Raw genomic sequence first — 57,671 nt, 5'->3', positions numbered from 1 at the left:
GCAGATTACTTACGCCAAGCAAGCTTAATTATACAATTAAACGAGCATGAACTGCATTATTCAAGACAAGACCTGTGGGCTGAAGGGTTACAATCGTCATTTTACAAAGCCTTAAAACATGACCTTAACTTTTATAATCCCCTCCAAAATATTACTGAACCCAATAGTGTAGAAAATGCACTTACCCTCAAAGTAAATCTGCAGCATTTTCTTATTACAAATAGAGCTAGTGTTATTAGCTCTGGTACCTATAGTATTAAATCAAAAGGTGCTAATTGGTTACAAAAACCTTTTTACTTTACAATACCCTTAGAAAAAGATGGTTATCCCCATGCTGTCTCACAGCTACGAAAAACGATTGAGTCCTTAGCATTACAGATTAACCAAGATATTCGGAACATACAAAGCAGTAACAACTAGCATGAATATTCAGCGAATAATATTAAATTACTTAAGCACAGGCATCAGAAAGCATCATAGCCTTGAATCCAAGCAACAAGTATTAGTAGCAAACTTATTTGGTTTTATTGGCTACTCTCTAACTTTATTGTTAGGGATAAGTGCATGGGCTAGAGAAGAGTTTAATTTAGCAATTATTCTTTCAATTGCGTCTGCTTTATTTTTCACCTCACACCTTCTATTACATCTCAAAAGTTTAGCAAACCCTTATAAATATTCTGCAATACTTCTCACATCATCACTCATGCTCTTGATGATGTATCTGGTCTATTCTGGAGGTAATAATAACACTGGCCCATTATGGATTTATCTGGTGCCACCTGTAGCATTATTTTTTGGAGGGCTTGTAAAAGGCAGTATTCACCTTGCTATTTTTGTACTCATTACAAGCTTTTTATTGTTTTTTGAAAATGGTGAACTGCTGATATCGACATATAGCTACGAGTTTAAATCTCGACTTATCTATTCATTTTTGACTGTATCGGGCCTATTTGCATTTTATGAATACACCCGTCAGTATTCATTTCGACACATCAAGGAAATGAGCGACACCTTTGAACAACAAGCCATGCAAGATCCGTTAACAGCTATTTTAAATCGCCGAGGGATGTACGAAAAACTAAAGCAGGAGTTTAGCAGAAGTAAACGCGCGAAAAGTGTAGTCACAGTGATGATGGCTGACATTGATCATTTTAAATCAATTAATGATCAATTTGGCCACAACACTGGAGATGAAATTATCCAATCCTTAGCCAGTGACTTTGTTAGAGCCTTAAGAAAACAAGATGTTGTCGGCAGGTGGGGTGGCGAAGAATATTTGTTTTTATTACCCGATACCAAAGGAGAGGACGCGCTTCTACTTGCTGAAAAACTACGTAAAAGAATAGAAAGTATGCGATTTAAACACGAAGACAAAGACTTTGGTGCAACAGTTAGTATCGGGGTTCACCAAGTCACCGAGCAAGACTCAATTAATCAGGCTATTAGTAAGGCGGATCAATGTTTGTACCAAGCAAAAGTAGCAGGAAGAAACCGCTGTATACTAGGCTAGTACCTCCCTTTGAGATTCTAACTTTCTTACATTTCTTCAAGGTTTATTTTAACAATGCGCGCTAACCGCTTACCTATTAACTCTGACACTCCCATCAATTGGCGAATATTTCGACAGCTTTGGCCTTACTTAACCGAGTTTAAAACTAGAGTATTTTTTGCCATGTTATTTTTAGTAGCAGCTAAAATGGCGAGTATTTATTTACCTTTCGTGCTTAAAAGTACAGTGGACACCTTAAACTCAAAATCACCAGACTCTACTTTGGTTTTAGTACCCTTTGGCTTAATTGCAGCCTATGGTGCATTAAGACTAGCTAATGTGTTATTCGGAGAAATAAGAGACACACTTTTTGGTCGAGTAACTGAGCGGGCAATGCGCCGTTTAGGTTTAAAGGTTTTCAAACATTTACATAGTCTAGACTTAGATTTTCACCTCAATCGGCAAACTGGTGGGCTATCACGAGACATAGAACGCGGAACAAGCGGTATCAGCTTTTTAATGCGCTTTTTAGTTTTTAACATAGGCCCTACCCTATTTGAAATAGTTGCAGTTGTAGGGGTGCTCTTTTATAACTACGGGGTTAGTTTTGCTCTGATTATTTTATGCTCTGTTGTGGGGTACGTTTATTTTTCAGTGAAAGCCACAGACTGGCGGACAAAATACGTCAGAGAGGTTAACCAAGCTGATTCAAGCAGTAGTTCAAGAGCTATCGATAGCCTATTAAATTACGAAACCGTTAAATACTTTAATAATGAAGATTATGAGGCCAACCGCTACGATACAGACTTACAAAAATGGGAAGCCGCTAGGCGTAAAAACCGGTTATCTTTATTCGCTTTAAACGGTGGGCAAGCCTCTATTATTGCTATAGCCATGACCAGCATGATGGCATTAGCGGCCTACCATGTAGCCAAAGGCGAAATGACCATAGGTGACTTCGTTTTGATTAATGCCTTTACCATGCAAATATTTATGCCACTTAACTTTTTAGGATTTGTGTATCGTGAAATACGTGGTTCTTTGGCCAATATTGAAAATTTATTTAACTTATTAGATAAACAAGCAACGGTTCCCATTAACGAAGGTGCTGATAAATTACAGGTAAGTCGAGGTAAAATAAGCTTCACAAACCTTGAATTTAGCTATTTAGCAGACCGTACAATTATCCAAAATATTAGCTTTGATATTGAACCAGGTCAAAAAGTTGCGGTGGTGGGCGAAAGTGGTTCAGGTAAGTCTACACTGGTAAAGCTACTATTCAGATTTTACGATCCTAGCAGAGGCAGTATATCCATTGATGGCCAAGATATTAGCCAAGTTAATCAGGCATCTCTTCGACAAGCCATAGGGATTGTTCCCCAAGATACCGTTTTATTTAATGATACTATTTTAGAAAACATTCGTTACGGACGCCCAGAGGCATCAGATGTAGAAGTTCAGCAAGCGATAGACTTAGCCCATTTGAGAAACTTTGTATCATCCTTACCAGATGGCCACTCAACGACAGTGGGTGAACGGGGCCTCAAGCTGTCTGGGGGAGAAAAACAACGAGTCGCCATAGCTAGAACCATATTAAAAAGACCACCTATTTTGGTATTTGATGAAGCCACTTCATCATTAGACAGCCAATCTGAACAAGCCATACTGACCGCCTTACAAGAAATATCCCAAGGACATACCAGTTTAGTGATAGCCCATCGCTTATCAACCATAATCGATGCAGATAAAATAGTCGTATTAGGTGAAGGTAAGATCATTGAACAAGGCAGCCACAGTGAGTTGTTAAGCATAGATGGCGCATACAAAAAACTATGGCTAAGCCAACAAACACCTGTCACTAAGCAAATAAAAGAGGATAACATTGGATAATCAGTTACTACTCGAAGCCATAAACCAAACCATGCCTTTTGGTAAATATGCAGGTAGAAAACTACTGCATTTACCTGAGCCTTATTTAGTTTGGTTTAGTAACAAAGGCTTTCCAAATGGTAAGTTAGGCCAACAACTCGCTTTAATCCATGAAGTAAAAGTAAATGGCTTAGAGCAAATGCTTGAGCCACTTTTAAAAGACTAATGGTGAATTTTCATAATCGAAAAAGCCGCAGTAGAGAACGCCCTCAACCTGCTCAGCAACAAAACTTAGACAAACAAATTTTATATTTACATAAAGCCATGGCAGAAAAAATCATTGCCAATCATGGCTTTATTCCACAAATTCAACACACCATAGAAACCAGATACGCCTCAGGAAAAATGCGCCATGGTGCATATTTATTTTGGTCCACCTTGTTAGAGTATGTCCACGAACCTGAGATATTTATCAACCAAGTTTTAGATGAATCACCTCAAATCACAAAATATCGTAGGCAAACAGCCTTTGTCGGTGTACTAACAGAAGAAGAGAGACAAGCTGTTTTAGAGCAACTAATTTTTTAATTAATAAACCGTTACTTGATGGAAATAAAATGAGAATTAAACAAGCTTTTGTATATTGCTGGATATTGGTGAATTTCAATCTATTTGCTGCGCCCCAATGGCGAACCCCAGATGCAGAAAACCTAGTCTATTTAAAACTAGAAACAGGGACAGTCATAATAGAACTTGCTCCTTTTATGGCGCCTAATCATGTTAAACAATTTAAAGCATTAGTAAGTGAAGGCTTCTATGATGGTTTAGAGTTTTATCGAGTCATCGATGGTTTTGTCGCTCAAGCTGGAGATGTAACAGAACAAAAAATTAGTCATCATAAATCCAAATTGCAAGCAGAGCTGCAACGCACTGCACCTAAAAACTCTGATTTTATGCTAGTGCAATCACCTGATTTTATGGCACCGCAAACAGGATTTATTAGTGAATTTCCGGCGGCTCGAGATCCACAAACCAGTCAAGAATGGTTAACCCACTGTATGGGTACCCTAGCCTTCGCCAGAGACAATGATATCAACTCAGCCACCACAGAGTTCTACATCGTAATAGGTCAAGCCACACGTCACTTAGACAAAAATATGAGCTCGATTGGCCGTGTAATATACGGTATGCCAGCGATACAATCCTTAAAACGAGCACACCTTAACAATGCCAATGGCGTAATAGAGAAGGCAGAAAATCGCAGTAAAATCATTTGGGCCAAACTAGCTGATAATGTTGCAGCGCAAGATAGAATTAAGATAGAAATTCAACCACAAGACTCAGATGCATTTAAACAGCGTCTAGAAGACGCTAGAACCTTAGAAAATGAGTTCTTTCATTACAAAGGTAATGGTAATTTAGATGTGTGTTACTACCAGCCTAAAATCCGAATTAAGCTTGATTAACCACGGTTAAATAAGTCTAAAAGGCAATAACTGTTATTCAATAATCTGGTTCATTCTGATTGTTAAACATAAGTACGAAAAATAGAATAACAATAAATTTGAATGCTGCCGCTTGACCATTCCATGTGGGGGACTGCCACATTAAAAACCATTCTGCGCCAACAGTCATAAAGCCAGTAAACCATAATATAATCCCTAGGGTTAAGCCTGTGTTAGCCAGTTTTTTGGCAATATTAAATTGTTTCTTGTCACCATCAATGGCCTTCCACATTTTCCATGCGCCAAGACCACATAACACACACACGCCAGCTTCAGTTGCAATGATCACCCAATAAAAAGCGTTATGTAAAAATTGCGAATTAATGGCGCGGTATCTTAATTCATTACCTTCAAAGGTCGTATCCATAGACATTACATGCTGTACAAAAGCAAAGTTAGACCCATAATCCGTAATATTATTCAAAGCAACCAAACCTGCAAATAGAGCCACACTGGCAACCAAAATCACTTTTATCACTCTGAGATGATTCATTTATTCCTCTTTTTATTTATTGGCCTGTTTATTTAATTTCTATTTTTATGTTTTTTCACAATTCAATATAAATAACCTGAGCTCTGGATTAGAAGCATCGTTTAAATTAAATTTAACTATTGAATTCAATAGCTACTACTACCCATCCAAACCTCTTCTCCTAAAGGCTCACTCGATGACGAAATTTTCCGTGTATAGCAAGTCAGATTGTCGTACGTAATAACGTGTTATTGCTAGACAATCCAACGCAGCTAGGCACAAAAACAGCATTAGCGAGAGGTTCGGCTTATCCAGTATTCAGGTTGGTTATAAAAGGCTTAGCCTTTGATTCCAATCGCCATTATGCTCTAACAGGCAGGCTTCATCGGTATCAAAACAAACATGACGTCGCACATCCTTAAGCAAAATGCCAACTTTCAATAATTGCTGTTGGATTTGCTTTTTGAGCTCAATGTCTTGCTGCTTATCAAGCATAGCGTTCAGCGAGGCCTGATTATCAAATACACAGGTCACTAATAAACTTGCAGGAAAGTTAGCGTAGTTAGCAGAATGTGTAAGCCATTCAAACCCAACAAGTTCAGGTTTTACTCCTTCACATACTATGGTTAAGGCCTTTATTACATTGTTGTCTAACTTTTTTGTAGTTTTACTGAGTTTAGCCATAGGTACACAAATACACTGTGTCGCTTTTCACTTGTACTTTAAACGTTTGATTAGCTTCAACCGTGAACTGCTCATTTGCCGCAAATGTTTGCCACTGTGTTGCATCAGGCAAAAACACAGTTAAAGCTCCGCTTACCACATTCATAGTTTCAAACTGGCTTGTACCAAACTCATAATCTCCAGCGGCCATCACCCCTACCGTTGCCGGTAAAGACTCAGTTTGAAATCCAATAGACTTTACTTTGCCTTCAAAATATTCGTTAACATCAAACATGTTTCTTCTCTTTTAATTAGGATTCAATTCAGCGGCCAATTTAGCAAATGGGAGTCACTAAACAAACCGCTAATATGGTCTAACTTATCTTGATTTACATTCAAAATTAATCGTCTTTGTGGCTTCCCTCTGCGTTTTTAGGTGTTTTGTTACCTGCTTGTGCTTTTTTAACTTCCTGTTTGCGCTCAACCACGGCTTCTATGGTTATTTGTGCCCTAGGATCAGGTAAATAAATTTGCAAAAATAATCCAAAAGCAATGGCTACGGCTTTTCTGTTTCTTGCCCACGAAATCATGATTAAACTAAAAACTATAAACCCAATAAAATATAACCAAGGCAAAGCCCCATAAAGTAAAGTCTGTAAATAGATCATTATCTTCTCTCGAAAAAGTCACCAGAGATCTCCAATAACATTAGAATACTGGCTTATTAATATTTGAAGACTCAAAGAGTCTTGATGAATGGATTAAATAACTTAAGAGAAGGAGGCTGGAGGTTCGTCGGTAATAGGGGGGAAAATACGAAATCGGGTAAGAAAAACCAATTGAATTACTGGGTGAATATTTTGTTGAACTGATAGAGTTACCCCTTGTTTCAAGGTAACTAAACAGCGGTCTTGATGTATTTTGGGAGTTGGATAATCAGCTTGGTGTCGCTCTTTTGCTTCCCGTTCTAGCCCCCGATATTTATGGGAAAACAACTGGGGAAGTTCTGCTAAATCAAGCTTTATGTTTGTATATTGCTTAGGCTCTAAAAATGGAAAGGCTTCGCTTTCTGATAAGGTTGTAGAGTCAGACTCAACGGCAAAATAGCTAAGAGGCAGTTGCGATTCAGGTTTTAGCTCACTGGCGTATGCAAACTGTACCCCAAAAAAACAGGCAACAAAAAGTATCGACAAGATACGAACTGCCGAATGCCCCACTATTTAATCACACCAAAACAATTCATATTCTTAAGATAATGTTAAACATAGGGTTTTCAAGGGTGTATTTTACGCTATTAACAGCAATAATAAGCCATAGTCAATTTATCGAAAATGAAACCAGATGATTATTCAACGACATACCCAAGATATCAATACTGCAACAGGTGTGATGCGCACCTCGGTTTTTAGACCCGTAGCCGAAGGACAATTTCCCACTATTATTTTTTACTCAGAGATATTTCAAGAAACAAGTCCGATAACCCGCAGCGCACAAATTTTAGCAAGCCATGGTTTTGTGGTGTTAGTGCCAGAAATATTCCATGAACTCAACCCAATTGGCACAGTGTTAGCCTATGATGATGCAGGCAAAGACAAAGGAAATGCAGACAAATTTACCAAACCCTTAGAAGATCACGACTCTGATACCCAAGCTATGGTGGAGTTTACAGATCAACAAGCTTACTGCAGCAACAAAGTTGGGGTAATGGGTGTGTGTATCGGGGGGCATTTAGCATTTCGAGCGGCTTTAAATAATCAGATAGGCGCGGCATTTTGTTTATACCCTACCGATATTCACTCTAACACTTTACCTTGTACCGAAGGCAATGACTCATTAACAAGAAGTGGCGATATCAAGTGCCCTATGGTGTTGGTATTTGGAAAACAAGACCCCCATGTTTCAGCCGAAGGCCGTGTTTTAATTCATCAAACCCTAAGTCAACAAGCATCAAACTTTAGCTGGCATGAAGTTAATGCACAACATGCTTTTATGCGTGATGAAGGTGACAGATACGACGGAGCACTAGCCTTACAAATGTATAAAATGGCGATAGATTTCTTTCACGAAAATTTACGCCCTTAAGTTTTACATGAGTCGTTTAAAATTGAAGTACCTATATATCATCACTTTTGTAACGACATTTTTGCTTCCACTTAACGGCCATGGAGTCACTAAAGACCAATTTAGGGTACATGGCTTGTCAGCCTTTAGTGCAGAGCAAGGGGCAAAGTTAGAAACCTGGTTAACCACGGGCGTTAATGCCACCCGAAAAACCTTAGGTATCTACCCTGCTCCTTTAGAACTTTACGTATTCTCTAAAAAGTCTAATCAGCCAGTTCCCTGGGCTTATGCCCAAAGAGGTCAAGTGGGTAGCGTACGTTTTTATGTTGATGCTCGCTTCTCACTGAAAAAATTTACAAATGACTGGACCGTTTATCATGAGTTAGCCCATATGGCACTGCCCTACTTGGGCGTGAAATATGATTGGCTTTCAGAGGGGTTTGCTAGCTTCATGCAATATCAAATAATGCAGCAAGCTGGGGTGTTAAAAGGCTCCTTAGAAGATAATTATGCACTTAAAATAGCACCACAATTACGCTGGTTTAATAACAGTAACTTAACCGCAGCATCTATCGCTAAACGACTCATGACAAACGAACAGTATGCAGCTGCCTATTGGGGCAGTGCATACTTCTTTGTACTTGCAGATAAACAGCTTCAGGACAAACATAAAATTCAATTAACTGACCTAATTCGTCACTATCAAAGCTGTTGTAGAACAGATGAAAATAGCCTGCCTAAACTTATATCCACTTTGGATAAAATGTTAGATGACACGCTATTTTCTAATTTACTGGCTCAGTATCAAACCTTACCCGCTAGAACCTTATACCCAGCAAAGTACCATTAAATAAAATTATCAATACCGAGCTAAAACTACATAACCTTTAAAAACGCTAATATTCCCTTATATGAACTTCATCAGTACTCATATTTTAAAGACAATGAAAGCACTAAAACTCTGCGGTTTTATCTCAATGATGTTGCTTGCATTTTTTGTAGGCCACTACACATCAGAAAGAAACACATTCAAAAATAAAGTGTTTAGTTTAAGCACAGGAATAGCCGTAACAGAACAATTACTCAATGAACATTTAAAGCGCTGTAACAAAACAGGATACAAAAGGTTTATGCCTTTTCATCAGCATAATTTAGATAGGGTCTACAGAATGAGTAATTATGCGACGGGATTTCCTTACTTTTTCGGAGAGAGCTTTTCTGTTGAAGTTGCAGATAGGTTTGACTCCCACAAAGTTAACTTTGACAACTATAAACTTGAATTTGAACGATCTTGCACTGCAACTTAACCTTCTATCAACCTAAAATGCTAATATTGAAGCCAAACCTCATGATTTGGCTTCTAATATAATTTACACTTTTTGCTGTGCAATCCACCTATCAATTTTTGCTTCCAAAATTGGCATAGGTAGCGCGCCATCTATTAATATCTGTGTATGGAATTTTTTCACATCAAATTGCTCACCCAAAACTTGCTGTGCTTTATCTCTAAGCATACGAATATGTCGTTGCCCTACTTTATAACTCACCGCTTGGCCAGCCATTACTATATAGCGTTCAACTTCAGCCTCGATATCGGTTAACGCAAGTGACGAATTATCTACCATAAAATCAATTGCCTGCTGACGAGTCCAGCCAAAGGCGTGTAATCCAGTATCGACGACTAAACGCATTGCTCGTAGTTGTTCGTCTGATAAACGGCCATACCACATGTACGGGTCGGTAAATAATCCCATTTCTTTGCCTAAGCTTTCTGCATACAAAGCCCAACCTTCAGCAAATACTGTGTAGCCACCAAACTTACGAAAATCAGGCAAGCTTTCTACTTCTTGTTGAATCGCAATCTGAAAGTGATGCCCAGGCGCCGCTTCGTGCACACTTAAGGTTTCCATTAAATATTTGGGTTGAGCTCGAAGATTATAAGCATTGATATAAAAAATACCGGGCCGAGAGCCATCTGGTGCAGGGCTTTGATAACTAGCACCGGCTGAAGATGCCGCTCTAAATGCCTCTACCGCTCTAACTTCGTAATCAGCCTTTGGAAAGACTTCAAACAACAAAGGGACTTTGCTATCTATCTTTTCTTTGATTTGAGTGTAGCCGTCTATCAACTCTTGTTCTGATTCAAAAAAGAATTGATCATCTGTTCGTAAAAACTCAAAAAATGCCGGTAAGTCACCTTCAAAACCTACTGTACTTTTGACCTTTTTCATCTCAGCTAGAATACGTGCCACTTCTTGCTGACCAAACTCATGAATATCAGCAGCAGTTAATGGCAAAGTAGTATTGGTTTCAATGCGGTGCTCGTACCAAGCTTTACCATCAGGTAAGTCGGATATTCCAAACGTATCACGCCCAGCAGGCAGATAGGTTTCAGACATAAAATCATGGACTCGGCTATAAGCAGGAATAATAACGTCGTGGATCGCAGCTAAATATGTCTCCTCTAGTGCATTTTTTTCTGCGTCAGTGGCATCATCAATATTTTGAATGTTTGCCACAGGGCCATAAAATACACTCTGGGTAACATCCTCTAACACATGGGCTTTTAACTGAGGCAATACTTTTTCAATAATAGGTTTAGGCAAAACCACCGACTTTTTGATGCCCTCTTGCATGGCAACAATGGCACTATCCATATACACAGCAAAACCCTTGGCTCTTTCTATAAAGTTACGAAAGTCTTGTAAGGTATTAAAAGGCTGAGCACTTTGACCTGATCCTAATGATGCAAAATAAGAATGAGCGCCACCCATTTGATGAAGTGGGATTAACTCACTTGGAAAGTTTGCGCCTTTTAAGGCAAGCTCTCTATCCCGTAGAAATATCTCGTAAGTGAGTAAGTCTTGGCCAATCAGAGATGAAGGGTCTATTGCTTTTATTTTATCTAAATATAACGCTTCAAACGCCAATACCTTAGCGATGTTTGCTTTGTTTATTGGCGGGCTAAACATATCATCATAATCATTAATGCCCACAAAGGTTGCCCAAATTGGGTTCATCTGCATACTTTCATCAAAGTAGCTTTGCACCAGCTCATTAAGTTTTTGCGACTCAGATTTAACAGCTGCAACTTTAGGGACTAGGTCTTCTGTTTTTGTAGACGTGCTCGGGCCACACCCCAACAGCCCCAGTGACAGCAAAACAGCTACAGTAATTGGTTTTCTATTCATAATTGGGTCTCTTTATTGTGATTTTATGAGATGAAATTCGGTTTGACGGCCATCTAAATAGTTGACCCCTGACTGATCAAAAAAAGCTTCTTCTTCTAACATAATGCGAATTTCTTTGTTCCACTCAGGTATAAAAGTAGCGGCATTTAACTCGATTGAATAAGCCGTATCATAATGCAAAGGATAATCCCCCTGAACAGGCACTCCCCCTTGAGAATCCCACATCCCTAAAGTGGTGCCTGCAGCGTGGCCATGATAGCCAATTGGGTGGGTGTAAATTGAAGGTTTAATGCCTTCACTAATAGCTTTTTGACGAGACATTTTTAACACTTCATTACCAGTACGCCCAACCTTGAAGTTAGCTGTAAAAATATCTTGTAAACGATTGGCATTTTTTAGGGCTTTTTTCAAATATTCAGGAGCGTCTGTTTCCCCCTCTTTTAACACATATGCATGTTGCTGTTGGTCTGAATTTAAACGTAAATAAGTCATACCAAAATCTGTATGTAATAAGTCTCCTGGCATAATGACCTTTGCTTTAGTCCCTTCACTGAAAGCTTTTAAGTGATCAAACTTTTCGAGGCTAGACCGTTGTAATGACACGCTAGGATGAAACCAAGCTTGCAGTCTTAAGTCTTTGACTTTTTCACGTAGCCACCACACCACATCATCTGTGGTGGTCACCCCTGGCTTTACCACCTTATTAGAAAAAGCCTCAGCAATAACGTCATGGCCTAACTGGATTAATTCAGGATAAACCTGCATCTCCATTTCGCTACGGGTTTCTAACCATGCAATGGCTAATTTTTCTGAAGACACTAATTGCGTTGTATTTTGTTTATTTAACGCCTCATTAAACTCTTCATATTCTGTTGCGGTGATGCCATCAGCCAATGCAAAGTGAGTCGACTTGTTTACCGCCACTTTTTGGGGCTGCTTTTTATTAATGAGATTTACTAAGCTATCCCATTGATTTGGCTGTTGCTCTTTATCCCATGACTTTTTAAATAAGGTATCTACCGCGTATCGGGCCACTGCAAGCCTTTCAATGGGTTTCCCCTCACCTGGGTCAAACAAAACTAAAATAGTGCGTCTGCGTGCAGATAACCAATTTGCTGGTAACATGGTTTTAAGTACAGGGTCTTCATTATATTCCCTTGAAACCAGTACCCACATATCAATGCCTTCTCTACGCATTAATTTGGGTAACAAGTTTTGTAAGCGGTCATCTAAAACCTGATTTACCTTTACCGCACGGTCTCGCATAGACAATATAGCGTTCTCGCCAAAACTCGGTAGACTCCATAAAATTAATAACCCTATCCCTATTAAACGATTTTTCATTTTTATTATGTTCACCTATTTGTTGGTATGACTAGCTTAATGGAATTGTTATAGTTTTAACAATAAGACAAATGCCACAAATCTAATATCACCACTAGAGATAAAATGAAAAAACACATATATGTAGCCTATACAGGCGGAACCATAGGCATGCGCCCTTCACCTCAAGGTTATATCCCTGCAGCTGGCTTTTTATCTGACACCATAAACAATATGCCAGAGTTTCACCGCACTGAAATGCCTAACTTCACTATTCACGAGTATGCGCCACTCATAGATTCATCCGATATGAGCCCCAGTGATTGGCAGCAAATATCTAATGATATATTGCTGAATTACGACAAATACGACGGATTCATTATTCTCCATGGCACCGATACCATGGCTTATACGGCTTCTGCGTTATCATTTATGCTAGAGGACTTAGGCAAGCCGGTGATAGTGACAGGCTCGCAAATTCCACTGGCACAGTTACGTTCTGATGGCCAAGTAAACCTACTAAATGCCCTATACATTGCAGCCAACTACCCGATCCCAGAAGTGACCTTGTTCTTCAATAATCAATTATTTAGAGGCAACCGCAGCCGCAAGGTAGACTCTGACGGTTTTAACGCCTTTGACTCGCCGAACTTACCGCCCTTATTAGAAGCTGGCATCGATATAGAAGTCAAAATAGATAAAAAACAATTGGGTATAGACAGGTGTAAACAACTAAAAGTCAGTAACATCACATCCCAGCCAATAGGCATAGTCACTCTTTACCCCGGCATCAGTGCCGATGTGTTAAAGAACACACTACAACAACCTGTAAAAGCACTAATTTTATTGAGTTTTGGCGTAGGTAATGCGCCTCAGAACCCCACACTTTTGAAACAACTCAAGTGGGCCAACGACCAAGAAGTAATCGTTGTAAACTGCACTCAATGTGTAAGAGGTAAAGTAAATATGTCGGGGTATGCCAACGGCAATATCCTTAAAGAAGTAGGCGTTGTATCGGGCACAGACATGACCCCAGAAGCCGCCCTCGCCAAATTACATTATTTACTCAGTAAAGATATTCCTATCGAAGAGGTTAAACGTTTACTGGTGACAAGTTTGCGTGGAGAGTTGACGATATAGAGATACAGACTTTAAGAATCTTAAGAAAGAAGTGATAACAGAAGTAAATTTCAGGCATAAAAAAAGCAAACTCTAAGGTTTGCTTTTTTCTGGAATTTAATTATTTAATAATTAAAGTACAGTAATGTTCTCAGCTTGAGGACCTTTTTGGCCTTGAGTTACAGTGAACTCAACTTTTTGGCCTTCAGCCAAAGTTTTAAAGCCAGTACCGTTGATAGCACGGAAGTGAGCGAAAACGTCAGGTCCATTTTCTTGTTGAATGAAACCAAAACCTTTAGATTCGTTAAACCATTTTACTGTACCAGTAGTTGTAGACATAGTCTTTCCTATATTTTTCAAGAGTAATTTTGTCTCCTAAGAGACGTTGTTTTTGCTGAAGCTTGTTGCAATTACTTATGAGCTACAAGACGAGGTACTACAATGGAACATCGAAACCATGTACATAAATATTAAACTTACTTTCAAGCAGGCTTAGTATATCTATCACGTTCTACAGGTCAACAACTATCGTCAATGAAACTGGTCTAACAAGGCTTTTATTTCAATAAGTTAGTCACAAAAATGCAACATTGAGGTTGTCAGTGTTTTTTAAATAACAGATGACCAAACGGTCAACTTTTTTATCCGCATTAAGAATTACCCAAGATTTACATACGTTTAGAGGAAATTGGAAGTAAACAACAGGCAGCTACCAATGCAGATATTGCAGCTAAGGTAAATGATAGCTGCGCTCCTGCCCCTTGATTCCAAAGGTTTCCAGAAAAATAACCACCCGCGGCCCCGCCAATCCCAAAGGCAAAGCTAATATAAATTGCCTGCCCTTGGCTTTGATCTTTAAAACCAAAATAATGGTGAATAAAGTGCATTGAAGCGGCATGAGCCAAGCCAAAACTAAAGGCATGTAAGCATTGAGCTGCGACTAAAAAGATAGGACTAGCTGCAACCGTAGCTAATAAGTACCATCGTAAAGAAGTCAAAAGAATACTAACCACTAGCACCCATTTAACCCCAAATCGATTAATTAACGTGCCAGCCTTTAAAAAAATGAGCACTTCAGCAGCCACACCTAAACCAACGAACCAACCCGTAGCTTGTCCACTGTAACCAAGGTCACGCATGTATAATGCGAAAAATCCGTAATAAGGTCCAAAACTTAGCTGCAATAAAATGGCAGACGCAATAAAGGCATAAAACACAGGCTGTCTGATTTTACGCCAGATTGATACTTCATCTTTTTCTGTATTGGCTTCACTCTTTGGCTCTATCAAAAACAGTGTCACCATAAATAATGATGACAACACTACCACTCCAACAAATAGCGGCGCTTCAGATGAAAATATATCTATCATCTTACCTGTGAATACTGTCAGTAATATGTAGCCAATACTGCCCCAAAGCCTAATGTATCCATACCGAACAGGATTCGCTCTGACACAATTAAGGGTAAGTACTTCTACTTGGGGTAAAATCGCCGTCCAGAACATCATCATTAAAGAAAAGCTAATAGTCAGGTACCAAAAGCCATCCACCCAAAACGCTAACGAAAACATACTAAGGGTTAATAATGCGCCTAATTGCAATAACCTTAGTGATTTACCAGTGCTATCAGCAATGGCGGCCCATAGATTTGGCCCCGCTATTCTAGCAAAAGTAATAAGGGCGAAGAGTTCGCCAATTTCTTTAGATGAAAAGCCTCGGCCATCTAAAAACACCCCCAAATAAGGGATAAATACGCCAAATTGGCCAAAATAAAACAGGTAGGTAAAAGCGAGTAGAATTAAATTGCCAGAAGAATAGGCTGAGCGCATCAATGCTTACTCGAATTAGAAAAGGTTAAAAAGACAGGCTAGTCAGCCTGTCCGGGTATATTAGGTGTTTGACTTTGTACACCTGCATTTTGGCCTCTGTGTCGTAGCAAATGATCCATTAATACTAAAGCCATCATGGCTTCGGCGATAGGCACAGCACGGATACCTACACAGGGGTCGTGTCTACCCTTGGTAATGACTTCAGCGGTTTGTCCATTGATGTCTATTGTTTCACCCGGTACTGAAATACTAGAAGTGGGCTTTAAGGCCATTTTCACTAGCAAGTCTTGACCAGTAGAAATGCCGCCTAAGACCCCACCCGAACGGTTTGATTTAAACCCTTCAGGCGTCATTACGTCTCTGTGAGCGCTACCTTTTTGTTCAACAGTGTCAAAGCCATCACCTATTTCAACCCCTTTCACCGCATTAATCCCCATCATGGCATGGGCTAAATCAGCATCTAGTCTGTCAAAAATAGGCTCGCCAAGACCCACTGGCATGTTAGTCGCGACAACTGAAACTTTGGCACCAATTGAGTCTCCTTCTTTTTTCAAATCACGCATGTAAGCGTCAAGTGCGTCTAACTTGCTCTCATCTGGACAAAAGAAGGCATTAGTATTCGTAATGCTGTGGTCAACAGTTTCAACTTTGATAGGCCCTAGTTGCGACAAATAACCATGAATTTCAATACCGTGATGTTCTTTTAAGTATTTTTTAGCTACGCCACCAGCAGCCACTCGAATAGCAGTCTCACGGGCAGAAGAACGCCCACCACCACGGTAATCGCGTAGTCCATACTTTTGTTGGTAGGTATAATCTGCATGACCAGGTCTGAAGGTATCTTTGATCTTAGAATAGTCATTACTACGTTGGTCAGTATTGTTGATTAACAACCCTATACTCGTACCTGTAGTTTTTCCTTCAAACACTCCTGACAAAATTTTCACTTCGTCTTCTTCACGTCTAGCCGTGGTGTAACGAGAGGTGCCGGGTTTACGCCTATCTAAATCGACTTGTAGATCATCTTCAGAAATCTCTAAACCCGGAGGGCAACCATCGATAATCCCACCTATCGCAATACCATGACTTTCGCCAAAGGTGGTCACTGTAAATAATTTACCGAAGGTGTTACCTGCCATAATGTCTGATTCCTATTCTTAAATATTTTGTTTTCAATATACCCCAACTACCTAAAAATGACTGATTTCTAGGATTGGTGTTATAAGTCTATTTTAATGGTCTACCGAGCGCCAGTATTCAACTAATTCATTCTTGCTTATAGCAAAAACTCCATGGCCGCCATTCTCAAACTGAACCCAATGAAGTGGCAGCTCTGGATAACGGGTATACATATGCACTTCGCTATTACCTACTTCAACAAACAACCAACCTTTGTCTGTTAAGTGATTCGGAGCTTGACGTAAAATATGGTCCACTAAGTCCAAACCATCATTACCTGCTGCTAAGGCTAATTCAGGTTCATGATGAAACTCATCAGGTAAGTCTCCCATGTCTTCAGCATCAACATAAGGCGGGTTACTTACAATTAAGTCATACTTTTGCCCTTGTAACGCCCCCATTAAATCTGAGTAAATGGGAAACACCCTATGGCTTAATTCATGCTCATTGATATTAAGCTCAGCAACCTCTAAGGCTTCTGGGCTGATATCCACAGCATCGACTTGGGCTTCTTCAAAGGCATATGCAAGTGCAATAGCAATGCAGCCGCCGCCAGTACACAAGTCTAATATATGTTGTGGCTCTTCATCTGTTAGCCAATCTTCAAATTGATTTTGAATCAGCTCTGCAAAGGGAGAACGAGGAATTAACACCCTCTCATCCACATAAAATGGTAAATTACAAAACCAAGCTTGATTAGTTAAATAAGGCACTGGGATGCGCTCTTCAACCCGACGTTTCACTACTTCAACAATCTTAAGCTTCTCTATTTGTGTCAAACGGCTATGAAACAATTGGTCACCAGTTTGTAATGGCAACTCTTGGGGTAAATGTAAAAGCTGTAAAACTAAGCTTACGGCTTCATCCCAAGGGTTGTCAGTACCATGCCCATAAAATAATCCAGCATGATTAAAACAACTGACAGACCAGCGCACCATATCTAACATAGTGTGTAAATCTTGTACGGTTTGCTCAATACTTTGCTCTGAGAAGGTATTTTGGGTCATAAGTTCGCTTATTAAATCTGTTTCTATCGATATTCTCATATAACAATGTTTGTTATGCTACTTGAAAATTGATACTTATTTTGTAATGAATGAAAAACACGCCATCTCGTAACCAAACTCAAACTGATTTCGAAGAAGAAAACCTTTTTAAAAAAGAGTTCAAAGATATCGCGCCAATAAAGCAGGACAAAATACCGCCTCAACGCTTTTCCAGCAAGCAGAATTGGAATACCAAGCAAAAAAATCAAGCTTCTCAGTCAGAAATGCGTCAAGCCGCGGCGGCTTTTGAGTTTTCTGATGGTTTTGAAGGCCATTTTGAAATTGATCAGCCCATAAAATATATCAAGCCAGGCACCGATAGCCACGAAGTAAAACGCTTACGCCGTGGCGACTACCCACCAGACCTAATATTAGACTTACACGGTTTAAAAAAAGAAGAAGCCAAACACGAAGTGGCAGCCCTTATTCATGCGGCACAAAAGCAACATGTCTATTGTGTCAGTATCATGCATGGCAAAGGTACTTATACTTTAAAAAAAGCGATTCCCAATTGGTTGATACAGCACCCGGCAGTATTAGCTTTTCACCAAGCTCCAAAAGAATGGGGCGGCCAAGCTGCAGTGCTGGTGCTAATTGACTTACCTTTACATCACGCAAAGTACTAGCACGCTAACACCCCTAATCTACTCACGCTAAACTCACCAGCCCAAACTAACTTCCCTATTTGAAGATTCAATATCACCTAACTTTTGGAAGAGATAAGTCAGTCTTAGCCGCCAATTGAGGATGTCTTGTAACTAACTCTTGGTATACCTGTGGTGCAGTGAGTGCTAAAACGGCCATTCTCTGAAGATGAAACTCGTCTATTTCAGGGGAGTACCTCATTAAAACATCAACAATGGGAATAATATTTGTATTAAAATTTTCACGATATCGACTTTCATTTAATGCGGCATGTAGTGGATCTTCACCAAACGAAGTTATCACAAAGGGCGCATTTTCTTCTTGCAAATACATCACTAATTGAAGATCGCCACTGCGAACAGCGTAATATAATAGCGTTTTATTTCTTACGTCCTGTCCTAATAAATCATAGCTAGTTTCGTTTAATTGCTGGATTTTCTGAAGGTTTAAAAGGCGGTAATTTTTCAGGTTTAGATATTCAATTTTATCTACCATCAAATCACTCGCGACCAATCCATCATAAAAACTAATGTTATAGAGGAGAATTTGAATTAACACCCAATTTTTATTGGCGTCTGTTAAGTCTAAACTTAAAAAGTAATCAATAACTTGGGGGAGCTTTCCAGCATTTAGTGGTCGAAAAACATTATCAGGCACATCTACATACATTTGCTTGCGCACATACCTATCATTTTTTATTCTATAAAAATCAACCAAATACGGATCTATATCTGACAGCAGAGATTCTATTTCTGCTGAGGAATACACATTGCTTTCTCCCAGTTTATCAATAATTTCTTGGGGTTGTCTGGGTTTCCATTTTTTGGCAATCGTTTTTTGAATAAGGTCACATGCAGCTAAATAAGGATTGATATCCCTCAACTCAAACTGTTCAAGAACGTACGTCTGACGCTCATCTTTAAGAGCAATCAGTAATTCATTACCTTCATTTAAATATAGTGGGGATTCCGTTTCAATACTTGTTAAATCTAGGCCATATTCATTCATAATATGCTCTATTTTCGCTCTATCAAACTCATAATAACGACGAGGAAAATCCCCTTCTACTTTGAGATAAGTTTTTGTCTTAAACCTAGCTTTGGCACCTTTGTTTTTCAATAATTTGATAATTTTCACCGAGTCAGCTATCTCTTCTGGTGCAGTTCTGCTCCTTAGTCTAGCCAGAGCCCACTCCATCGATGAACCTAAATATTTATCTGATGTCGGCATTAATCCTATATTCAGTAAATGCTCAACCACAGGTAATCGATTGGCATTAATGGCATAGTCAAGTAAAGAAACCGCTTCTAATCTGTCATATCCGACAATCCCCTTTGGATTACTTGTTGCGTCAATTAACGCCATGATGTCTACATCTAGTACATCTTTTTGATTAGTAAAGTAAGCCACGTCATCAATACTGGGTGGCGAGGTAGCTAAGACGAGTTGCTTTTCTTGGCGAGATAAAGTTCCGTAATTCTTAAAATTTGAGGCCGGTATTTTTCTTGATATATGAAAGACTTTACTTTCAACAACTTCAGGAAAGTAGTTTTTTAACTCCTCATTAAGAACTCTATTTTTAGTAACTAATTCTGAATTAGTGCGTAATTGTTTGACTCTAAAGCTTGCAGCAAAATTAGAGTTCAAAAAGTACTCTACTGCTAAGGTAATATCATCTATTGAATACCCCCGCGATAAATAGTTGCCCCAAGTTTCGTGTTCACTCCTTGCCCAACTATAATCATATTGCCGTTTACGTTTAGTAAAGCGGTTGCAATCACTTAAGTTAGTAGAATACGGATTGTCAGCTTTAGTAACATTTGGGTATACCACCACTTGAGTATTGCCAACTTCGTTTGAGGCAACTAACTCAGATATGGCATCTTCGATTTGATTTTCATCTTCATTTATTACAAATCTAAGTACACACCCAATTGCGACACCAACTAAGATTAAAAATACGATTAACTTACTGCGGGTAAACATGACTTACAATCCATTTATCTCTATTCCTTGGGCTATTATCCACTAAAACAATTAAATAGAATGACATATTTTTAATAATAAAGTTAATAAGGCAATGACCAGTTAAATAAGGACCTCTCGCTTTTCTTTGGTAAAAATTAAACAAATATGCATTTAAATTACTTTATAAAGACAGCTATTTCTCGGTTTATATAATTGGGTAATTCATGTTGTAGCCAATGACTAGCCTCGGGAAAACGCACTACTTTTACATCGGGTACATACTCTTCGATCCCATCAAGATTTTGCCTAACAAATGCTTGGTCTTGTTCACCCCACAAAATTAAGGTGGGACAAGTAATACGGATAATAGGAATTTTCATATTAGTAGGCGCAACTACTGGGCCATCACTTGCCTGCTTTGCACTCTTAGATGGTGCGAGTTGTGGCATGGCACGATAGTATTGCAACATGCCTTCTACCGCTCCCTCTTGCGCCCATGCTGTTTGATATTTAAGGCGCTGGTCCTCCGTTAAGGTCCCGGCTTTCATTCCTGTGAAAATTTCATTTTTGAGATATTCAAAGTGTCTTTCTGAGAGTTTTTCAACAGCATTGGCTGCAATTAATTCATGAATATATTCACTTTTTTGCCTTTGCTCTGGGTTATTGATCATTTCTCGCGTAAAGGTACTGGGGTGTGCTGCATTTAAAATAACTAAGCGCTCAATCAATTGAGGAAAAAACGCAGTTAACGGCCATGCAATTGCCCCGCCCCAATCATGAGCGACCAAGACTACCTTTTTATTTTTAGAAATTTGCTGAATAAATTTAGCTAAAAATTGGATAAGATTAGGGACTTCATAAAAAGATTGGTCTTGTGGTTTGTCGCTCAAATTATACCCAGGTAAATCAGGCGCTATAACTCGATACTTTTCACTAAAATAGTCCAACTGAGCATGCCATGTTTCCCAGTATTCGGGGAACCCATGTAAAAACACCATAGTTTTGATAGTTGCATCAGAGTTTTCTTGCTCTGGCCCACCTTCAACATAGTGAATATTGGTTTGGTCTACTTTAATAAATCGATGCTTCATACATTTTACCTAATCATTTCAATCAAATAAAAAAGCGAACCGAAGTTCGCTTTTTAGTCCCCTGCTTAGCTTCTTGTTGGCTTTGACCAATCTTTTGCTATTTAGACAATATTAAATTGTTCTTCTTCCATACTCATTAAGTTACTTGCGCCAGAGTCCATAGATAAAGAGAGTGAACGAGTCCGAACTAACAAGCGGTCAAAATAAAACTTAGCGGTGTGAAGCTTAGCTTTATAGAATTCCACGTCGTCCGTACCGTCATCAATTTTTTGCTGAGCCACTACGGCCATTTTCAACCAGAAATACCCCACTACTACATAACCAGAGTACATTAGGTAATCCACGGATGCAGCGCCTAGTTCTTCTGGGTTTGATGCGGCACGCTGCATGATTTCTTCAGTTTTTTGATGCCACTCGTGAACATGTTTATCTAAGCTATTTGACCATTCATTGAATTGGCTTTTGCCACGAATACTTAAACAATACTCTTTCACCTCATCGGTAAATACACTTAATAACTTACCCCTTGAGCCTGCTACTTTACGGGCTAATAAATCTAGCGCCTGGATACCTGTGGTGCCTTCGTACATAGTACAAATACGGGTATCACGTGCTAATTGTTCCATGCCCCACTCTGCTATAAAGCCGTGACCACCAAAAACCTGCATACCATAACTTGTGACTTCTTGAGCTGTTTCAGTTAAAAATGCTTTCACAATAGGAGTCAAAAATGCCAATTTAGCTTCAGCAAGCTCCTTGGCGTCTTCATTTTGACTGGCGTGGGTAACATCAACTAATTGCATGGCGTATACAGCTAAGGCTCGATTGCCTTCGGCAAAGGCTTTTTGTGTCAGTAACATACGTCGTACATCAGGATGGTTAATAATAGGATCAGCAGGGCCACTTGGATTTTTAACACCGCTCATTGACCTAAACTGTAAACGGTCTTTAGCATAAGCTAAGGCACCTTGAAAAGCCGCATCAGAAGCAGCTAAACCTTCAAGACCAGTGCCAATTCGGGCGCTATTCATAAAGGTGAACATACAATTTAAACCACGGTTTTCAGTTCCAACTAGATAACCTTTTGCTCCATCAAAATTAATGACACAACTTGCAGAGGCTTTGATACCCATTTTGTGTTCGATAGAACCACATGACACTTGATTACGCTCTAGTTTTTCACCATCTGGACCAGCATGAAACTTAGGTACAACAAACAGAGAAATGCCTTTAGTACCACTTGGTGCATCGGGTAAACGTGCAATAACAATATGTACAATATTTTCAGACATATCGTGCTCACCGGCAGAGATAAAGATTTTAGTCCCTGTCAAGCTGTAACTGCCGTCATCATTTGGCACAGCTTTACATTTAAGCATGCCTAAGTCAGAACCACAGTGAGGCTCAGTTAAGCACATAGTTCCAGTCCATGTACCCGCCACTAGGTTGTTCAAGAACATTTTTTGTTGTTCAGGGGTGCCCCATTCTTTGAGGGTTTCCATACACCCCTGACTCAAGCCCGGGTACATAGCCCAAGAGTGATTAGCCGCAGAAAACCACTCTGCAATTATACTACCTAAAGAGTATGGAAGGTTTTGACCACCAAACTCTTCTGGATGGGTCATACCCGTCCATCCGCCTTCAACATACTTTTGATAGGCTTCTTTAAAACCTGTTGGGGTGGTGACGACGCCGTCATCCCATTTACAGCCTTCTTGATCACCAATGGCATTGATTGGTGCTAATTCATTTTCTGCAAATTTTGCTGCTTCAGAAAAAATAGCTTCAACCATGTCGGGAGATGCATCTTCAAACCCTAGGTCTGCATAATGCTTTTCATAACCTAACAGTTCATTCATCACAAACAATGCTTCTTTTTGTGGGGCTTTATAATCTTGCATAACTTACCTCTAAAATAAATTGACTCAACTGGCTCTCATTACCAACTCACTGAAAGCCACTAAAATGGGTTTAGTAAACTTCAAATAAACCAGCCGCACCCATACCGCCGCCAATACACATAGTGCAAACTACATACTTAGCACCACGGCGTTTTCCCTCGATTAAGGCGTGACCTACCATGCGGGCACCACTCATGCCGTATGGGTGACCAACAGAAATTGCGCCGCCATTAACATTTAAAATATCGTCATTAATGCCTAGCTTGTCGCGGCAATATAGAACTTGCACAGCAAAGGCTTCGTTTAATTCCCATAAACCAATATCGTTCATGGTAAGGCCGTGTTGCTTGAGTAGTTTTGGAATTGCGAAGACAGGGCCAATTCCCATTTCATCTGGTTCGCAACCTGCTACTGCTATGCCTCGATAAGCACCAAGAGGATTGAGGTTTTGTTGCTCTGCTAACTTGCTGCTCATGATGACACTGGCTGATGCACCATCAGATAACTGGCTGGCATTACCCGCGGTAATAACCCCACCTTCTATAACTGGTTTTAGATTTTGTAAACCTTCTAAGGTAGTGTCCGCGCGGTTCCCTTCATCTTTACTTAAGGTGACTTCTTGGAAGCTTTCTACTTTAGTTTCACGATCAACAAGCACTTTAGTTGCAGTTACTGGCACGATTTCATCATCGAACTTGCCTGCAGCCTGTGCAGCAGCGGTGCGCATTTGACTGCGATAAGCATATTCGTCTTGTACATCACGATTAATGCCGTAACGGGCAGCCACAACTTCAGCGGTTTGTAGCATAGGCATATAAATATTTTTATGCATTTTAGCTAAAGCCGGATCAACCATACGATGAGTGTTCATTGATTTGTTTTGTACTAAGCTAATTGAATCTAGACCGCCGGCTACCATTACGGGTACATTGTCAGTTATCACATGTTTAGCAGCCGTCGCGATAGCGTACATTCCTGAACTACATTGACGGTCTAGCGTCATACCAGAGACTGATACAGGTAAGCCACCTGCTAAACCAGCTAAACGGCCTATGTTCATGCCACCACTCCCCTGAGTGAGTGCGCTCCCCATAATGACGTCGTCAACACTTGCTGGATCAATTCCCGACTTTTTAACGGCTTCTCGAATTGCATGGCCACCTAAGCTTGGTGCTTCTAAGTTATTAAATGCACCTTTATAGGCACGGCCAATAGGGGTTCTTGCTGTTGATACAATGACTGCTTCTTTCATAATCTTCTCTTTAATAGGTTACATAATTCGTTTATTTGATAGTGAAACTGAGCCGTTATAGGTCAGAAAATCGCTTGCCTTGCTCGGCTAATTTTTTCAGTAATGGCGCTGGCTCAAACCAATTTTTTCCATGCTCGCCTAGTTCATCTCGATATTTACACATGGCGTCATAGACGGTTTTCAAACCAATTTCATCGGCATACTGCATGGGGCCACCTCGATATACTGGGAAGCCATAGCCATATACATAAATAACATCGATATCACTTGATTTAGCGGCAATGCCCTCTTCTAAAATCAAAGCGCCTTCGTTGATCATTGGGAAAATAATGCGTTCGATAATCTCTTGGTCAGAGATATCACGTTGCGCAACGCCTAAATCAGCTGCAGTTTGCTTAGCTAAGTCCATTACACTGGGATCAGGAATAGGTTTGCGATTACCTGCTTCGTATAAATACACCCCTTTTCCTGCTTTTAAACCGACTCGGCCTTGCTCAACTAACTTGTCAGCTAAAATACAATAGGTTGGGTCGTGCTTGATAAACTCACGACGAGACTCACGTACAAAAGCACCGATATCTTGTCCTGCCATATCTCCCATGGTGAAAGGTCCCATAGGTAAACCAAAGTCATAGATAACTTTATCGACGTTTTCTGGAGTGGCTCCTTCTAGCATCATACGGTTAGCTTCACGACCGTAGGTTTCAATCATTCTGTTACCCACAAATCCGAAACAAACGCCGACTAACACAGCGACCTTATTAATTTTCTTGGCCATTTTCATTGAAGTTTTAATCACTTCAGGTGAGGTTTTGCTGGTCTTAACCACTTCTAGCAGCTTCATAACATTAGCAGGGCTAAAGAAATGTAAACCAATTACATCTTCAGGGCGTTTAGTTGCCTTTGCTATTTCATCAATATCTAAAGTAGAAGTATTAGAGGCTAAAATTGCCCCTGGCTTGCATACTGCATCTAAAGATTTAAATACTTCTTGTTTCACAGACATTTTTTCAAACACAGCTTCAATGACTAAATCAACATCTCCCAAATCAGCATAAGCGGTCGACCCACTCAGCAAAGCCATTCTTTGTTCTACTTGTTCTTGGGTTAACTTCCCTTTTTTAGCTGAGTTCTCATAATTTTTACGGATAAGCGCCAGGCCTTTATCTAAAGCCTCTTGCTGAAGTTCAAGTATGATGACTGGAATACCAGCATTAGCAAAGTTCATCGCTATGCCTCCACCCATGGTCCCCGCACCAATAATACCGACTTTTTGAATATCTCTGACAGGGGTGGTTTTATCAAAGTCTTTTACATGAGACGCAGAGCGCTCAGCAAAAAAGAAATGTTGCTGAGCTCTTGCTTCTTTAGAACCCATACACTCCATAAATAACTCACCTTCACGTTTTAACCCCTCATCAAACGGTAAAGCCACTGACGCCTCAACGGCTTGTATACAACGCTCTGGAGCAAAGAAGCCTCGAGCTTTAACAGCTAAACCTTTGCGGTATTGTTCAAATAGCTCTTTCGGGGCAGAGCTTGCGTCAACTTGCACATCACAGGTTTTACGAACTTGACCGCCTTTAGCGACAACCTCTTCACAAAAACCTATGGCGCGAGTTAATAAAGTTTCTGGAGCGTCAACCACAAGATCAAATACACCAGTTAACTTATTAGCCGCCACAGGACGCCCCGAAACAATCATATCTAGTGCTTGCTGAACACCCGCCAATCTAGGAAGACGTTGAGTGCCCCCAGCGCCAGGTAAAATCCCTAAATTGACCTCAGGTAACCCGACTTTGTTACTTGCGAAAGTAACCCGATAATGACACGCCAGCGCAACTTCAAGCCCACCACCAAAAGCGGGGCCATTTAAAACAGCTACCACTGGTTTAGACGAGTGTTCGATAGCATCTAATACTACTGGCAAATTAGGCTCTAAATCACCACCAGAAAATTCGCTAATATCGGCCCCTCCAGAAAACAAATTCTGCTTTGATGAAATAACAATAATATCAACCGAGTCATCTGCCATCGCCTTATTAAGGTTTTCAAGTAAACCTACTCTGACAGATTTTGATAAAGCATTAACGGGAGGATTTTGCATCCATAAGGTGGCCACTTTTTTTGAAGCAGGTGTGTCAATTACTTCGTAGGCTACAGCTTGTAAGTCATTTTGATTCATAAAAGTTCTTTACCAGTAGAGAGTGATGGCAGAATACTAGGCCACCTAAATCAATCATTCTAATTTATTGATTTTATACAACAGAATAACCTGAAGTTATTACACTATATTTACAATTGTCTTTTCGAAAACACCATATATTCACTGAATCAATAGCATTTCATCACTTTGCACTAGTTGACTTTATAGCTTGCTTTTGATTTTCTATCGCAACAATATTTTTACAACTCATTCACACAACGGAGTTGAAAGTGCAATTTAAAACTACGCCAGACAAAAGTTTTAACAAGATAAGTGATTATCAATATCAAGCTAACTACTTGAGTGTTGAGGATACTGAAAGCGGTTTTTTAAACCTTCACTATGTTGACGAAGGCCCTAAAAATGGTGAGATAGTCTTGATGCTACACGGGGAGCCTAGCTGGAGTTATTTATATCGAAAAATGATAGGACCTCTAGTTTGTAAAGGCTATAGAGTGATTGCCCCAGATTTGATTGGATTTGGGAAATCAGATAAACCCACTAAAAGAGAAGACTACACCTACCAACGTCACCTTGACTGGGTTCGTCAAGTATTGGTGCAGCTAGACCTTAATAACATCACCTTGGTCTGCCAAGATTGGGGAGGGTTATTGGGATTACGTTTAGTGGCTGAGCACCCGAAATTATTCGCTAGAGTCTTAGCTGCAAATACTATGCTACCAACAGGCGACCACCCGCCCAGTGAAGCGTTTTTAAGCTGGCAAAAATTTTCACAAGAAGTAGATATCTTCCCAGTTTCGGGGATCATTAAAGGGGCCACAGTCAATGAGTTAAGCGAGGATGTGCTAGCAGCATATGATGCTCCTTTTCCTGACGAATCATATAAAGCAGGCGTTAGGCAGTTTCCATTATTAGTACCGACGAGTCCCGATGATCCCCAAAGCGCCAATAACCGCTTAGCATGGCAAAGTTTACAAGCATTCAACAATCCTTTTTTAACCGCCTTTAGTGACACTGATCCTGTTACAGCAGGTGGAGACAAAATCATTCAGAAACTCATTCCAGGTTGTGCCGGACAAAACCACACCACGATTAAAAACGGTGGTCATTTTTTACAAGAAGACCAAGGAGAAACACTCGCCAAAGTACTTTTAGAATTCATGTCTTCTAACCCAATAACTCAGTAGTAACAGGACCATAAAAATGGATGCATTATTAGATTTCAGTGGCAAAGTAGCCACAATTACCGGAGCCGGAAGTGGCTTTGGGCGCTTATTAACACAGGGCTTAGCAAGTAGAGGTTGTAAATTGGTAATAAGTGATATTAACCAACAAAGCCTAGATGAAACACTCGCTTTGGTACAAAACAAAGACAATGTAATCACTATGCTTTGCGATGTCGCTAAAGAACGAGAATGTAAAGCTATGGTAGATACTGCAATCGACAAATTTGGTCGACTGGATATTGGTGTGAATAACGCCGGTATTGCACACGAAATGACACCTTTACATTTACTGTCAGAAGACACCATGGATAGCCAATTTAACGTCAATGTGAAAGGCGTTCTTTACGGCATGAAATACCAAATTGCTGCCATGCTCCCCCAAGGTGAAGGCCACATTTTAAACTTAAGTTCGATGGCTGGCATAGGGGGAGCGCCTAAAGGTGGAGCCTACGCCGCAGCCAAACATGCAGTTGCAGGACTAACCCGTACTGCAGCAGTTGAGTACGCCCGAAAAGGCATTCGTTGCAACGCCATCTGCCCATTCTACAGCCCAACTGCAATCTTAGGTGATTTAGCATCTGCAGAAGGACAGGCACAACTCGCCCGGGGAACACCTATTAAACGCCTTGCCGATCCACAAGAAATAGTTAATGCCATGTTGTTGGTGCTATCACCGGGCAACTCTTACATGACAGGACAAACGATTGCGATTGATGGTGGTGTGTCTGCTTGGTAGACACGCAAACTAAACAAAATATAAAGAACAAAGAATTCAAATTATTTACAAGGAGCCCTTATGCAAGCCTTAATGATGAACTCCCAGCTGATGATATCTTCTATCCTCAGACATGCAGACAGAAACTTTCCTGATACAGAAATAGTATCAGTCACCGCAGATAACCCTAGGCATAGACATACCTACAAAGACTTTGCGAACCGTAGCCGCCAACTGGCCAATGCATTAGTCAAATTAGGTGCAAAGTTTGGGGACCGTATTGGTACTCTAGCATGGAACGATTACCGCCATTTAGAGCTGTACTACGCAGTCTCTGGTAGTGGCATGGTATGCCATACCATCAATCCTAAGCTATTTCCTGAGCAAGTGAATTATATTATCAATCACGCTGAAGACCGCTTCATATTTGTTGATTTACTAGTTGTACCTTTACTTGAAGCATTGCAGGCCCACTTACCTAAGGTGGAGGGATATATAGTTTTAACCGATGAAGCTCACATGCCAGACACGTCACTGAAAAATGTGATGTGTTACGAAACATTATTAGGTGAAGAATCTTCTGAATTTGAATGGCCTGAGTTCGATGAAAATACAGCCAGTGCCATGTGTTACACCTCAGGTACCACAGGTAACCCCAAAGGAGTGGTTTATAGTCATCGCTCAACACTCTTACACGCATGGGGAGGCAGCATGCCCGATGTAGTCGCAGCATCTTATAAAGAAACCACGCTTCCTATTGTACCTATGTTTCATGTTAATGCTTGGGGGGCACCTTACGCATCTCTGATGGCAGGCTCAAAAATGGTGATGCCTGGACCCAAGATGGCCGATGGCGAAGCCCTCCAGCATTTAATTGAATCAGAACAGGTCACCTTTAGCTCTGGCGTTCCGACAATTTGGTTAGGATTACTTGATTATCTTCAAAAAACAGGAAAAACCATTCCCTCATTAAAGCGTGTTAGCGTAGGCGGAGCTGCCTGCCCTCGTACCGTTATTGAACGCTTCAAACATGCCCATGACGTTGAAGTCATTCAAGGCTGGGGGATGACAGAAACCAGCCCACTCGGCTCCATATTTTGTCGAAAATCAGGCATGGAAGACCTATCAGAAGAAGAAATTATCGACATTCAGTGTATGCAGGGCAGAGGCGTATTTGGACTTGAGATGCGTATAGTAGACGAGAACAACAACGAACTCCCATGGGATGGCGTGGCCTTTGGTGCACTTAAAGTAAGAGGGCCATGGGTATCTAGTGGCTATTATGGCATGTCCCAAGAGCCTGGAAGTCAAGGTTGCCCTGTAGATGAAAAGGGATGGTTTGATACTGGAGATGTGGCCACGATTAACCCACAAGGTTATATGCAAATCACTGATCGTACCAAAGATGTCATAAAATCAGGGGGTGAATGGGTCAGCTCAATTGAAATTGAGAATGCAGCGGTCAGCCATCCTGCCATTGCAGAAGCCGCTGCTATTGGCCGCTATCATCCAAAATGGACCGAACGCCCTTTGTTAATTGCAGTGAAAAAAGCAGGCGAACAAGTAACGACCGAAGAAGTAAAAAGCTTTTTAAAAGATAAATTACATAAATGGTCTATGCCTGATGACGTGGTATTTATGGATGAACTTCCGCATACCGCTACCGGCAAGCTAAACAAACTTTCTTTGCGTAAAACCTTAGAAGGATATGAGTTTCCTAATTAAGAAACAATAAAGTTTAAGGGGAACGTTTTGGGCACTTAGGTGCCTTTTTTTTGCTTTTGATTTTTTACCCAATCTACAACACACTTTTTTACGTTTTTATATTTGCAATTTATAACGATTTATCTAAGGTGCGGCGACTGATTTAAATCAGCACTTACTACAAAAATATATTCAGGGAAATATTATGATACGTAAACCCTTTGGTTTATGGCTTTTACTGCTGGCTACCACAGCCGTTAATGCCTTTGCACAAGATACACAATACAGATTATCTAAGTATATCAACCCAAGCTTTCAGCAAATCACGTTGAAAATCGATCCAGACCAAGAAACATTTAGTGGTGAAACCACCATTACCATAGATGTCATCAGGCAAACTGACACCATTGGCTTTTATCAAAAAGATCTAAATATTCAAAAGGCTGAGTTGATTGGTAAAGATGCGCGGATCCCATTGAACGTCTCGTCACATGAGTATGATATACAGCAAGGTAAAGCACAGCGCACTATCCCAGCCAACCGCTACAAATTACATATAGTATTCAGCGGTTCCGTTAATAACACATCAGATGGTTTATATTTATCAAAATTTGAAGGGTTAAATTACATTTTCACCCAATTTGAAGACATGTACGCCAGACAAGCTTTTCCTAGTTTTGATGAACCAGGATTTAAAATTCCTTACCAAATGACCATCATATCACCAGAAAAACATACGGTGTTATCTAACACTCCTGTCCAAACTCGTCAGGTAAAGGATGGTTGGCAAACTGTAGCGTTTAAAAAAACCAAACCTATGCCGACTTATTTAATCGCGCTGGCTGTGGGTGAGCTCGACTCATATGATATTCCAAACCTTCACGTGCCAGGCAAAATCTACACCCCTAAAGGTCAAGCATCACGCACTAAATTTGCAGCAAAACACACTGCAAGGATTTTGGCGAACCTAGAAAACTATTTTGGGTTTCCTTATCCCTATGAAAAACTTGATTTTGTAGCGGTTCCCAATTTTACGTATGGAGCGATGGAAAACGTAGGCCTAGTGACCTACCGCAGTAGTCTTTTGCTACTAGAAGATGAACCTCGTGTTGCTGAGCAGCGCAGTACCCTTAATGTTATTGCCCACGAGCTTGCCCATATGTGGTACGGCAACCTAGTAACTATGGCTTGGTGGAACGATCTTTGGTTAAACGAAGCGTTTGCATCCTGGATGGCCAGTAAAGTGATGATGGATTTGTACCCAGAGCAAAACTTTAAAGGTAGCTTAGTACAAGAACGAGCATTTGGAGCAGACTCTAGCCCTACGGTAAAACCTGTAAAAAAAGTGGTTAAAAGTCAAAGCGATGTTATGGATGGTCTCGGGCTAAACTACAGTAAGGGTGAGTCTATTCTGCAACTAATTGAATCTATGGTGGGCCAAGAGTCGTTCCAGAAGGGCGTACAAACTTACATGAAAAACAACAAATGGCGCAATGCTGAAGCTGGAGACCTCTGGGAAGTTTTATCTAAGGTAGCTGACTTCGATGTGCCTGCTATGATGAAAACCTACCTTGAGCAACCTAGCTACCCCTTAGTTTCGTTTTCAACTAACGGCGAGATTAGTCAGAGCCGTTATCACCTATCAGGAGCAGAGGTAAAAGAGCAAACTTGGATTGTTCCTCTGTCTATTAGCTACAAGAAAAACGGTAAAATCGCTCGTACAAACTTATTTTTAGACTTAGCTAAAACCAAAGTTAACGAATTGTCAGAAGCCGATTGGATTTTCCCGAATGACAACGCCATGGGATACATGCGCTGGAAGGTATCACCACAACAACTTAATGCTTTGTTAGAAGATATATCAGCACTGAACGCTAGAGAAAAGAAATCACTTCTGTATAACACAGAAGCTTTATTCGCCGCAGGTGAAGCGGACTTAACCCAGGTGATGGCTGTACTTAATACATTAATTGCCGATGAAGATCCTATGATTGGCAGCGCGGTTGTCTCAACGTTAAATCAATTCTTATACTTAGTAGACAAGAACAATGAAGATTTATTTGCAAAGTTTGTCACTGAACAGCTTACTCCTTGGTTCGAACGTCTAGGCACAAATGACCAACCTCAAGACTCTACTGACACAACTCGTTTACGTGGTGCTGTATACGGAGTGCTAAGCCGATATTCAGATACTCAAAGCATGGTCGCAATAAACAAAACATTAGCAGAAGAATACATGTCAGACCCTACAAGTGTGCCAAGAAATATCGCCACTAAGGCACTTGCCGCTATGGCTAGGCATAGTCAAGATGACTGGTTTCAAAAGATGAAAGATCTGTATATCAACAATACCGACGCATTAGTCAGAGGTACCTTAGCCAATGCAATGATCTTTAGCGATGATGAACATATCAAAAGAACATTAGACTTTGCTCTCTCTGAATATGTAACACCAGCGAATACCATTACAGTTGTCAGCCGCGCTATCAGCGACTTAGAAAACAAAAATATGTTTTATCAGTGGTTGGGCAAACACTTTAATGCCCTAACCCAAAAAATGCCAGCCTATCATGTCGCGCATTTTCCGGAATACTTATCAACGAGTTGCAACAAAAAAGATATTGAGGCGGCAAAACATTTTTATGCCGACAAAAAAGACCACTTTGAGGGAATGGCAAGAAGTTACGAGATTACCTTATCTAAGTCGAGTCAATGTGTGGCTTTAAAAGAAGCGAACCAAGATAGCTTTAATAAGTATTTACGTGAGGCTGTTGCTCACTAAACTGAGCCAACTCTCTCCTTTAAAAAACTGGTAACTATTTACCAGTTTTTTTTTGATCTAAATCACGCTATCGTGCTTCGTAAATGTCTAAACCTTTGGAAATAAAGTGAAAACTATAGGCTTAATTGGTGGCATGAGTTGGGAGTCAACAGCGAGTTATTATCAACAGCTTAACCAAACAATAAAACAGCGTTTGGGTGGATTACACTCAGCTAAAGTAATTCTAGTCAGTGTAGATTTCGCTGAAATTGAATCTCTGCAACACAAGGGTGATTGGCAAAAAACGGCAGAAATACTAGCTGATGCTGCTCGCTCATTACAGGCTGCAGGAGCAGACTTTTTCCTTATTTGTACCAATACAATGCACAAAGTTGCCGACTATGTAACCACATCAGTCAGTATCCCTTTGTTACATATTGCAGATGCAACAGGTGAACAACTCACAACAGACAAAATAACCACAATAGGCTTGTTGGGTACAAAATTCACTATGGAACAAGACTTTTACAAGCAGCGTATTATCAAACATTATGGCATAGATGTAATTGTGCCGTCAGATGAAGAGCAGAATGTCATTCACTCCATAATTTATAAAGAGTTATGCCTAGGAAAGGTGTCAAAGTCTTCGCGAATAGCTTACCTCGACATCATTGAAAACCTAGTTAAAAAAGGAGCCCAGGGCGTCATTCTAGGCTGCACAGAAATTGGATTATTGATTGAAAAACACCATACTCATACCCCCCTTTACGATACTACAAGTATTCATACATTGGCGGCAGTGAAAGAAGCCTTAAAATAAAAAATATAATTTTTCATATTTATCATGCACTTAAACATAAATTTAATTTTTTTTCACTTTATATACATTGAAAAAAATCAGCTTATCTACATATCTATTATGTCGACGCCGCAAGGGTTGACACAAAAACACAAGAGGTGTTTTTGCAGTACCAGACTTAACATTAAGTAGGTACTCCCATAGTGGGAAGGTGACATGGAAAGCTATACCAATAAGCCGCCGATTTTTCGGGGCACTTAACTTTTTTATATTGCTTAATTTATGAGGATATACTTATGCGTAACATCGATCTATCTCCACTTTACCGTTCATTCATTGGTTTTGACCACTTAGCATCTATGATTGATACGGCTTCAAGAAACGAAAAACAATCATCTTACCCTCCTTACAATATTGAATTATTAGCTGAGGATAAATACCGTATCACTATGGCTATAGCAGGTTTTGCCAAAGATGAAGTAAGTATTGAAGTTCAAGAGAATACCTTACAAGTCATTGGTACTAAAGCGCCTAAAGAAGGTGTCAACAACACCAAACCAGAAGAACGGAAATTTTTACACAAAGGCATATCAGAGCGAAGCTTTGAACGTAAATTCCAGTTAGGAGATCACGTTAAAGTACTTGCTGCTGACTTAGAGCATGGCCTATTACATGTAGATTTAGAACGAGTCGTTCCTGAATCGAAGAAGCCAAGAAAAATAGAGATTGGTAGTAAGCTTATCGAAAATAACGAATAAGCCTCTCCCCTTCCCGATTTTGTGTGTAAACCAATACGGCGCCTAGTGAGCGCCGTTTTTTATTGAGTTTAAAAGCAACCCAATATCAAATAATGTCAGAGCTTAACTTAGCCAGCAGGCTACTTATATAAAATAAGTATGTTTAAAATAGATAAGATCACTAACGATAAAAAGGTCATCAACATACCAGACACTCTTTGCCAACTGGGTCCGGTGTGACGCCTTAGTCCAAAAGAGTGAATGACACGGCCAAAAAAAAGTGCGCTACCAGCACAATGTAACAAAATGCTATTACTACCATTCACTTCTGCTACAAAAAGTAAAATAAGTACAATTGGTGTATATTCTGTAAAATTACCATGGGCGCGAACAACTTGTTGAAAGTGAAAATCCCCGCCATCTCCTAATGGGATCTGCTTTTTAAATCGCCCTCTTACTACTAAAGCTGATAAATAAAGTAAATATATTCCTAATAATCCTGCATAAAAAGCGGTAATAGGTGTATGCATTTATTCTCTCCAAAACATAAAAAAGCCCACAAAATGTGGGCTGTTATATAATAATTTGTTCGCTGTGGCTTAGCCTAGTAAAGTGGCTAGCTTGGCGCTGACGTTTTCAACTGGCGCGGTACCATCTAATTTATGATATGCACAGTTACCAGAATTCGCTTCAGAGGTGTAATAGTCTACTAAAGGCTTAGTTTGTTCATGATATATACCAAGACGCTTACGGACGGTTTCTTCTTGATCATCTGGGCGAATAGCTAAATCTTCACCAGTTTCGTCATCTTTACCTTCAACCTTAGGAGGATTATATACAAGATGATATACACGACCAGAACCAGAATGAACTCTACGGCCACTCATGCGCTCCACAATGACTTCATCATCCACATCAAACTCAATCACATGATCAACTTTGATACCCGCTTCTTTCATGGCATCAGCTTGGGGAATAGTACGAGGAAAACCATCTAACAAAAATCCATTTTCACAGTCAACTTGAGCAATACGTTCTTTTACCAAGCCTATAATAAGTTCGTCAGAAACGAGCTTACCTTCGTCCATAACTTTCTTTGCAGCCAAGCCAAGCTCTGTACCTGCTTTAATCGCAGCCCTTAACATGTCTCCAGTAGAGATTTGTGGAATGCCAAATTTGCCCATCAAAAATTGGGCTTGAGTACCCTTACCTGCACCAGGAGCACCAAGAAGAATAATGCGCATGCTGTGTCCTCTGAATAATATTTGTGTTTAAAAAAAGTAAAGCAGGAACTTTACACATACAACTTTAATGTTACAACAATAATACACGTTATATATAAGACAAAGGTCGTAATATATATACTTTTAAGCTTTTAAAACAAAAACGAGCCCTTAGGCTCGTTTTTACAATATTAAACTCGCCTTTTTAAGGCTTATTTAGCTAAGCTTGCTAGTAGCTTGTTCAAGTTTTGCACAAAGCTAGCAGGGTCTTTTAAACTTCCCTGTTCAGACAAAGCAGCTTGGTCGAAAAGTACACCAGTCCATTGTGAAAACTGTTCTTCATCTTGCACGTCAGCTAATAATTTAACTAACTGATGCTCTGGGTTCATCTCAAAATGATACTGAGCTTCAGGTACAGGCTGACCTGCAGCTTGCATTAGTTTAATCATCTGTGTCGTCATGCCTTGCTCATCAGCAACAATACATGCTGGGGAGTTAGTTAAACGATGTGTAAACTTAACTTCTTTTACTTTATCGCCTAACACAGCTTTAACACGGTCAATTAGCCCTTCAACTTCTTTTTCGGCCTCTTCTAACGCTTTTTTACTGTCTTCGTCTTCTAAGTCACCTAAGTCTAATGCTCCATGAGTAATAGACTGAAATGATTTCTCATCAAACTCAGTTAAATGAGACATTAACCACTCATCAACGCGGTCAGCCATTAACAACACTTCGATTCCTTTCTTACGGAAGATTTCTAAGTGCGGGCTAGACTTAGCAGCTTGGTAGTTATCTGCTGTAATATAGTAAATTTTCTCTTGTTTTTCTTGCATACGACTAATGTAGTCAGCAAGAGAAACCGTCTGTGCTTCAGAGTCTGTGTGAGTTGAAGCAAAACGCATTAAACCAGCAATTTTTTCTTTGTTTGCATGATCTTCAGCCGGCCCTTCTTTCAAGGCATTACCAAACTCAGCCCAAAACGCTTGATATTTTTCTGGATCTTTCTTAGCTATTTTCTCAAGCATTTGTAATACGCGCTTAGTACAACCTTGGCGCATTGCTTGAGTAACTTTGTTGTCCTGTAAGATTTCTCGAGATACATTTAATGGTAAATCGTTTGAGTCGAGTAAACCTTTAACGAAACGCAGATAAGTCGGTAACATCTGCTCGGCTTCGTCCATGATAAATACACGTTGTACATATAACTTAAGTCCGTGTTTTTGATCACGATTCCACATATCGAAAGGGGCTTTAGATGGAATATACAATAAGCTAGTGTATTCGGTTTTGCCTTCAACCTTATTGTGAGACCAGGTCAAAGGATCACTAAAGTCATGAGAAATATGTTTGTAGAATTCTTTATACTCTTCATCACTTACGTCTGATTTATCACGTGTCCATAAAGCAGTCGCTTTATTTACAGCTTCCCAATATGCAGGAACGGCTGGGATTTTTTCACCCTCTTCGCCATCAGGACCTTTTGGACCTTCGCTTTCTGGCACTTCTTCTTTAAACATTTTAACCGGAATACTGATGTGGTCAGAATATTTACTAACAATTGAACGTAATTTCCAATCGTCTAAGAATTCTTTTTCGTCTTCTTTTAGGTGCAAAGTAATTTCTGTACCACGATCTACTTTTTCAATATCGGAAATAGTAAATTCACCTTCACCAGCAGATTCCCACTGCACCCCATTAGTGGCGTCATCACCGGCCGCACGAGTACGTACCGTTACGTTATCAGCTACGATAAAAGCAGAATAAAAACCTACTCCAAATTGACCAATTAACTGAGAATCTTTAGCTTCATCACCAGATAACTTACCAAAAAATTCTTTCGTACCTGACTTAGCAATAGTACCTAAATGTTCAATAACATCGGCTTTGTTCATACCTATGCCATTGTCGGCAATGGTTATTGTACCTGCATCTTTATCAATGCTTAACTTAACGTGTAAATCACCGTCGCCTTCGTATAGGCTATCATTTGATAGAGCTTTAAAGCGTAACTTATCCGCCGCATCTGCAGCGTTTGATACAAGTTCACGAAGGAATATTTCTTTATTTGAATAAAGCGAATGGATCATCAATTGAAGTAATTGTTTTACTTCGGTTTGAAATCCATGAGTTTCTTGCTGGGCTGCTTCAGCCATAACCAAGTATCTCCTAATTTGTGGTTGCTAAAATGACGGTTAATGAGATGAGGCCGGTTAATTTGTTTTCAAGGAAAAAATAAACTTAATTTTTCAAAAAATTAAAACTATAAGCAGCTTGTGGATACAAGCTGGCAGATATTTGATGGTTTATCTCGCTTACAGCAGACTACGTCGACCATTAAAAGCATGGGTGAGTGTATTGCCATCAATGAACTCTAATTCGCCACCAACAGGGACACCATGGGCAATACGGCTAGCTTTAATCTCATTAGACTTACACATTTGTGCAATATAATGAGCCGTTGCTTCACCCTCCACTGTGGGGTTGGTTGCCAAGATAACTTCTTGAATCCCTTCATTCTCAAGTATCTTCGCTAAGTCTTCTAACCCAATATCTGCGGGCCCAATCCCGTCTATAGGTGAAAGCCGCCCCATAAGCACAAAGTAACGCCCTTTAAACTCCAGAGTTTGTTCGATGGCAAGCACATCCTGTGGAGATTCAACTACACATATTTGTAAGCTTTCTTGACGCTTTGGGTTTGCGCATATCTCACATAGGGTATTTTCACAAAAGGTACGGCATTGCTCACAGTGTTTCACATGCTCCATAGCATCATGTAACACGTTACTAAGCTTCATCGCACCTTGACGATTTCGCTCTAACAGATGAAATGCCATACGCTGAGCGCTTTTCGGCCCTACCCCTGGCAATATCTTAAAAGCGTCAATGAGTTCTTTTATTAACGGGCTAAATTGCATTCGATAATTTCTAGAAAGGCATTTTCATGCCAGGAGGCATTTGCATTCCACCCGTTACACCAGCCATTTTTTCTTTGGTGGTTTCTTGAATTCTTCGGTTACTATCATTAATGGCAGCTGCAACCAGATCTTCAATCATCTCTTTATCATCTTCCATCAAACTAGGGTCTATCTCGACTCGGCGCACAGCATGATTACACGTCATAGTAATTTTAACTAACCCAGCACCAGACTCTCCGGTAATTTCTGTATTGGCAAGTTCTTCTTGGCTCTTTTGCATACGCTCTTGCATTTGCTGAGCCTGCTTCATCATGTTGCCCATTCCACCTTTAAACATAGTTTTCTCTCTTTAAATTAGATAATTTTCTTAATCATACTGCTATCTAGCAAGGATGCTTTGTTCGTCTACTTTTGCGTTGAACAACTCTTGCAGTAGCTTTATACCACTATCGTTGTGAATCACGTCTTTAGCGTAAGCTTTTCTTACTTTATTAATTTCCATTTGCAACGCATAAGGGGTATTAATGGGTTTACCTAGCTGAATTTCAAGTTCAACAGAGGTATTTAATGCACTGTAAATGGCATCGCTAAGTTGTTGTCTAGCGCTTGGTGAATCTAGATGGGCTTTACTGTCCAACAACGTTAATTTAATTACATTGCCCTCTTGCTCAAATGCCGAATGCAATGCCAGTTGCTTAGTTAACGCTGTAACTTGCATCTCATTAATTAACTTACTCCAATCATCCACCTGCTGGGAATGAATAACTTTTTGATTATTCTCTAAAAATGCGGGTATTGTGACAGTAACCTCCCCTACATTTTCAGTATCTAAATGGGCATTTGGATCAAACACTTGAGTAGGTTCAACTTCAAGCACACCTTCCTCAGAAAACCTTTCCATGGCAGAATTATCGGCCTTCTCGCTTTGAGAAGTCCCTTCTACAGGCCATGGTGGAATTTCATTTTGATAAGTGGGCTCTGTAGCTGCGGCAACTATTTGAGGTGCTAAAACAGGCTCTACAGAAGCGGATTGAGTCGGCGGGTGGACTTTTCGAATACTAAACGGATTAGGTTTAACTTCTGACTCGGAGCTCTGGTCAGTATTAATTTCTTCAGCTTCTGGTTTTGAGACAGGTGAATCTAAGGTAGATCCATCTTGTAAAAGACTATCCTCAGGCTCAGACTTTTTTACCTGCGGCGCACTTCCCTCCCCTTGACTTTGGTTATCTTTAAACTGGTTTCTAAGAGCAATAAGCTCAGCCGTACTTTTAGCTGGAGAAGGCACGCTTGCTTGTTCGTTGCTTGGCGCAAAATCGTGGTCTGAGGTATGAGTCGCGACTTGCTCCTCTGAGCCAACAGGCGTCATTTGGTCATAGTCTATAGGCTGGTAACCATAGTCTTGTGCCTGGTTTAAAATTTCTTGTTGCTGAGCATTGAGTGCTTGTTCTTTATCTGAAGTTGCTTGAGCATCAACTGATACAGATGACTTTATTTCCTCGGGCTCAGTAACTATGGGACTTGGTTCTGATTGAGACTTTTCTAGTATTTCTGCAGTTGGCTGTGGCTGCTGATGTTCTTGTGGTGCGGCTGCAACAGGGATTGACTCTATTGATTCAGATGTGCTTAATTTACTTGCATTTGGAATATCAATAGGAGCTTGCTCTGCAGTTTGTTCTGCAATGGCTTCCGCATTTAGTTTTATGCCAGCAGGGCAAAAAGCTAACATGCGCAACAAAGTCATCTCAAACCCGCTTCTGGGATCCGCTGCGTATGGTAAGTCTTTCTTGCCCGCTAAGGCTATCTGATAAAGTAACTGGATTTGCTCTGCTGGTGCTGATTTGGCTAGTTGAAAAATAGCTCTGGCCGCAATGGTTTCAAGCTTACAGGCCTCTGGTACGAACTGAGTCAATGCAATTTGGTGCAATAAACTCATAACTTCAGCTAAAACAGCGCTAAAATCTGGCGCTTGTTGTGCCATCAACTCTACTTGCTGCATCACTGAGACACTATCTTTTTGTACAATAGCATTAACCACTTTTATGACTTGATTTTTATCCATCAACCCAAGCATGTCAGTCACAATTTGCAAACTAACTTGACCATTGCCTTGGGCAATAGCTTGGTCGGTTAGGCTTAACGCATCTCGCATACTGCCTTGGGCAGCCCTTGCTAACTGTGCTAGTGCTTCTTTCTCAAAAGGAATCTGTTCTTGTCCCAAGACAAAGTCTAATTGTTGGCTTACTTGCGATCGAGATAAGGCTTTTAAATTAAACTGCAAACATCGAGATAAAATAGTGACGGGTAATTTTTGAGGATCAGTTGTCGCTAATAAAAACTTTACATGTGGAGGAGGCTCTTCCAATGTTTTCAACAAAGCATTAAAACTATGTTTAGACAACATATGAACTTCATCTATTAGATAAACTTTATATCGCCCTCGACTGGGCTTATATTGTACGTTGTCTAGCAATTCTCTAGTGTCTTCTACCTTAGTACGAGATGCAGCATCAATTTCTAATAAATCAATAAAATGCCCCTGCTCTATTTCTTTACAGGTACTGCATAACCCACAAGGTGTAGATCCTAATCCTTGCTCACAGTTAAGACTTTTTGAAAAAATTCTAGCTATTGTGGTTTTACCCACACCACGGGTGCCCGTGAACAAATACGCATGGTGTAATCTATCATTATCAAGAGCGTTAGAAATGGCAGTAACAACATGCTCTTGCCCAACTAGTTCACCAAAACGGTTAGGCCGCCATTTTCTCGCTAGAACTTGATAACTCATAGACTTGGTTTACTCACCTTCGAATTCACAGATAGAAAAGCTTTTGACACCAATATCTAACAACTTTTGTTCTCCACCTAATTCGGGTAAAGAAATCACGAAACCAGCATGTTCAACCACACCACCTAAACGACGAATAAGGTTAGCTGTTGCAATCATAGTACCGCCAGTCGCGAGCAAATCGTCAAGCATTAGTACCTTTTCTCCAGGTTTCACTGCATCTTTATGAATTTCTAAATTATCGCTACCATATTCAAGTTCATAGCTTTCACTAATCACTTCTCTTGGTAGCTTTTTAGGTTTACGTACAGGAATAAAACCTATACCTAATTCGATCGCTAGCGGAGCACCAAACAAAAAGCCACGGGCTTCTGTTCCTGCAACTTTATCAAACCCCATAGGGGCGTAATGGTTGACTAGCAACTCAATAGACTGAGAGTAAGCTTTATGGTCTTCTAAAATAGAAGTCACGTCTCGAAACATGACTCCAGGTTTAGGGTAATTAGGAACGGTTTTAATAACCGATTTTATGTATTCGAAGGGCACGAATTTTCCCGTAATTTAAATGAATAGTAAAAGAAATGTCATTTGACTAGAGGTAAAAAACGAACCATCCAAGCACGGCGTGCATTAAAGGTAACGCCACTAACATTCCGATAGCTGCGAATAAGTATCCCCAATTAAATGGGTCATACGAACTTTGCTCTTCTTGCATTTTAATACTCCATAGTTCGAGGCTACAAGCCTAAGTAAAACAACTAAACAAAGGCGCTGATGGTAATCCAAGTGACAATAAATTGATAGTGCTAAAACACTGTTCATTGGCACTTGACTACTTTTCAATCGCCTGTTGGGCTAGGTCTTATAAACCATTGCATGAATAGTTAAACAGCGTCTTCGTTTTCTTCTCCAGTACGAATACGTATTACTCTTGCAACGTCATAAACGAATACTTTGCCATCACCGATTTTGCCAGACTGTGCGGTTCCAATAATAACTTCTATGCAGCGGTCAACCTGTTCATCGGCAACCACTAACTCAATTTTCATTTTTGGTAGAAAATCAACGTTATATTCTGCACCACGATATAATTCTGTGTGGCCTTTTTGACGTCCAAATCCTTTTACTTCAGTAACTGTCATACCAGTTACACCCACTTCAGATAGAGCCTCACGAACATCATCAATTTTAAAAGGTTTGATAATTGCTTCTATTTTTTTCATATTTGTATCCTGTTAAACGTATATCTTGGTTCAATCGTAAATAGTCGGAATTGGCACTCGCTTGTGTTGAGTTTTTACAAAAATATCTACCAATTTATTAGATACTGACTCATCTACAGTTTTGCCTTCTAAAAAATCATCAATCTGCTCATAACTTAAGCCAAGTGCTTGTTCATCGGCTTTTTGAGGGGTCAAGGTTTCTAGGTCTGCGGTAGGAGCTTTACCAATTATACTTTGAGGTGCCCCTAGATATTCAGCGACTTGTCTAACTTGTCTTTTATTTAAACCAAACAGTGGAGCTAAATCACATGCTCCATCGCCATATTTTGTATAGAAACCTGTAATATTTTCTGCGGAATGATCCGTCCCTAAAACTAAGCCATCCAGTAAGCCAGCAATCTGATATTGAATCACCATACGGGTTCGGGCTTTAACATTCCCTTTTACAAAATCTTTCTTGGTTTCACTTTGAGGTAATAGGCCAGCCGCCTCAACTGCTAGGGTAGTTTGCGTATCAATCGCATCAGCGCCTGGTTGAACGTTCACAGCCACAGCTTGACTTGGCTTAATAAACTCAATAGAGGCTTGTGCGTCTTCTTCATCAGCTTGCACATTATAAGGTAACCGTACTGCTATAAATTGGTAGGCTGCTTGTTGAGTTTCGTTCAAGCTATCCACCGCTAATTGAGCTAAACGCCCTAGAGTACATGAGTCTATCCCGCCACTGATCCCCAAAACTAAGGTTTTCATTGAGCTAGCAAGAAGTTGAGATTTAATAAATTCAACACGCCTATTAACTTCAAACTCAACGTCTATTTGTGGCAGAACCCGCATCTCTTCAATCACAGTGTTACTTTGCATTTTTCCTCTCATTATTAATCAATAATTGCCGTTAGCTAGCTGAGTATAAACAGTGTTTCTGAAAGCCTTGTTAGTTTTGTTTTTATCAAGACCACAACAGTTATATAAATCATATTACCAAGTTGTGTATATGAATCCTAACCCTAAGACAATATTTTATACCCAACAAAATAAAAAATTACTTTATTGTTCAATGAACATAAATAGGAGTGGCTTTTGTGAAACATCAAAAAGGTGTAACGCTAATTGAAATGATGATTGTGATATCTATTATCGCCATTGTTTTATTGTTTGTGGCGCCCAGCATGCAAAGTATCATTATTAAAAATAGAATTGTATCTGAAATAAATGACGCCAGCGCGCTTATTCAATACGCCAGGCACACGGCAATCAATGAGCAAGCATTGACAGTGGTCTGTCCCTCTGACGACTATTCCACCTGTGGTGACGATTGGAATGACCCGAAAATAGTATTTATTGATGAAGATGGAAATAGTACTAGGGGTAACGATGAGGTGTTGTTAGTGAGTATGGAAGCAAGTTCAGAAACAAATATCGCTACCGCAACAAAAGAAATTATTAAATTTACAGAAAATGGCTCAGCGTCAAATATAATAGAATACAAAATCTGCCATAAAGATGGCGACGCTGTATATGCCCACGGACTTACAATCAACCTTCAAGGTAGAGTTAAAATGGGCAAAGACAGCGATGGGAATGGTATCAATGAAGATTCCATTGGCACAGACCTATCTTGTTGATAAGAAAAAGTGACTCAGTGTCGGCTTTTAATCAATATTAAAGGCCAATTAAAATTAATTAACATTCAAGCTAGTATCTGTCATATTTCCTACCTAAATCTACTCTAAGATAAATATATGCACTTATGTTTAGTTTAAATTAAGCATTTGTGAATTTCCCTTATTTTTTAGGTCATCAACTAACCTTTTCAGAGCACAAAAATGAATGTTATAAAATTAGTAATACTAGGAATAATTATGAGTGTTGCAGCAATTAATGCCTTACAAGCTTCCCCAATTGTTATTGCACATAGAGGTGCACCAGGTTATCTCCCAGAGCATACATTAGAATCAACCACGTTAGCCTATGCGCAAGGAGCCGATTATATTGAACAAGATCTTGTGGTAACCAAAGACGCTAAACTAATAGTTCTACATGACATTCATTTAGAAACCGTAACTGATGTACAACAAAAATTTCCAACTCGTCAGCGCCAAGACGGGCGTTTTTATGCGTTAGATTTCACCCTAACAGAATTAAAATCACTACTTGTTCATGAAAGGCGAGATGAAAAAGGTAATCAGGTTTTTAAAGACCGTTATCAAGGAGAAGCTAACTTTCAGATTGCTACATTTGAAGAACACATTGAATTAGTGCAGCAACTTAACCGCCAATTTGGAAAAGACACGGGATTCTATATTGAAATTAAATCTCCTGCATGGCATCGAGAGCAAGGTGTTGATATTAGTCAGTTAACTATGTCCCTATTAAGAAAGTATCAACTAGACGATTCAGATAAAGCCGTTTATATACAATGTTTCGATTTTACTGAAACTAAACGATTAAGGAATGAGTTAGGAGCTAAGGTAAAATTAATTCAACTTATTGCTGAGAATGACTGGCAAGAGTCCACTACTGACTACGACTATTTGAAAACACCAGAAGGATTAAAAGATATTTCCGGAGTGGCACAAGGAATTGGCCCCTGGATCCCTCAAATTCTCGATCTAGAGAAAAAAGCTCCAACGAATCTAGTCACAATGGCTCATGATTTAGGTTTAGCTGTGCACCCCTATACCTTCAGAAAAGACGCATTGCCCGCTAATATGTCAACACATGAAGCTTTAGACTTACTGTTCAACAAGGCCAAAATAGATGGGTTATTTACAGACTTCACTGATATTACTATTGATTACCTTTCTCAATAAATGACTTAAGTCAATTATTAGCCTAGCCCATATAACCTTACGTAAAAATAGATTCAAAATACCCTTAGGTATTTTGAATCGGATGGTAGATCAATTACACGCTAACGCAATATATAGTCTTTGAGGCAAAAGAATTAATGATAAATTCATGATTTGGGTATACCAACTTATAGTTTAGTATCGTCCTACATACTTTTATAAAATCTCAAATACGCTTTTAAATTTCTGTAAATACGTTTTAACAATAAACTCTTAAACATCAAAAATCACTTTAAAATCTACGAAAACCACTCTATCTGCATCAAATTACAACAAAAATAAAAACTTCATTGAGATAACAGACAATCAAACTCTAGTACATTGACGTATCCTTTTAAATACCCTACAACTTTAGTCTATGTAACTTTCTTAACAAAAATATTGTATTGTCTGTCCCATGAACACCAAGGTTTAACGCCTTTTGTTCGCAAACTCAACAAATTAACCAGAACAGGAAATCGTATGAAATTTATACCTCTTATATTATTAGCCACATCTGTAGCAACATTCTCAAACAATGCTTCAGCTGCAGGAGATGCAAAACACTTTCCGGGAGTATTTATCGGAGCGACACATGTTGATGGAGAAACAGACTTTTCTTATGGTATTGAATATGAATATAAGTTTTCAAAACTATGGGGAGCGGGCTTAGTTTACGAAAAAACCGACGACGCACACCATGGCGCTGGTATTGATATTATGCTTGCAGCTGCTTATTTACATCCATGGAAAGACTTAAGATTAGGATTAGGGTTTGGTAAAGAAACCGTTGGAAGTTTTAAAGAAGACGATGGCCATGGCCACTATCACTATCACGCTAGTCACAAAGAAAATGTCGTCAGAGCATCAGTAAGTTACGACTTTCACGTAGGAGACTTTGGTGTAGCGCCAACATTTGCAGTTGACTTTGTTGATGGAGAAGAAGCCTACGTATTTGGCGTAGCGCTAATAAAACCATTTTAATAGTCAGAGTAAATTTTTTGCGTATTATTTTTGAGACGAAAAGCGCAACGTAGAGTGCTTACAGTAAGGCTTTAAGTTGCATTTCGTTTTTATGAACTTAGTACACAATAACTTGATGCATATAGTTTCTTTCCAATAGGTATGGCTAATATAAAAAATACATTCAATTGCTTGATTGAATATACGTAAAGTTTTAGAGAGTTTAGCCGAAACAAAACTACAGTGACTTTTTAATATAAACATTAGTTATGCCGCTATTTAACAATAATGTCTTAGTGTAGCGGCAAATAACTTTTAGAGAGGAATACAAAATGTTAACCCGCATTAATATTAAACAAAAAATTTATGTGTTGGGCGTAATACAAATAGCTATGATGCTAATAATGGGGACAGTTGCAATAGTGCAAATGGCAAAAATTGGCTACGAGCTGATAGACATTGCAGAAGAAGATATTCCTCTCGCAAGTAAAGTGACAGTAATAACAGAGCTTCAACTTGAGCAAAGTATTCTGTTCGAACGCGCTCTATTTTACGCCTCATTGACGGCACTTGATGTACCCAATGCGGGAAACGACTTTAATCATGTTAAAGCCGAAGTCTTAGAGCTATCTCCCAGTATTAACAGTAAAATAAAAGAAGCCGAAGACTTTTCAGAGCACGCGATCAGCGTTGTGCATTCAGAAATAGGTAAAGAAAAGTTTGCGAGCGTACTTACAACTCTTAAAGATATAGAACTGAAATACAAAGAATTTTCAAATAGTGTTTCAAACATCCTAGATGGGGCAACTACTGCCACGCCAGTAAAGTTATCTAAAACAGCCAATCAGGTTGAAAGCTTAGAGGATGCGTTAAAACACGATTTAGTCATTCTATTAGATGATATCCAGAAATTTACTCTGGCTGCTGCGACAAAAGCAGAGCAAGATGAAAAGGCTGGCGTTCAATGGATAGTCGCCACTTTCGTTATTGCTGTAATAGTTTGTTTAATACTCCCCGTCCTTATTAGTCGCTCAATCGTTAACCCAATAAATCAGTTAATTGATAGATTGAAAGAAATAGCGAATGGTGATGGTGACTTAACAGTAAAGCTTAATGATAAAGCTAAGGATGAAACAGGAGACGTTGCTCGAGCGTTTAATACTTTTATTGGCGTCATAAATAAGCTTATTTCAAACACCAATGCCCAAGCTAATGAATTAGAGACGGCGTCAAACGTAGCGCTAAATGTAATGGAAGAAACAGCAACCAGTATTGAAAAACAACATGCCGAAACGGCAATGGTTGCTACAGCAGTTAATGAAATGAGCAGCTCATCACAAGAAGTGTCTCGTAGTGCAACTCATGCTGCAGAGGTAACCCAAACTGTAAAAAATAAAGTGATTGAAGGTAAGCAAGACGCTATCGAAACACAAAATATTATCACCCAACTTTCAGAAGAAGTGAGTGAAGCATCCAGTGTAATCGAAAGCCTAGTTGAAGAAACTAATAATATTGGCAATGTACTCGAATCAATTCAAGGTATAGCAGCACAAACTAACTTGTTAGCCTTGAATGCTGCTATCGAGGCAGCTCGAGCCGGTGAGACAGGTAGGGGCTTTGCAGTGGTTGCTGATGAAGTTAGAACGCTAGCGCAGCGCACTCAAACCTCTACAGTGGATATCCAAGACTTATTGTTACGTCTTAAAACTGAAGCTAATAATGCGGTAACAAGTATGAGCAAAGGAACAGATAGCGCAGCAATTTGTTTGGAAAAAAGTACCAAAACCAGCCAAACATTCGAAGAAGCCTCTGACTCAGTTACTCAAATATCTGACTTAAATTTACAAATAGCAGCTGCAGCTGAAGAACAATCAGCCGTTGCAGAAGAAGTAAATATAAATATTGTTAAGATAAGCGATCTTGCGGATGTAACTGCACGAGGCGCACAATCTGCGTCAGATGCAAACACCACTATCGCCAAACATGTTACAGAATTGCATACTAACCTAAATGCATTTGTAGTTTAGTATTAACTCATAAAGGTGTAGGCTATATATTTAAGCCTACACCTCATAATACTAATTGAAGTAACAAGTAAACAAGCTACAAAGCAAAATAGAATCACCTCACCTATCGATAACCCAGCGTATAAATAATTATTATTAATAAACTTAAAGAGATATAAAGTCAGAATTTATAAACTGATACCAAGCTGCAGAGTCATCAGGCCTTAAGGCAATATTTACAATAAAAGATTGGCATTAACTTATAGTCACTAAGGTTTTGACATTCTAATAACGACACGGCGGTTTTTAGCTCTACTCGTCTCATTAATATTTGTGGAAACATGGCGTCTCTCTCCATGACCGGTAACATCTATTCTATCTGGTGATACTCCCATTGAGCTAAAAAATTCTTTTATTTCAACAGCTCTTTGAATTGATAGTTTCTTATTAATAGCCCTTCCACCAAAACTATCGGTATAACCATCTAATAAAACCAACTCTAAATCAGTGTCTACCTTCAAGTAGTCACCTATCATAGCGAGGCGCTTTTGAGAGTACTTGGTTAATTCAGTATTATTAAACTGATATGTGAGGACTGTATAAGCAATATCCTGAAAACTATAAGGGAGTAAATTCGAGACGCACTCAGCAAATTTTTCATAGGGCCCTATAAAATTACTCGCATTTAGTCCAACAGCTATTCGATCGTACTGATTATACCAATCTTGATAATATATGGTTGGCCAAAATCCTTTCTCTAATTCTGATAACATGGTCCATGCGGCTTGCTCTGGTAAGTCACCATCGTACTGCTTTCTTATAGTCATATCAGCGATTGCTCGTTGAATTTGACCAGGCATCCATTTAGGTGGAATGGAGTAAACAGCAGCCACCCCATAAGACTTGGGAAGCCTTAACATATCAAGCTCAAATTCCATGTTTAACTGCTTAGAAGCGGTACTATTAAACATTGCTTCGCCATAGCCTGGAATATTATGACTTAAGGTGCATTGTAAGCGATTTTTATCTTTAAGTTGCCATTGTGAATCTTCAACTTTTGCAGCATATTGGCGCAATGCACTATGCCCACTCAATGATAATGAGATAAGTGATACACAAAAAACAGATCGTAATATTTGATTAGCCATGAAAAGATACCCTCGCTTCTGTTTAATTGTATCGACAATTATCACAATATATTTAGCATTAGCTTACCTCTAAGCAATCATTTAGGCTAGCTACTGAAAAAGAACCTTGCCATAATTGCAATATATAAATCGTCACTGAGTCTCCATGTCACAAATTTTTGAATTAAAGAATCGTTTTAGAGGGTACTTTCCTGTTGTTGTAGATGTTGAAACCGCGGGCTTTAATCCGCAAACCGACGCATTATTAGAAATTGCAGCCGTGACAACTAGGATGGATGAAAATGGATTTTTTTACCCTGACAAAACATTTCACTATCACATTGAACCCTTTGAAGGTGCTAACCTAGAAAAAGCAGCGTTAGATTTTAACGGTATCGACCCATATTGTGCGTTAAGGGGCGCAGTAATAGAGAGTGAAGCTTTTAAAGATTTATGCAAAAAAATCCGCAAAGAACAGAAGGATTCTGACTGTCAACGCTCTGTCATGGTGGCACACAACGCAGCGTTTGATTTAAGTTTTGTTAATGCTGCAATTGCAAGGAGCAACATAAAACGTAGTCCTTTCCATCCTTTTGTTTCTTTTGATACCACAACTTTAGCCGGGCTCGCTCTAGGACAAACAGTCTTAGTAAAAGCATGTATGGCTGCAGGGATAAGCTTTGATCAAAATGAAGCACATTCAGCTTTATATGACACTGAAAAAACTGCGGAATTATTCTGCTATATAGTAAATCGTTGGCAAAGCTTAGGTGGGTTAGTAACTCACAGCTAATGTTGTGGCTACAGGTTATATATGGTTTGACTAAATGAAATAAAAAACCGCTTCAAAAATTAAAGCGGTTTTTTCTTAAATAAAGACTTAATTATAAGCTATCTGCGTTCTCAGCTAAGTAGCTTGCAACACCTTCAGGGCTATCAACCATACCTTTTGAGCCTTCTTGCCAACCAGCTGGGCAAACCTCACCATGCTCCTCATGGAAATTTAAGGCATCAACCATACGTAACATTTCATCAATATTACGACCTAAAGGAAGATCGTTCACAACTTGATGACGAACAAGCCCCGCTTCATCAATTAAAAATGAACCACGGAAAGCAACACCAGCATCAGGGTGCTCAACATCATAGGCCTGACAAATTTCATGTTTTACATCTGCTACTAAGGCGTATTTAACTGGACCAATTCCACCATCATTGATAGCAGTATTACGCCATGCGTTATGGCTAAATTGAGAATCAATTGATACACCAATCACTTCTACACCACGTTTAGCAAACTCTTCATAACGTTTATCAAACGCAATCAATTCTGAAGGACATACAAATGTGAAATCTAGTGGATAAAAGAAAAGTACTGCTTTTTTGCCTTTAATCGCTTCACTTAAGGTAAAACTATCTACAATTTCACCACTACCTAGAACGGCTGCAGCTGTAAAATCTGGTGCTGGACGACTGACTAGTACACTCATTAATTTCTCCATTTATTTTAAGTTAATAATTATAAAGTTTAGTTTAACCACGTAATGCATTTTATTACAGGATTACCTTTAAGCCATATGAGTGCAATTGCTCGAAAAGCAATAGCTAGATTATAAATATAATTTAAATTAAACACTCAATCCCTAGCTTCAATTCCAAACTTACAATTTACACCTGATAAAAATCTCATTTGAGTAATAAAACTACAATTAAATAGTTGATCTTTATGCAAATAGCAATTATTCTTGTTTGCATAGTTATTAGTAGGGTCAATTATGTACGTTTGTTTGTGTCACGGTATCACAGATAAGGCAATTCAGCAGGCTGTCAGAGAAGATGGTGTGGGTAATATGCGTCAGCTTAAAAAAAACCTAAACGTTGGATCGCAATGTGGAAAATGCGTGCAACTAGCTCAAACGATTATCGATAACACCATAGTTGATGAGTCTTTATTTAAAGAAGTTTGCTAATCATTTTTAAAATCCTAATAGAAAGGCCAGTCAATTGACTGGCCTTTCTATTAGGATTTTAAATAGGTAATTCAGACTTATTTAACAAATTTCTCGTTCACTTTAACGGTCAGAGGATGGTAACCAGCTTTAGCTTTGGCAAATGCTTTTTGAGCAATCACCTTCCCTTCTGGCGTAGCGGATAATGCTTTGTATAACGGTTTAACTAATTTATTTCGACCAATTGATACTAAGTATTCATTAAGTCTAGGAAAAGCCGGTTGATACCAATTGTTTACACATATTAGCAACCAACTATGGGCTATCTCATTATTGGTACTATTTGTTAACCCAAACGCTTTATCAAGTTCAGTTAATTGTGCCGAGGATAATTCAGCTGGTAGATTATTTAAAAAGTATAACCATTGATGCACTACCCAGTTATCACTGTCAATATTACTTGCTGCAATTGTGCCTGATAACCAATCATTTCTAGCTTTATCTACAGAGGTAAAGGCATCAGACTCTGGAACAGGCGCACCTTTTGGTAACCCTGGTTCAAATATCCACTCTTCGATACGTTCTTTAGATAACTTATCTGAGTAATCTTGTAATAAAGTTTGCTCTAAGTAGCTAATAAAGTCGTCGGTAGTAATACTTTGAAAAGCAAAAGCTTCAAAATATCCCAATAAAAATTGGTCAAAATTTGCTCGGCCCACTTTGTGCTCTAGCTCCCTTAAAAATAATGCGCCTTTTTCATAAGGAATATTACTAAACACTTCATCTGGATCTCGGCCCTTTAAATTGATAGCTAAAATTTGATCATTTGGTTTTAATGTATCCAAATCAGCTTGTAGATCTTGACGTCCTAGCACAGCTTCCATGTTGAAGCGTTCTTCACCATAGACCATTTCCATGATGCGATAAGTTAGGTAAGTAGTAAAACCTTCGTTTAACCATAGGTCACGCCAGGTGGCATTGGTTACTGTATTTCCAGACCAAGAATGAGCTAACTCATGGGCAATAAGTGATACTAAGCTTTTATCACCCGCAATAACCGTTGGGGTAATAAAAGATAGCCTAGGGTTCTCCATACCTCCAAAAGGAAATGAAGGAGGCAAAATCAATAAATCATATCGATCCCAGCTATAGGCCCCAAAGTTCTTTTCTGTGGCTATTAGCATAGATTCGGTATCTTCAAACTCAGCGGCGGCGGCATCTAAAATACCTATCTCAGAATAAACACCCGTTCGCTCGCCCATTGCCTTAAAATTCAAATCACCAACAGCTAAAGCAATTAGATAGGAAGGTATTGGTTGTGGCATAGAAAACTCATAAACACCGTCACGAGGAGTATCGGGGTCATTCGCTGCACTCATCACAGCCAATAATGCTTTAGGTGTTCTTATTGTTGCTTCATAGGTCACTCTAACTTGTGGCGAGTCTTGTAAAGGAATAAAACTACGTGCATGAATAGCTTGCGCCTGAGTGAATAGAAATGGATATTTTTTACCAGCCGTTTGTGCAGGAGTTAACCATTGCACACCAGACGCCTTTGAAGATGTATTGTAATACACAGTCACCTGCGAAGAATCTGATGGCAACTTAATACTCAATGCAGCCCCAAAGAAGTTATCAGCGTTAGCTAAGTTAAACTCTAGAACATTGCCATTTGATACTACTTTAGAAATCACGAGATCTCGTGTGTCTAATATTAGAGTATCAGCATCAGGAGTCATTCTTTGAAAATCTAAACTTACATTTCCTGATAGAGTCTGTTGAGTAAAATCAACAGATAAATCTAAATTTAGATGGGTAACTTTGACGACATCAGGATTTGAAAAAGAGTGATAATCTTGAGCATTATGATGTGCAATTTGCGTCTCTAGTGGTTTGCTTTCTTTGTCTGCAACACCTATAAGCTCTGTTGTTTTTGTACTTGATTCATTACATCCGCTTATTACAACTAAGGTTAATAAGCTGACTAGTAGTTTTTTTATTGTCATTATTTAAATTCCGGTAAGTCCGTAAAACAAATTCAATTGTTGCATATTAAGCTGAATATAAGAATACAGAAGGTTTAGCTATCATCTCTAGTTATTGCATAAAGAAGTAAATCTAGGATTGAATTTTTCAAGCTTTAAACTTAAATTTGTAACCGTATTTAATAATTGGAAGGGTGTAAAATGACAAGTGCTTACAATTTACTAGATGACAGCAACGAATTTTTAAATGAATTCAAAGACGTAAAACCTTTAAAGCAAGATAACAACTTCCATACCTCACAGTCAAAATTTACCCTAGCAAAGCAACTAAAAAGAGAAGCGATTGAGTCTGACTACAATCAAGCAAAAAATTACCTAAGTACTGAAGAAGTAATACCCATAGATCCTTATGACCACATAATGTTTAAGCAAAGTGGTATACAAAATGGAGTTTATAAAAATTTAAGACGCGGTAAATACACTATAAATTCAGTTTTAAATATACAAAATACTCAGTTTGAGCAAGCAAGACATAATGTATTTAATACGATTTTAAATAGCCACTTTAAAGGTGATAGAACAATACTCATTAAGCATGGACTTGGGTTGCATAGCAAACCATATCCGGGATTATTAAAAAGCTATATCAATAAGTGGCTACGTCAAATACCTGAGGTAATAGCTTTTCACACCGCATTACCAAACCATGGGGGAAATAGCTCAGTCTATGTTCTAATAAAAAAAAACCAGCAGCAGAAATCTCATAACCGTGAGTTATATTACAGCAAATAGTAACCCATCAATAGTTGATGATTAACTGGCATTTGATTTTGTGTTATTTCAGGCTCTCATTGGCATCAAAAGCTTGATGAGCCTCTGGGGTAAGAAAACTTTGAGGTAATGTTGTAGATTTAGCTGACGCGCTGAAAATAGCGGCAACAATTAAAAAAATAACGGTTACTAATACACCGGTTAAACCAAAACCTTTATTTGAACGATTCATATGCGTCTCTTATTATTGATGTTATTTGTACGTTAAATAGACTAATAAAATTATATTTAGTTCAAAACTCTTTATTTAAATTTGTCAAGAACTGAACAAATATTAATCACTATTTATCTGATATACAAGGGTTTTATTTTTTCAAAGGTATAACTAATAATACCAGCGTCTATAGCGGTAAAATTTATCGGCGACAAATGTATTGTGACTTATCGCCGATTTACGGCTAAATGTTAAATTATTTACCCTAGATACACTCTGGCATTTCTAAACATGCGCATCCAAGCACCGTCTTCTTGCCACTCCTGTGGATACCAAGAATTAGCAACACTTCTAAATACTCGTTCTGGATGAGGCATCATAATTGTTGCACGGCCGTCAGCACTGGTTAACCCAGCTATTCCTAGAGGTGAACCATTTGGATTTGCAGGATAATTCTGGGTGACTTTTCCATAGTTATCAACATACTGCAAAGATATAGCAGCACTACCTAAAGCATTTAACGGACCATTTTCAGAACTAAATTCTGCGCGCCCTTCCCCATGAGAAACAGCGATAGGCATTCGAGACCCTTGCATGCCTTCAAAGAAAATTGATTTAGACTCTTTAACTTCTAACATGGCGACTCGTGCTTCAAAACGCTCAGACTGGTTGGTAACAAAGTGAGGCCATAAATCAGCTCCAGGAATAAGAGACTTTAAATTCGACAGCATTTGACAGCCATTACAGACTCCAAGAGAGAATGAATCAGACCTTTCAAAAAACGCTGCAAATTGATCTCTAGCTTGGTTGTTGAACAAGATAGATTTTGCCCAACCTTCCCCAGCACCTAATACGTCACCGTAAGAAAAGCCACCACAGGCCACTAAACCTTTAAATTCATCTAATGAATATTTACCAGACAAGACATCACTCATGTGCACATCAACTGCAGTAAAGCCTGCCCTATCAAATGCTGCGGCCATTTCTACATGAGAGTTAACTCCCTGCTCCCTAAGAATAGCTATTTTAGGTGCCACTCCTTTAGCAATGTAAGGGGCAGCAACATCTTCGGTCGTATCATAGCTCAAAATAGCATGCAGACCCGGATCCTTAACATCAGCTTTAGCAGTAAACTCTTGCTCTGCACATTTAGGGTTATCTCTACGTTTTTGCATATGTAACGTGGTTTGCGCCCATAACTGCCTAAAATGAACACGACTATTATCTAAAATAGTCTCACCATTCATCTGTATACGTATATTATCTGTAGTATTTAGTCCACCAAGATGGAACACGGTATCCGACATTCCATATTCTGCAAAAACAGCCATTACATGTGCTTTATTTGCGGATGATATCTGTATAACGGCCCCTAACTCTTCATTAAATAACAACTCGATTGGAGAACCAGTTAAGGCATCTAAAGAAACATCTACCCCCACTTTCCCAGCAAAGGACATCTCTGCAAGCGTAGTAAATAAACCACCATCGGATCTATCGTGGTATGCCAATAAACGTTTTTCGTTTAGTAACTGTTGGATTGATAAGAAAAAGCCTTTCAGTAATTCTGGTGAATCTACGTCAGGAGCTGTGTCACCTAATTGCTCATAAACTTGAGCAAGGCAAGATGCGCCTAATCGGTTTTGGCCTTTACCTAAATCAATCAACAACAACTCAGTATCTTCTACATTAGTTTGCAACTGCGGAGTGAGAGTTTTGCGAATATCTTGTACCGCACCAAAAGCAGTAATAACCAAAGACAAAGGTGAAGTAACTGACTTTTCAGAACCCTCATCTTGCCATGTGGTTTTCATAGACATTGAATCTTTACCCACCGGGATAGTTATTCCTAGTGCAGGGCATAACTCTTCACCAACGGCCTTAACCGCTTCATAAAGCCCTGCATCTTCTCCAGGATGTCCTGCTGCTGCCATCCAGTTTGCCGATAGGTTTATGCGTTTAAAATCACCTATATCAGCGGCAGCAATATTTGTTAAAGCTTCCCCAACAGCCATTCGGGCAGAAGCGGCATAATTAATCAATGCCAGCGGAGTGCGCTCGCCCATTGACATGGCTTCTCCTTGATAAGTATCAAAGCTCGAAGCAGTCACTGCTACATCAGCAACTGGCACCTGCCATGGCCCTACCATTTGATCTCTTGCAACTAAGCCCGTGACCGAGCGGTCACCAATAGTAATTAAAAAGGTTTTTTCAGCAACAGTAGGTAAATTTAGGATACGTTCAGCGGCTTCTGACAAGTCCATAACCGAAGTATCAATAGCTTGGGAATCTAAATTTTTAGAACTAACATCTCGATGCATTTTAGGCGTTTTACCTAACAAAACATCCAAAGGCATATCGATGGGGTTATTATCAAAATGACTATCACTTAGAGTTAAGTGTTCTTCCTCTGTTGCTTCGCCCACTACAGCAAAAGGTGCGCGTTCACGGCGACAAATATCTTCGAATATAGATAAGTTCTCTGGAGCCACGGACATCACATAACGCTCTTGAGACTCGTTACACCATACTTCAAGGGGTGACATACCCACTTCATCATTGGGCACATTACGAAGCTCAAACTTACCACCACGGCCAGCGTCGCTTACTAGCTCAGGGAAAGCATTGGATAGACCACCTGCCCCAACATCATGGATAAATTGAATCGGGTTGTCATCTCCCATTTGCCAGCACTTATCTATTACTTCCTGACAGCGGCGTTCCATTTCTGGGTTACCCCGTTGCACAGAAGCAAAATCCAAATTCTCACTAGATTGCCCTGATGCCATAGAAGAAGCAGCGCCGCCGCCTAAACCGATGTTCATGGCAGGACCACCTAAAGCAATAAGTTTAGCTCCAACTGTAATCTCACCTTTTTGAATATGTTTTTTGCGAATATTGCCTAAACCACCTGCCAGCATAATGGGTTTGTGATATCCCCTAACCTCTTCACCATTGAAGCTGTTG

General features: G+C 39.5%; 55 protein-coding genes (2 of these 55 cut by a window edge). 24 read left to right on the top strand and 31 right to left on the bottom strand.

Going from position 1 to position 57,671, the window contains the following annotated elements; translation table 11 throughout:
* The 6 genes in view from ABJE44_RS01700 to ABJE44_RS01675 are tightly spaced (at most 54 nt apart) and all read left to right on the top strand, a layout consistent with a single transcriptional unit that may run on beyond the window.
* Nucleotides 1–420 carry the 3' portion of an ABC-type transport auxiliary lipoprotein family protein gene (locus tag ABJE44_RS01700; RefSeq protein ID WP_348112242.1) on the top strand. The gene continues 153 nt to the left of window position 1, outside the view, so 420 of the gene's 573 nt are visible here — the last part of the coding sequence; its start codon lies beyond the left edge, outside the window; its stop codon occupies nt 418–420.
* 1 nt (nt 421) lies between these two features.
* Entirely contained in the window at nt 422–1,510 is a 1,089-nt protein-coding gene (locus ABJE44_RS01695) for a diguanylate cyclase (RefSeq protein ID WP_348112241.1), read from the top strand.
* Nucleotides 1,511–1,564: 54 nt separating this feature from the next.
* Complete coding sequence (locus tag ABJE44_RS01690; protein ID WP_348112240.1) at nt 1,565–3,379, top strand: ABC transporter ATP-binding protein/permease; 1,815 nt, start codon at nt 1,565–1,567, stop codon at nt 3,377–3,379.
* Nucleotides 3,372–3,584 (top strand): DUF3820 family protein, encoded by a 213-nt coding sequence (locus ABJE44_RS01685; RefSeq protein ID WP_348112239.1) that lies wholly within the window; start codon nt 3,372–3,374, stop codon nt 3,582–3,584. Before ABJE44_RS01690 ends, ABJE44_RS01685 begins: the two co-directional genes overlap by 8 nt.
* Nucleotides 3,584–3,946 carry a hypothetical protein gene (locus tag ABJE44_RS01680; protein WP_348112238.1) on the top strand — a complete coding sequence of 121 codons (363 nt, stop codon included), beginning with the start codon at nt 3,584–3,586 and terminating at the stop codon, nt 3,944–3,946. Before ABJE44_RS01685 ends, ABJE44_RS01680 begins: the two co-directional genes overlap by 1 nt.
* A gap of 29 nt (nt 3,947–3,975) precedes the next feature.
* The gene (locus ABJE44_RS01675) at nt 3,976–4,824 is read left to right on the top strand and encodes a peptidylprolyl isomerase (RefSeq protein WP_348112237.1); all 849 of its coding nucleotides are present in this window, start codon (nt 3,976–3,978) and stop codon (nt 4,822–4,824) included.
* Between the two features lie 37 nt (nt 4,825–4,861).
* Here ABJE44_RS01675 and ABJE44_RS01670 read toward each other — a convergent pair whose 3' ends face one another.
* The 5 genes from ABJE44_RS01670 to ABJE44_RS01650 form a co-directional block, all read right to left on the bottom strand.
* Entirely contained in the window at nt 4,862–5,356 is a 495-nt protein-coding gene (locus ABJE44_RS01670) for a DUF2165 domain-containing protein (RefSeq protein WP_348112236.1), read from the bottom strand.
* A gap of 306 nt (nt 5,357–5,662) precedes the next feature.
* Complete coding sequence (locus ABJE44_RS01665) at nt 5,663–6,019, bottom strand: Fis family transcriptional regulator (protein WP_348112235.1); 357 nt, start codon at nt 6,017–6,019, stop codon at nt 5,663–5,665.
* Complete coding sequence (locus tag ABJE44_RS01660; RefSeq protein WP_348112234.1) at nt 6,012–6,293, bottom strand: pyrimidine/purine nucleoside phosphorylase; 282 nt, start codon at nt 6,291–6,293, stop codon at nt 6,012–6,014. Before ABJE44_RS01660 ends, ABJE44_RS01665 begins: the two co-directional genes overlap by 8 nt.
* Nucleotides 6,294–6,399: 106 nt before the next feature.
* Entirely contained in the window at nt 6,400–6,666 is a 267-nt protein-coding gene (locus tag ABJE44_RS01655) for a hypothetical protein (protein ID WP_348112233.1), read from the bottom strand.
* Nucleotides 6,667–6,768: 102 nt separating this feature from the next.
* Nucleotides 6,769–7,191, bottom strand: a complete 423-nt coding sequence (locus ABJE44_RS01650; protein ID WP_348120613.1) for a hypothetical protein — start codon at nt 7,189–7,191, stop codon at nt 6,769–6,771.
* 148 nt (nt 7,192–7,339) lie between these two features.
* On the opposite strand from ABJE44_RS01650, the gene ABJE44_RS01645 reads away from it, so the two are divergent.
* The 3 genes from ABJE44_RS01645 (at nt 7,340) to ABJE44_RS01635 (ending at nt 9,366) form a co-directional block, all read left to right on the top strand.
* A complete protein-coding gene (locus ABJE44_RS01645; RefSeq protein WP_348112231.1) occupies nt 7,340–8,080 on the top strand; it encodes a dienelactone hydrolase family protein in 741 nt (246 codons plus the stop codon).
* A gap of 7 nt (nt 8,081–8,087) precedes the next feature.
* Entirely contained in the window at nt 8,088–8,909 is an 822-nt protein-coding gene (locus ABJE44_RS01640; protein ID WP_348112230.1) for a hypothetical protein, read from the top strand.
* A gap of 94 nt (nt 8,910–9,003) precedes the next feature.
* Nucleotides 9,004–9,366: a hypothetical protein gene (locus tag ABJE44_RS01635; protein ID WP_348112229.1), complete on the top strand. Its 363-nt coding sequence runs from the start codon at nt 9,004–9,006 to the stop codon at nt 9,364–9,366.
* 63 nt (nt 9,367–9,429) lie between these two features.
* Here the strand turns inward: ABJE44_RS01635 and ABJE44_RS01630 are convergent, their stop codons facing one another.
* Together ABJE44_RS01630 and ABJE44_RS01625 are read right to left on the bottom strand one after the other, a co-directional pair.
* Nucleotides 9,430–11,250, bottom strand: a complete 1,821-nt coding sequence (locus tag ABJE44_RS01630; RefSeq protein ID WP_348112228.1) for a DUF885 domain-containing protein — start codon at nt 11,248–11,250, stop codon at nt 9,430–9,432.
* A 12-nt stretch (nt 11,251–11,262) separates the two neighbouring features.
* The gene (locus tag ABJE44_RS01625) at nt 11,263–12,594 is read right to left on the bottom strand and encodes a M24 family metallopeptidase (RefSeq protein ID WP_348112227.1); all 1,332 of its coding nucleotides are present in this window, start codon (nt 12,592–12,594) and stop codon (nt 11,263–11,265) included.
* Between the two features lie 105 nt (nt 12,595–12,699).
* Here ABJE44_RS01625 and ansA point away from each other — a divergent pair, with 105 nt between their 5' ends.
* Nucleotides 12,700–13,713, top strand: coding sequence for an asparaginase (ansA, locus tag ABJE44_RS01620; RefSeq protein WP_348112226.1), 1,014 nt, complete (start codon nt 12,700–12,702; stop codon nt 13,711–13,713).
* A gap of 111 nt (nt 13,714–13,824) precedes the next feature.
* On the opposite strand, the gene ABJE44_RS01615 is transcribed toward ansA, so the two are convergent.
* From ABJE44_RS01615 to prmB, 4 genes are all read right to left on the bottom strand, one after another.
* Complete coding sequence (locus ABJE44_RS01615; RefSeq protein ID WP_133470935.1) at nt 13,825–14,031, bottom strand: cold-shock protein; 207 nt, start codon at nt 14,029–14,031, stop codon at nt 13,825–13,827.
* Nucleotides 14,032–14,360: 329 nt separating this feature from the next.
* Nucleotides 14,361–15,521, bottom strand: coding sequence for an MFS transporter (locus tag ABJE44_RS01610; RefSeq protein WP_348112225.1), 1,161 nt, complete (start codon nt 15,519–15,521; stop codon nt 14,361–14,363).
* A gap of 38 nt (nt 15,522–15,559) precedes the next feature.
* Complete coding sequence (aroC, locus tag ABJE44_RS01605; RefSeq protein WP_348112224.1) at nt 15,560–16,660, bottom strand: chorismate synthase; 1,101 nt, start codon at nt 16,658–16,660, stop codon at nt 15,560–15,562.
* A gap of 93 nt (nt 16,661–16,753) precedes the next feature.
* Nucleotides 16,754–17,707 (bottom strand): 50S ribosomal protein L3 N(5)-glutamine methyltransferase, encoded by a 954-nt coding sequence (gene prmB, locus ABJE44_RS01600; RefSeq protein WP_348112223.1) that lies wholly within the window; start codon nt 17,705–17,707, stop codon nt 16,754–16,756.
* Between the two features lie 89 nt (nt 17,708–17,796).
* Between prmB and smrB the strand changes: the two genes are divergently transcribed.
* Nucleotides 17,797–18,372, top strand: coding sequence for an endonuclease SmrB (gene smrB / locus ABJE44_RS01595; RefSeq protein WP_348112222.1), 576 nt, complete (start codon nt 17,797–17,799; stop codon nt 18,370–18,372).
* A 73-nt stretch (nt 18,373–18,445) separates the two neighbouring features.
* Here the strand turns inward: smrB and ABJE44_RS01590 are convergent, their stop codons facing one another.
* The 5 genes from ABJE44_RS01590 to ABJE44_RS01570 form a co-directional block, all read right to left on the bottom strand.
* Nucleotides 18,446–20,377, bottom strand: coding sequence for a hypothetical protein (locus ABJE44_RS01590; protein WP_348112221.1), 1,932 nt, complete (start codon nt 20,375–20,377; stop codon nt 18,446–18,448).
* Between the two features lie 158 nt (nt 20,378–20,535).
* Nucleotides 20,536–21,450 (bottom strand): alpha/beta hydrolase, encoded by a 915-nt coding sequence (locus ABJE44_RS01585; protein WP_348112220.1) that lies wholly within the window; start codon nt 21,448–21,450, stop codon nt 20,536–20,538.
* A gap of 101 nt (nt 21,451–21,551) precedes the next feature.
* Nucleotides 21,552–23,351: an acyl-CoA dehydrogenase C-terminal domain-containing protein gene (locus ABJE44_RS01580; RefSeq protein WP_348112219.1), complete on the bottom strand. Its 1,800-nt coding sequence runs from the start codon at nt 23,349–23,351 to the stop codon at nt 21,552–21,554.
* Nucleotides 23,352–23,421: 70 nt separating this feature from the next.
* Nucleotides 23,422–24,603, bottom strand: coding sequence for an acetyl-CoA C-acyltransferase (locus tag ABJE44_RS01575; RefSeq protein WP_348112218.1), 1,182 nt, complete (start codon nt 24,601–24,603; stop codon nt 23,422–23,424).
* 55 nt (nt 24,604–24,658) lie between these two features.
* Entirely contained in the window at nt 24,659–26,788 is a 2,130-nt protein-coding gene (locus ABJE44_RS01570) for a 3-hydroxyacyl-CoA dehydrogenase NAD-binding domain-containing protein (RefSeq protein ID WP_348112217.1), read from the bottom strand.
* Nucleotides 26,789–27,039: 251 nt separating this feature from the next.
* Here ABJE44_RS01570 and ABJE44_RS01565 point away from each other — a divergent pair, with 251 nt between their 5' ends.
* From ABJE44_RS01565 to ABJE44_RS01540, 6 genes are all read left to right on the top strand, one after another.
* Complete coding sequence (locus tag ABJE44_RS01565; protein WP_348112216.1) at nt 27,040–27,957, top strand: haloalkane dehalogenase; 918 nt, start codon at nt 27,040–27,042, stop codon at nt 27,955–27,957.
* A 16-nt stretch (nt 27,958–27,973) separates the two neighbouring features.
* On the top strand, nt 27,974–28,732 hold the full coding sequence (locus ABJE44_RS01560) for a glucose 1-dehydrogenase (protein ID WP_348112215.1): 759 nt from the start codon (nt 27,974–27,976) through the stop codon (nt 28,730–28,732).
* Nucleotides 28,733–28,792: 60 nt separating this feature from the next.
* Nucleotides 28,793–30,436 (top strand): long-chain-fatty-acid--CoA ligase, encoded by a 1,644-nt coding sequence (locus ABJE44_RS01555; protein WP_348112214.1) that lies wholly within the window; start codon nt 28,793–28,795, stop codon nt 30,434–30,436.
* Between the two features lie 184 nt (nt 30,437–30,620).
* Nucleotides 30,621–33,197 carry a M1 family metallopeptidase gene (locus ABJE44_RS01550; RefSeq protein WP_348112213.1) on the top strand — a complete coding sequence of 859 codons (2,577 nt, stop codon included), beginning with the start codon at nt 30,621–30,623 and terminating at the stop codon, nt 33,195–33,197.
* Between the two features lie 106 nt (nt 33,198–33,303).
* On the top strand, nt 33,304–33,996 hold the full coding sequence (locus ABJE44_RS01545; RefSeq protein ID WP_348112212.1) for an aspartate/glutamate racemase family protein: 693 nt from the start codon (nt 33,304–33,306) through the stop codon (nt 33,994–33,996).
* Between the two features lie 275 nt (nt 33,997–34,271).
* On the top strand, nt 34,272–34,733 hold the full coding sequence (locus tag ABJE44_RS01540; RefSeq protein ID WP_348112211.1) for an Hsp20 family protein: 462 nt from the start codon (nt 34,272–34,274) through the stop codon (nt 34,731–34,733).
* Between the two features lie 119 nt (nt 34,734–34,852).
* Here the strand turns inward: ABJE44_RS01540 and ABJE44_RS01535 are convergent, their stop codons facing one another.
* From ABJE44_RS01535 to nadE, 10 genes are all read right to left on the bottom strand, one after another.
* A complete protein-coding gene (locus tag ABJE44_RS01535; RefSeq protein ID WP_348112210.1) occupies nt 34,853–35,242 on the bottom strand; it encodes an MAPEG family protein in 390 nt (129 codons plus the stop codon).
* 69 nt (nt 35,243–35,311) lie between these two features.
* Nucleotides 35,312–35,956 (bottom strand): adenylate kinase, encoded by a 645-nt coding sequence (gene adk / locus ABJE44_RS01530; RefSeq protein WP_348112209.1) that lies wholly within the window; start codon nt 35,954–35,956, stop codon nt 35,312–35,314.
* A gap of 191 nt (nt 35,957–36,147) precedes the next feature.
* Nucleotides 36,148–38,088, bottom strand: coding sequence for a molecular chaperone HtpG (gene htpG / locus ABJE44_RS01525; protein WP_348112208.1), 1,941 nt, complete (start codon nt 38,086–38,088; stop codon nt 36,148–36,150).
* A 159-nt stretch (nt 38,089–38,247) separates the two neighbouring features.
* Nucleotides 38,248–38,850: a recombination mediator RecR gene (gene recR / locus ABJE44_RS01520; protein WP_348112207.1), complete on the bottom strand. Its 603-nt coding sequence runs from the start codon at nt 38,848–38,850 to the stop codon at nt 38,248–38,250.
* Nucleotides 38,851–38,860: 10 nt separating this feature from the next.
* The gene (locus ABJE44_RS01515; RefSeq protein ID WP_348112206.1) at nt 38,861–39,187 is read right to left on the bottom strand and encodes a YbaB/EbfC family nucleoid-associated protein; all 327 of its coding nucleotides are present in this window, start codon (nt 39,185–39,187) and stop codon (nt 38,861–38,863) included.
* Nucleotides 39,188–39,229: 42 nt separating this feature from the next.
* Complete coding sequence (gene dnaX / locus ABJE44_RS01510) at nt 39,230–41,638, bottom strand: DNA polymerase III subunit gamma/tau (RefSeq protein ID WP_348112205.1); 2,409 nt, start codon at nt 41,636–41,638, stop codon at nt 39,230–39,232.
* Between the two features lie 9 nt (nt 41,639–41,647).
* Nucleotides 41,648–42,184 carry an adenine phosphoribosyltransferase gene (gene apt / locus ABJE44_RS01505; RefSeq protein WP_133470956.1) on the bottom strand — a complete coding sequence of 179 codons (537 nt, stop codon included), beginning with the start codon at nt 42,182–42,184 and terminating at the stop codon, nt 41,648–41,650.
* Nucleotides 42,185–42,230: 46 nt separating this feature from the next.
* Complete coding sequence (locus ABJE44_RS01500; RefSeq protein ID WP_348112204.1) at nt 42,231–42,353, bottom strand: hypothetical protein; 123 nt, start codon at nt 42,351–42,353, stop codon at nt 42,231–42,233.
* 169 nt (nt 42,354–42,522) lie between these two features.
* Nucleotides 42,523–42,861, bottom strand: a complete 339-nt coding sequence (glnB, locus tag ABJE44_RS01495; RefSeq protein ID WP_348112203.1) for a nitrogen regulatory protein P-II — start codon at nt 42,859–42,861, stop codon at nt 42,523–42,525.
* A gap of 30 nt (nt 42,862–42,891) precedes the next feature.
* Complete coding sequence (nadE, locus tag ABJE44_RS01490; RefSeq protein ID WP_348112202.1) at nt 42,892–43,722, bottom strand: ammonia-dependent NAD(+) synthetase; 831 nt, start codon at nt 43,720–43,722, stop codon at nt 42,892–42,894.
* Between the two features lie 218 nt (nt 43,723–43,940).
* Here nadE and ABJE44_RS01485 point away from each other — a divergent pair, with 218 nt between their 5' ends.
* The 4 genes from ABJE44_RS01485 to ABJE44_RS01470 all read left to right on the top strand — a co-directional run bounded on the left by ABJE44_RS01485 (nt 43,941) and on the right by ABJE44_RS01470 (nt 48,679).
* Nucleotides 43,941–44,483, top strand: a complete 543-nt coding sequence (locus ABJE44_RS01485) for a GspH/FimT family pseudopilin (protein ID WP_348112201.1) — start codon at nt 43,941–43,943, stop codon at nt 44,481–44,483.
* A 201-nt stretch (nt 44,484–44,684) separates the two neighbouring features.
* The gene (glpQ, locus tag ABJE44_RS01480; protein ID WP_348112200.1) at nt 44,685–45,671 is read left to right on the top strand and encodes a glycerophosphodiester phosphodiesterase; all 987 of its coding nucleotides are present in this window, start codon (nt 44,685–44,687) and stop codon (nt 45,669–45,671) included.
* A 501-nt stretch (nt 45,672–46,172) separates the two neighbouring features.
* Entirely contained in the window at nt 46,173–46,673 is a 501-nt protein-coding gene (locus ABJE44_RS01475) for a hypothetical protein (RefSeq protein WP_348112199.1), read from the top strand.
* A 311-nt stretch (nt 46,674–46,984) separates the two neighbouring features.
* Complete coding sequence (locus ABJE44_RS01470) at nt 46,985–48,679, top strand: methyl-accepting chemotaxis protein (RefSeq protein ID WP_348112198.1); 1,695 nt, start codon at nt 46,985–46,987, stop codon at nt 48,677–48,679.
* A gap of 248 nt (nt 48,680–48,927) precedes the next feature.
* Here ABJE44_RS01470 and ABJE44_RS01465 read toward each other — a convergent pair whose 3' ends face one another.
* Nucleotides 48,928–49,806 (bottom strand): OmpA family protein, encoded by an 879-nt coding sequence (locus ABJE44_RS01465; RefSeq protein WP_348112197.1) that lies wholly within the window; start codon nt 49,804–49,806, stop codon nt 48,928–48,930.
* A 145-nt stretch (nt 49,807–49,951) separates the two neighbouring features.
* Here ABJE44_RS01465 and rnt point away from each other — a divergent pair, with 145 nt between their 5' ends.
* Complete coding sequence (gene rnt / locus ABJE44_RS01460; RefSeq protein ID WP_133470964.1) at nt 49,952–50,578, top strand: ribonuclease T; 627 nt, start codon at nt 49,952–49,954, stop codon at nt 50,576–50,578.
* Between the two features lie 91 nt (nt 50,579–50,669).
* Here the strand turns inward: rnt and ABJE44_RS01455 are convergent, their stop codons facing one another.
* Nucleotides 50,670–51,275, bottom strand: coding sequence for a peroxiredoxin C (locus tag ABJE44_RS01455; protein ID WP_348112196.1), 606 nt, complete (start codon nt 51,273–51,275; stop codon nt 50,670–50,672).
* Nucleotides 51,276–51,560: 285 nt separating this feature from the next.
* Here ABJE44_RS01455 and ABJE44_RS01450 point away from each other — a divergent pair, with 285 nt between their 5' ends.
* The gene (locus ABJE44_RS01450) at nt 51,561–51,755 is read left to right on the top strand and encodes a (2Fe-2S)-binding protein (protein WP_348112195.1); all 195 of its coding nucleotides are present in this window, start codon (nt 51,561–51,563) and stop codon (nt 51,753–51,755) included.
* 77 nt (nt 51,756–51,832) lie between these two features.
* Here ABJE44_RS01450 and ABJE44_RS01445 read toward each other — a convergent pair whose 3' ends face one another.
* The gene (locus ABJE44_RS01445; protein WP_348112194.1) at nt 51,833–53,740 is read right to left on the bottom strand and encodes a M1 family metallopeptidase; all 1,908 of its coding nucleotides are present in this window, start codon (nt 53,738–53,740) and stop codon (nt 51,833–51,835) included.
* Nucleotides 53,741–53,920: 180 nt separating this feature from the next.
* Here ABJE44_RS01445 and smrA point away from each other — a divergent pair, with 180 nt between their 5' ends.
* Nucleotides 53,921–54,511 carry a DNA endonuclease SmrA gene (gene smrA, locus ABJE44_RS01440; protein WP_348112193.1) on the top strand — a complete coding sequence of 197 codons (591 nt, stop codon included), beginning with the start codon at nt 53,921–53,923 and terminating at the stop codon, nt 54,509–54,511.
* 43 nt (nt 54,512–54,554) lie between these two features.
* Here the strand turns inward: smrA and ABJE44_RS01435 are convergent, their stop codons facing one another.
* Entirely contained in the window at nt 54,555–54,722 is a 168-nt protein-coding gene (locus ABJE44_RS01435; protein WP_348112192.1) for a hypothetical protein, read from the bottom strand.
* A 242-nt stretch (nt 54,723–54,964) separates the two neighbouring features.
* Nucleotides 54,965–57,671, bottom strand: the 3' portion of a protein-coding gene (gene purL, locus ABJE44_RS01430) for a phosphoribosylformylglycinamidine synthase (RefSeq protein WP_348112191.1). The gene runs 1,184 nt beyond the window's last position; 2,707 of the gene's 3,891 nt are visible here — the last part of the coding sequence; its start codon lies off the right edge, out of view; its stop codon occupies nt 54,965–54,967.

This window comes from Paraglaciecola sp., from assembly GCF_039942875.1.
In the GTDB taxonomy this organism is placed as follows: Bacteria; Pseudomonadota; Gammaproteobacteria; order Enterobacterales; family Alteromonadaceae; genus Paraglaciecola.
This window is presented reverse-complemented; position numbering and strand designations above follow the sequence as displayed.

Excerpts from the sequence above, each read along its gene's own strand:
- ABJE44_RS01560 (WP_348112215.1), top strand. The coding sequence starts at position 27,974 with ATGGATGCATTATTAGATTTCAGTGGCAAAGTAGCCACAATTACCGGA.
- ABJE44_RS01470 (WP_348112198.1), top strand. The coding sequence starts at position 46,985 with ATGTTAACCCGCATTAATATTAAACAAAAAATTTATGTGTTGGGCGTA.
- ABJE44_RS01435 (WP_348112192.1), bottom strand. The coding sequence starts at position 54,722 with ATGAATCGTTCAAATAAAGGTTTTGGTTTAACCGGTGTATTAGTAACC.
- ABJE44_RS01645 (WP_348112231.1), top strand. The coding sequence starts at position 7,340 with ATGATTATTCAACGACATACCCAAGATATCAATACTGCAACAGGTGTG.
- aroC (WP_348112224.1), bottom strand. The coding sequence starts at position 16,660 with ATGGCAGGTAACACCTTCGGTAAATTATTTACAGTGACCACCTTTGGC.
- glnB (WP_348112203.1), bottom strand. The coding sequence starts at position 42,861 with ATGAAAAAAATAGAAGCAATTATCAAACCTTTTAAAATTGATGATGTT.
- dnaX (WP_348112205.1), bottom strand. The coding sequence starts at position 41,638 with ATGAGTTATCAAGTTCTAGCGAGAAAATGGCGGCCTAACCGTTTTGGT.
- ABJE44_RS01675 (WP_348112237.1), top strand. The coding sequence starts at position 3,976 with ATGAGAATTAAACAAGCTTTTGTATATTGCTGGATATTGGTGAATTTC.
- glpQ (WP_348112200.1), top strand. The coding sequence starts at position 44,685 with ATGAATGTTATAAAATTAGTAATACTAGGAATAATTATGAGTGTTGCA.
- ABJE44_RS01660 (WP_348112234.1), bottom strand. The coding sequence starts at position 6,293 with ATGTTTGATGTTAACGAATATTTTGAAGGCAAAGTAAAGTCTATTGGA.
- ABJE44_RS01555 (WP_348112214.1), top strand. The coding sequence starts at position 28,793 with ATGCAAGCCTTAATGATGAACTCCCAGCTGATGATATCTTCTATCCTC.
- ABJE44_RS01630 (WP_348112228.1), bottom strand. The coding sequence starts at position 11,250 with ATGAATAGAAAACCAATTACTGTAGCTGTTTTGCTGTCACTGGGGCTG.
- ABJE44_RS01515 (WP_348112206.1), bottom strand. The coding sequence starts at position 39,187 with ATGTTTAAAGGTGGAATGGGCAACATGATGAAGCAGGCTCAGCAAATG.
- ABJE44_RS01575 (WP_348112218.1), bottom strand. The coding sequence starts at position 24,603 with ATGAAAGAAGCAGTCATTGTATCAACAGCAAGAACCCCTATTGGCCGT.
- smrB (WP_348112222.1), top strand. The coding sequence starts at position 17,797 with ATGAAAAACACGCCATCTCGTAACCAAACTCAAACTGATTTCGAAGAA.
- ABJE44_RS01695 (WP_348112241.1), top strand. The coding sequence starts at position 422 with ATGAATATTCAGCGAATAATATTAAATTACTTAAGCACAGGCATCAGA.
- ABJE44_RS01465 (WP_348112197.1), bottom strand. The coding sequence starts at position 49,806 with ATGGCTAATCAAATATTACGATCTGTTTTTTGTGTATCACTTATCTCA.
- ABJE44_RS01450 (WP_348112195.1), top strand. The coding sequence starts at position 51,561 with ATGTACGTTTGTTTGTGTCACGGTATCACAGATAAGGCAATTCAGCAG.
- ABJE44_RS01500 (WP_348112204.1), bottom strand. The coding sequence starts at position 42,353 with ATGCAAGAAGAGCAAAGTTCGTATGACCCATTTAATTGGGGATACTTA.
- ABJE44_RS01680 (WP_348112238.1), top strand. The coding sequence starts at position 3,584 with ATGGTGAATTTTCATAATCGAAAAAGCCGCAGTAGAGAACGCCCTCAA.
- ABJE44_RS01615 (WP_133470935.1), bottom strand. The coding sequence starts at position 14,031 with ATGTCTACAACTACTGGTACAGTAAAATGGTTTAACGAATCTAAAGGT.
- ABJE44_RS01670 (WP_348112236.1), bottom strand. The coding sequence starts at position 5,356 with ATGAATCATCTCAGAGTGATAAAAGTGATTTTGGTTGCCAGTGTGGCT.
- ABJE44_RS01535 (WP_348112210.1), bottom strand. The coding sequence starts at position 35,242 with ATGCATACACCTATTACCGCTTTTTATGCAGGATTATTAGGAATATAT.
- ABJE44_RS01665 (WP_348112235.1), bottom strand. The coding sequence starts at position 6,019 with ATGGCTAAACTCAGTAAAACTACAAAAAAGTTAGACAACAATGTAATA.
- ABJE44_RS01475 (WP_348112199.1), top strand. The coding sequence starts at position 46,173 with ATGAAATTTATACCTCTTATATTATTAGCCACATCTGTAGCAACATTC.
- adk (WP_348112209.1), bottom strand. The coding sequence starts at position 35,956 with ATGCGCATTATTCTTCTTGGTGCTCCTGGTGCAGGTAAGGGTACTCAA.
- ABJE44_RS01570 (WP_348112217.1), bottom strand. The coding sequence starts at position 26,788 with ATGAATCAAAATGACTTACAAGCTGTAGCCTACGAAGTAATTGACACA.
- ABJE44_RS01690 (WP_348112240.1), top strand. The coding sequence starts at position 1,565 with ATGCGCGCTAACCGCTTACCTATTAACTCTGACACTCCCATCAATTGG.
- ABJE44_RS01655 (WP_348112233.1), bottom strand. The coding sequence starts at position 6,666 with ATGATCTATTTACAGACTTTACTTTATGGGGCTTTGCCTTGGTTATAT.
- rnt (WP_133470964.1), top strand. The coding sequence starts at position 49,952 with ATGTCACAAATTTTTGAATTAAAGAATCGTTTTAGAGGGTACTTTCCT.
- nadE (WP_348112202.1), bottom strand. The coding sequence starts at position 43,722 with ATGCAAAGTAACACTGTGATTGAAGAGATGCGGGTTCTGCCACAAATA.
- smrA (WP_348112193.1), top strand. The coding sequence starts at position 53,921 with ATGACAAGTGCTTACAATTTACTAGATGACAGCAACGAATTTTTAAAT.
- ABJE44_RS01585 (WP_348112220.1), bottom strand. The coding sequence starts at position 21,450 with ATGAAGCATCGATTTATTAAAGTAGACCAAACCAATATTCACTATGTT.
- ABJE44_RS01580 (WP_348112219.1), bottom strand. The coding sequence starts at position 23,351 with ATGCAAGATTATAAAGCCCCACAAAAAGAAGCATTGTTTGTGATGAAT.
- recR (WP_348112207.1), bottom strand. The coding sequence starts at position 38,850 with ATGCAATTTAGCCCGTTAATAAAAGAACTCATTGACGCTTTTAAGATA.
- ansA (WP_348112226.1), top strand. The coding sequence starts at position 12,700 with ATGAAAAAACACATATATGTAGCCTATACAGGCGGAACCATAGGCATG.
- ABJE44_RS01640 (WP_348112230.1), top strand. The coding sequence starts at position 8,088 with ATGAGTCGTTTAAAATTGAAGTACCTATATATCATCACTTTTGTAACG.
- ABJE44_RS01550 (WP_348112213.1), top strand. The coding sequence starts at position 30,621 with ATGATACGTAAACCCTTTGGTTTATGGCTTTTACTGCTGGCTACCACA.
- htpG (WP_348112208.1), bottom strand. The coding sequence starts at position 38,088 with ATGGCTGAAGCAGCCCAGCAAGAAACTCATGGATTTCAAACCGAAGTA.
- ABJE44_RS01610 (WP_348112225.1), bottom strand. The coding sequence starts at position 15,521 with ATGCGCTCAGCCTATTCTTCTGGCAATTTAATTCTACTCGCTTTTACC.
- ABJE44_RS01445 (WP_348112194.1), bottom strand. The coding sequence starts at position 53,740 with ATGACAATAAAAAAACTACTAGTCAGCTTATTAACCTTAGTTGTAATA.
- ABJE44_RS01540 (WP_348112211.1), top strand. The coding sequence starts at position 34,272 with ATGCGTAACATCGATCTATCTCCACTTTACCGTTCATTCATTGGTTTT.
- prmB (WP_348112223.1), bottom strand. The coding sequence starts at position 17,707 with ATGACCCAAAATACCTTCTCAGAGCAAAGTATTGAGCAAACCGTACAA.
- ABJE44_RS01635 (WP_348112229.1), top strand. The coding sequence starts at position 9,004 with ATGAAAGCACTAAAACTCTGCGGTTTTATCTCAATGATGTTGCTTGCA.
- ABJE44_RS01625 (WP_348112227.1), bottom strand. The coding sequence starts at position 12,594 with ATGAAAAATCGTTTAATAGGGATAGGGTTATTAATTTTATGGAGTCTA.
- ABJE44_RS01455 (WP_348112196.1), bottom strand. The coding sequence starts at position 51,275 with ATGAGTGTACTAGTCAGTCGTCCAGCACCAGATTTTACAGCTGCAGCC.
- ABJE44_RS01590 (WP_348112221.1), bottom strand. The coding sequence starts at position 20,377 with ATGTTTACCCGCAGTAAGTTAATCGTATTTTTAATCTTAGTTGGTGTC.